The sequence below is a fragment of the Pseudomonas sp. AC083 genome (genome assembly GCF_979253165.1).
This window is the reverse complement of sequence record NZ_CEEDDH010000017.1, coordinates 1-54,494: the sequence shown is the minus strand read 5'-3', so window position 1 is coordinate 54,494 and position 54,494 is coordinate 1. Positions and strand designations below refer to the sequence as shown.

Here is a 54,494-nt window from a genome sequence, read left to right as displayed (position 1 = left end):
CTCGCGAAGAGGCCCGGGCAGACACCAACACCCTTCGCGCCGCCATCTGCGCTACCATGCCGAGCCGGACGCAGCAGCCTGCTGCGCGCAGGAGTCAGCATGGCCCACCCGTTTGAAACCCTCACCCCCGATCTCGTCCTGGATGCCGTTGAAAGCATCGGTTTCCTCAGCGACGCGCGCATTCTGGCGCTCAACAGCTACGAAAACCGTGTGTATCAGGTCGGTATCGAAGACTCCGAGCCGCTGATCGCCAAGTTCTATCGTCCGCAGCGCTGGACCAACGAGGCCATCCTCGAAGAGCACCAGTTCACCTTCGAACTGGCCGACATCGACATCCCGGTGGTAGCGCCGCTGATCCACAACGGCGAAACCCTGCATGAGCACGCCGGCTTCCGCTTCACCCTGTTCCCGCGTCGTGGTGGCCGGGCGCCGGAGCCGGGCAATCTTGATCAACTGTATCGCCTCGGCCAGTTGCTCGGGCGCATGCATGCGGTGGGCGGCACCAAGCCGTTCGAGCACCGCGAAGCCCTCGCCGTGCAGAACTTCGGCCATGCCTCGCTGAACACCCTGCTCGAAGGCAATTTCATTCCCAAGAGCCTGCTGCCGGCTTACGAATCGGTTGCCCGCGACCTGCTCAAACGCGTCGAAGACGTCTACGCCGCCACGCCTCACCAGAACATCCGCATGCACGGTGACTGCCACCCCGGCAACATGATGTGCCGCGACGAGATGTTCCACATCGTCGACCTCGACGACTGCCGCATGGGCCCGGCGGTGCAGGACATCTGGATGATGCTTGCCGGCGATCGCCAGGAATGTCTGGGGCAGTTGTCGGAATTGATGGACGGCTACAACGAATTCCATGATTTCGACCCGCGCGAACTGGCGCTGATCGAACCGTTGCGCGCCCTGCGCCTGATGCACTACAGCGCCTGGCTGGCGCGACGCTGGGACGACCCGGCGTTCCCGCACAGCTTTCCGTGGTTTGGCACGGAGCGGTATTGGGGCGACCAGGTGCTGGCGTTGCGTGAGCAACTGTCCGCGCTTAACGAAGAACCTTTGAAGTTGTTCTGAATTAAAGATCAAAAGATCGCAGCCTTCGGCAGCTCCTACCTTGGAATGCATATCCCTGTAGGAGCTGCCGAAGGCTGCGATCTTTTTGCTTTCTGACACGACACATCTATACAACCTCCTTACAATCCTTTCTTTGTCAGCTGCCTGAGCAAGGATTCTGCATGCAAGCCGCCAACCCGCGTCGCGGGTACATTCTGGGCCTGAGCGCCTACATCATCTGGGGCCTGTTCCCGATCTATTTCAAAGCCATTGCCGAAGTCCCGGCCGTCGAGATCATCATCCACAGGGTACTGTGGTCGGCGCTGTTTGGTGCGTTGCTGCTGATGGTGTGGAAACACCCGGGCTGGCTGCGCGAGTTGCTCGACAATCCCAAGCGCCTGGCGATTCTGGCTCTGAGCGGCACGCTGATCGCGGCCAACTGGCTGACCTACGTGTGGTCGGTGAACAACGGCCGCATGCTCGAGGCGAGTCTGGGTTACTACATCAATCCGCTGGTCAACGTGCTGTTGGGCATGGTGCTGCTCGGCGAACGGCTGCGGCGCATGCAGTGGGTCGCGGTCGGTCTCGCTGCCATCGGCGTGGCGCAGCAGGTGTGGCAGGTCGGCAGCTTGCCGTGGGTGTCGCTGGCGCTGGCCCTGACTTTCGGCTTCTACGGTCTGATCCGCAAGCAGGCGCCGGTCAAGGCGCTGCCGGGGCTGGTAGTGGAAACCTGGATGCTGGTGCCGATTGCGATCGCATGGTTGCTGTTCAATCAGACTGCCACGAGTGTGCAGCCGGCCTTCTGGACCGCCTCCGAAGCCTGGTGGCTGGTGGCCGCCGGGCCGGTGACGCTGGTGCCGCTGGTGTGTTTCAACGCCGCCACCCGCCACTTGCCCTACACCACCATCGGCTTCCTGCAATACATCGCGCCGACGCTGGTGTTGCTGCAAGCCGTGCTGCTGTTTGGCGAGCATTTGTCGTCCAGCACGCTGGTCGCGTTCATGTTTATCTGGGCCGGTCTGGCGGTCTATAGCATTGATGCGTGGATAAGTTTGCGCCGACGCGCCTGATCAAAAAACGCACAAAGCTCCGCAGGCCACGGTTCTCGTGGCCTGCATCGTTCCTTCCCAAGCTTATCCACAGCGTGATCCCCGCCGTTTGTGCGCAAGTCACTGAATGCTGGCGGTTTTTTGATCAACGGGCGCAAAGCCACGGCCGGCGTGGCTTGGCGGTCTGTCTCTACAGGTTATCCACAGGCAGGTGCACGTTAAACCTGAATAACCCTGTCTGCGCTTAAACCTCTGTGCGTAACACCAGTTCGACCATCAGATCATCGGCCAGGGTTTCCAGGCGCGCCTGCAGAACGTCGAGCGACAAGGTGAGTGGCACCGCCAGAATCGCCTCGGCGTGAAACAGCGGCTCGCTGCTCATCGGCGCCGGGCGCACTTCAGTCACCAACCGTTCAAGGTTCACGCCCTGTTCGCTCAACAGGCGAGTGATATCACGAACGATACCCGGTCGGTCATTGCCGACCAGTTCCATGGCGATCGGTTTCCACGTGCAGGACTGCTCCACTCCGCTTTCGGCAATCAGTACCCGAATGCCATGGGCCGACAGCGCTTGCAGGGCATCGACCAGTTCGTCGTAAGCCTCCGCCGGCACACCCACGCGCAGAATCCCGGCAAACTGCCCGGCCATGCGTGACATGCGGCTTTCCAGCCAGTTGCCGCCGTGCTCGGCGATGCATTGGGCGATGCGCTCGACCTGCCCGGGCTTGTCCGGGGCGAAAACGGTGAGTACGAGATGGTCCATGGCGCAGCCCTCTTGTCATGTCTTTTGTTATCGAAGGGCAAGTATAGGCAAGCGGATTGATTCAGCCTGACCCAGTGCTGGCAGATGATGACCTGTGGCGAGGGGATTTGTCCCCGTCCGGCTGCGCAGCAGTCGTGAGTCCTGCCAATTGAGTCTGCCAGCCGGACCGCAGGGGGCGGCTTCGCCACCCAACGGGGATAAATCCCCTCGCCACAAATCGTTACACCCAAATTGCTCCTTAGCAGGCCCACAGTAATTATGTGTACAACTTTCGATATTTAGCTGGAACAATCCAATGCTTTTTTGAGAACATCCCGTTCCGCGACGTGACCGCAATGCGTCATGAGGTCGCAGAACGACGTAATTAGTCTGATTTTCACAAGCGCAACTCATCATGTAGTATGCCGCAGCGCGCACTACATAACGCTGGATCGATGTCTGCCCAAGGCCCTTCGCAACCCTGAAAGCCCCGTCAGCAAGGCCTCCAAGCCGTTGATTGGTCCTAGCCCAGCCGCCAGCAATGGCATGTACTGGTCCGCAGGTTTGTGGTTTAAATGGCCAGAAGCTTCATTGTTAAATTGACGAGCTGAAAAGCGAAATAGCTGAGCAGAGTGAGGCAAGCAATGACTGAACACGTTCAAGTCGGTGGCCTGCAGGTCGCCAAAGTCCTGTTCGACTTCGTGAACAACGAAGCCATTCCCGGTACCGGCCTCACCGCCGAACAATTCTGGGAAGGTGCCGACAAGGTCATTCACGACCTGGCGCCGAAGAACAAAGCCCTACTCGCCAAACGCGATGACTTCCAGGCGCGCATCGATGCCTGGCATCAGCAGCATGCCGGCCAGGCGCACGATGCCGTGGCCTACAAAGCCTTCCTGCAAGAGATCGGTTATCTGCTGCCGGAAGCGGCTGATTTCCAGGCGACGACGCAAAACGTCGACGATGAGATCGCCCGCACCGCCGGCCCGCAACTGGTCGTGCCAGTGATGAATGCGCGCTTTGCGCTCAACGCCTCGAACGCCCGCTGGGGTTCGCTGTACGACGCCCTCTACGGCACCGACGCGATCAGCGAAGACGGCGGCGCGGAAAAAGGCAAAGGCTACAACAAGGTGCGTGGCGACAAAGTCATCGCTTTCGCCCGTGCTTTCCTCGACGAAGCCGCACCACTGGCCGCCGGCTCCCACGTCGATTCGACCGGCTACAAAATCGCTGACGGCAAACTGGTCGTGACGCTCAAGGGCGGCAGCAACAGTGGCCTGCGCGATGACGCTCAGTTGATCGGCTTCCAGGGCGACGCCAACGCGCCGATCGCGGTGCTGCTCAAGCACAACGGCCTGCACTTCGAAATCCAGATCGATGCCAGCACTCCGGTCGGCCAGACCGATGCCGCCGGCGTCAAAGACATCCTCATGGAAGCGGCGCTGACCACGATCATGGACTGCGAAGACTCCGTGGCCGCCGTTGATGCCGACGACAAAGTGGTGATCTACCGCAACTGGCTCGGCCTGATGAAGGGCGACCTCGCGGAATCCGTGTCCAAGGGCGGCCAGACCTTTACCCGCACCATGAACCCGGATCGCACCTACACCGCGCCCAATGGCGGAGAAGTGACCCTGCACGGTCGTTCGCTGTTGTTCGTGCGCAACGTCGGCCATCTGATGACCATTGATGCGATCCTCGACAGCCAAGGCAACGAAGTGCCGGAAGGCATTCTCGACGGTCTGGTGACTTGCCTGGCAGCAATGCACAACCTCAACGGCAACACCTCGCGGCGCAATACCCGCACCGGTTCGGTGTACATCGTCAAACCGAAAATGCACGGCCCGGAAGAAGCGGCGTTCACCAACGAGCTGTTCGGGCGCATCGAAGACGTCCTGCGCCTGCCGCGCAACACCCTGAAAGTCGGGATCATGGACGAGGAGCGCCGCACCACGGTCAACCTCAAGGCTTGCATCAAGGCGGCCAGCGAGCGTGTGGTGTTCATCAACACCGGTTTCCTCGACCGCACAGGCGACGAAATCCACACCTCCATGGAAGCCGGCCCTGTCGTGCGCAAGGCGGACATGAAGACCGAGAAGTGGATCGGCGCCTACGAGAACTGGAACGTCGATATCGGTCTGAGCACTGGCCTGCAAGGTCGTGCGCAAATCGGTAAAGGCATGTGGGCGATGCCGGACCTCATGGCCGCGATGCTTGAGCAGAAAATCGCTCACCCGCTGGCCGGCGCCAACACTGCCTGGGTGCCATCGCCGACTGCCGCTGCGCTGCACGCGCTGCACTACCACAAGGTTGACGTGTTTGCGCGTCAGGCCGAACTGGCCAAACGTGCGCGCGCCTCGGTGGATGACATCCTGACCATTCCACTGGCAGTGAACCCAAGCTGGACGCCAGAGCAGATCAAGAACGAACTGGACAACAACGCCCAGGGCATTCTCGGTTACGTGGTGCGCTGGATCGACCAGGGTGTCGGTTGCTCGAAAGTGCCGGACATCAACGACGTCGGCCTGATGGAAGACCGTGCGACGCTGCGTATCTCCAGCCAGCACATCGCCAACTGGCTGCGCCACGGTATCGTCAGCCAAGAGCAAGTGATGGAAAGCCTCAAGCGCATGGCGCCGGTGGTTGACCGCCAGAACGCCAACGACCCGCTGTATCGCCCGCTGGCACCGGACTTCGACAGCAACATCGCCTTCCAGGCGGCGGTCGAACTGGTCATCGAAGGCACCAAGCAACCGAACGGCTACACCGAGCCGGTGCTGCACCGTCGTCGTCGCGAGTTCAAGGCTGCGAATGGTCTGTAATTTGCGCTGACGCTGGAAATGAAAAAGGCCCTGATCGAGAGATCAGGGCCTTTTTGTTTGTGAGGTGGATTGATCGTTCCCACGCTCTGCGTGGGAATGCAGCCCGGGACGCTCCGCGTCCCACAACTGCGGACGCGGAGCGTCCATTGATGCATTCCCACGCAGAGCGTGGGAACGATCATCTGCTGGGCGGCGAAATATGTCTTAGGGTTCTATGCCCAATTCGTGTTTCACCAGCTCAAGCAACTTCCCCGTATCAATCGGCTTGAGCAGAAAATCCACCACGCTCAAATGCATCGCTTCGATCGCATCTTTCACGTCGGCATCGCCGGAGACGATGATGATCGGCATCGCTGCCCGTACCGATTCACGCACCTGGCGAATCAGCTCCAGGCCATCGACATTGCCCATGCGCAGATCGGTAATCACCAGCCCGATCGAAGGCTTTTCATCGAGCATTTTCAGCGCGGTTTCACCGCTGGCTGCGGTCATGCAATGAATGCCATCGAGCGCGAGAATCTCCGACAACAGCTCGCGGGCGTCCTTGTCGTCGTCGACGATCAGGACACGCTGCGGCGGCAGATCGGGTTCGAGCATCACTGCGCTGAGCGCTTCACGCTCGGCGTCGCTCAAAATATCGTGGTCGGACATGGCGTTCTCTAAATGGTCAAACAATCCCTGGCAAGTCGTCAGACATCACCGGACAGCGCTTCAATGTGCACTTCGTCGGAATTTTTTCCAAGTGGCTGGCGCAAGCTTTTCCGAGCTTTTGCGTAGGTTATTTCCGAAAATCGGCCAATGGTGGCAAAACCTAGACTTACGTCCAATGGGCACCCTGCCCGCCGGGGCCGACCATGGTCGCAACGATCCGACAACAACAATTCGAAAAAGACTGCGGTAATGGTTATGAGCAAAGCGGACGCCTTCACCCAGGCAGGGAAAACCGCGGTGTTGCAGAACATTCAGGGCACCCTGCAATTCCTCCAGCGCTTCCCGCCCTTCAATCAGATGGAACACGCCCACCTCGCCTATCTGGTGGAGCAATGTCAGCTGCGTTTTTTCGCCCAGGGCGAGAGCATCATCAAACCGGCCGACGGCCCGGTGGAACACTTTCATATCGTCAAACAGGGTCGGGTGGTCGGCGAACGCCAGCACATCACCAAACCCGGCACCGAGACCACCTTCGAAATCACCACCGGCGAATGCTTTCCGCTGGCGGCTCTGCTCGGTGAACGCGCCACGCGCACCGAACATCTGGCGGGCGAAGACACCTTCTGCCTGCAACTGAACAAACTGGCGTTCATCAAACTGTTCGCCCTCTCCAGCACCTTCCGCGATTTCGCCTTGCGTGGGGTGAGCAGCCTGCTCGATCAGGTCAACCAGCAAGTCCAGCAAAAAGCCGTGGAAACCCTCGGCACCCAATACTCGCTGAACACACGTCTCGGTGAACTTGCGATGCGCCATCCGGTGACTTGCAGCGCCGATACGCCACTGCGTGAAGCGGTGAAGCTGATGCACGAGCAACAGGTCGGCAGCATCGTCGCGGTGGATGAGCACAAGGCGCCGCTGGGGATTTTCACCCTGCGCGATTTGCGCCATGTGGTCGCCGAAGGTGTCGGTGATTTCAGCGACGCCATCGAACAGCACATGACTCGATCACCGTTTTATCTGTCGCCGGATCACAGTGCCTTCGATGCGGCGATCGCCATGACCGAGCGGCACATTGCTCACGTCTGCCTGGTCAAGGATCAGCGCTTGTGCGGCGTGGTGTCCGAGCGTGACCTGTTCTCCCTGCAACGGGTCGATCTGGTGCACCTGGCCCGGACCATCCGCAGCGCGCAACGGGTCGAACAACTGGTGACCTTGCGCGGCGAGATCGGCCAACTGGTCGAGCGCATGCTCGCCCACGGCGCATCGTCGACGCAGATCACCCACATCATCACACTGCTCAACGATCACACGGTGTGTCGGGTCATTGAACTGACCCTCGCCGAAAAGGGCGACCCGGGCGTGCCGTTCAGCTGGCTGTGTTTCGGCAGCGAGGGTCGGCGCGAGCAGACGCTGCACACCGACCAGGACAACGGCATCCTGTTCGATGCCCGCGATGCCGCGCACGCAGCAGAGATTCGCGGCAAGCTGCTGCCGATTGCCCAGCAGATCAACCAGAGCCTGGCGCAGTGCGGTTTCACTCTGTGCAAGGGCAACATCATGGCCGGCAATCCCGAGCTGTGTCTGTCGCGGGCCGAATGGGCGCGACGCTTCGCGGCGTTCATCCGCGAAGCCACACCAGAGAACCTGCTGGGCTCGAGCATTTATTTCGACCTGCGCGTGGTCTGGGGCGATGAACAAGGCTGCGAGCAATTGCGCCGGGGCATCCTAGATCAGGTCGCCGACAACCGTTTGTTCCAGCGTATGCTCGCCGAAAATGCGCTGCGCAATCGCCCTCCCGTTGGGCGCTTCCGTGAATTCGTGCTGGCCCGCAAGAACGGTGAGAAGGCCACGCTGGATCTGAAAATCCAGGGCCTGACGCCGTTCGTGGACGGCGCCCGTCTGCTGGCGCTGGCCAACGGCATCGACGCCAACAATACCCTCGAACGCTTTCGCCAACTGGTCGATAAAGAGGTCATCGAGCCGCTCGACGGCGCGGCGTATGAAGAGGCGTATCACTTCATTCAACAAACGCGGATGCAGCAGCATCAGTTGCAAACCCGGGAAAATCAGCCGTACTCCAACCGCGTCGATCCCGACAGCCTCAATCATCTCGACCGGCGCATCCTGCGCGAATCCCTGCGCCAGGCGCAGCGCCTGCAAAGCAGCCTGACCTTGCGGTATCAGCTATGAGCCTGTTCTCCTGGCTGCGCCCGGCCAGCCCCGTGGTGTCGGCGGATTTGCAGCAGCGGCTGGCGAAGCTGCCGGCGCTTGCCGAGCTGAGCGAGTGCAGCCTGCGCGAGCAGCGCTGGGTGGTGCTGGACCTGGAGACCACCGGCCTGAATATGAGCAAGGATCGGGTCCTGTCGATCGGCGCGGTGGTGATCGAGGACGGCGCGATCGATTTCCGTCAGCAGTTCGAACGCACCTTGCAATGCCGCGAATTGAAGCTCAGCCCCAGCGTGCTGATTCATGGCCTCGGCCCTAGTGCAATTGCCGCAGGCAGCGACCCAGCGGAAGCGTTGCTGGAGTTGCTGGAGTTCATCGGCGACAGCCCGGTGCTGGCGTTTCATGCGCCGTTCGATCAGCACATGCTCGGGCGTGCAGTGAAGGAACACTTGGGGCATAAGCTGCAGCATGTGTTTCTGGATGTGGCGGACATTGCGCCGCTGTTATGTCCGCAGGCGCAGATTCGCGAGGCCGGGCTGGATGAGTGGATCGAGTGGTTCCGGCTTGAAGTGTTCGAGCGGCATAACGCGAGTGCCGATGCGCTGGCCACGGCGGAGTTGGCATTGATTCTGTTCAGCCGCGCGCGGGGGCAGCAGATTTACAGTCCGTTGCAGCTGCAGCAGCGGTTGAGCCAGTGGAAGCGGCGGCAGCAAACTCACTCTTTCTAGCACTACCCCTGTAGGAGCTGCCGCAGGCTGCGATCTTTTGATTTTATAAACAGCAAGATCAAAAGATCGCAGCCTTCGGCAGCTCCCACAGAGGCATGCAGCCCTATCACCTGACCAGTGGCCAATTGCTAACCATTCCCACCTCTGCCAGAATCGCGAACTATTCTCGTTAGTTAACATTTCCCAATCGGTGATGTCCGGTGTCGTCAGTGCCCAACCCCCACAGTGAGCTCGTCGGTGCAATGTATCGCGACCATCGCGGTTGGCTGCTGGCGTGGTTGCGGCGCAATGTGGCGTGTCCGCAGCGTGCCGAAGACCTGAGCCAGGACACGTTCGTGCGCTTGCTCAACCGCGACGAACTGCTGACGCCGCGCGAACCTCGGGCGTTTCTGGTGGCGATCGCCAAAGGCCTGTTGTTCGACTACTTCCGCCGCGCCGCGCTGGAACAGGCCTACCTCACCGAACTGATGCTGATCCCCGAAGACGAGCAGCCTTCGGTGGAAGAACAGCAAATGATCCTCGACGACCTCAAAGCCATTGATCGCCTGCTCGGCAAGTTGTCGACCAAGGCCCGCGCGGCCTTCCTGTACAACCGCCTCGACGGCCTCAGCCACGCCGAGATCGCCGGCAAGCTCGGCGTCTCAGTGCCGCGCGTGCGTCAGTATCTGGCGCAAGGCCTGCGTCAGTGTTACATCGCCCTTTACGGTGAACCGACATGACCGCGGCCAGTTCGCGGCCGGTGCCGGCGCATGTGCTGGACGCGGCGATTGCCTGGCAATTGACCCTCGACTCGAGCACCGCGCTGGAGCGTGAAGAATTCGCTAAATGGCATGCCGCCCATGAAGAACACGCCCGCGCCTGGCGTCAGTTGGGCATGCTCGATCAGCGCTTCAGCGTCGCCAAGGGCCCGGCCCGAAGTGCGTTGCTGCAATCGCGCGAAGGCATTCGCCGGCGCGTGCGCAAACTCGGCAGCGGGCTGGCCAGTGTCGTGGTGATCATCGGGCTCGGGCTGTTTGTCAGTGAGCGCTATCTGCCGCTGGATTACTGGCTCGCCGATCAGCGCACCGCCACCGGCGAACAGCGCAGCGTGCGCCTGTCCGACGGCACCCTGCTCAACCTCAATACCCACAGCGCGGTCGACGTACGCTTCGATGACGAGCGCCGCTTGATCGTGTTGCAGGAAGGCGAAATCCTCGTCGAGACCGGCCATGGCGACGCGCGTCCGTTTATCGTCGAAACCCGCGAAGGCAGCATGCGCGCGCTGGGCACGCGGTTTCTGGTCAAGCGCGAGCACGACGGCACGCGACTGAGCGTGTTGCAGTCTGCGGTGGCGGCCCATGCCCAGGCCAACCCGCAAGAACAGATTCTGCGCGAAGGCCAGCAGGTGTTGCTGCGCAGTGACGGGCTGGGCTCGATCGCCGCCCTCGCCCCCGGCGCCGATGCCTGGACGCGCGGCATGCTGGTGGTGGACAACGCGCGGCTGGGCGATCTGGTGCACGAGCTGGGGCGCTATCGTCGCGGGAATCTGGGCGTGGCGCCGGAGGTGGCCGATCTGCGCATTACCGGCAGCTTTCCGTTGCATGACACCGACAAGGCCCTGAGTGCATTGCTGCCGACTCTGCCAGTGCAGATCGAGCGGCATACGCCGTATTGGGTCACCGTGGCGAAGGCGCAGCCCTCCGCCCCTTGACATGATCGTTCCCACGCTCTGCGTGGGAATGCAGCCCGGGACGCTCTGCGTCCCTGCCGAAGCGGACGCGGAGCGTCCATTGAGGCATTCCCACGCGGAGCGTGGGAACGATCAATGTGGGAGCGAGCCTGCTCGCGAAGGCGCCATCAGCCGCACAACCATTTCCTGCCAAAAAGAATTTCCACCCAGCCCTATCACTTTTCCAATCTCGTCCGGCACACAGGCAATTGAGAAATATTTCCATTCAGGAGCCGCCGTATGTCCCGTTCGCCAGACACCTTGTTGCGCCCCAGTCTGCTGGCTTTTGCCATCGCTTTCGGCACGCCGCTGATCAGCTGCCCGTTGCTCGCCGCTGAGCAAGCGTCCAGCGTGCGCGCCTACAACCTGCCGGCGGCGCCGCTGTCGACCACCCTGAACCAGATCGCCAGCCAGGGCGGCCTCGCCCTGTCGCTCAATCCTGCGCTGGCCGCCGGCAAAACCTCGGCGCCGGTCAACGGCCAGTACAACGCCGCCGGCGCCCTGCGTGCGGCTTTGCGCGGCACCGGTCTGCAGCTGGAACAGAGCAGCGCCGGCACTTACACCCTGGTGGCCGTGCCGGAAGGCACGCTGGCCCTGCCGGAAACTTCGGTCATCGGCGTGGAAAACTTCGAAAGCGCCTGGGGCCCGGTCGAAGGCTATACCGCGACCCGCACCGCCGCCGGCACCAAGACCGACACTGCGCTGGTCGAAGCACCGCGTTCGATTTCGGTGGCAACCCGTCAGCAAATGGACGACCGCAGCGTGCACAGCCTCGATGATGCCGTGCGCTACATGCCGGGCATCACCGCCAGCAGCTACGGCAGCGACACCCGCGCCGACTGGCTGCGCGTGCGCGGTTTCGAACCGACCCAGTTCCTCGATGGCCTACCGCTGCCCAAAGGCGTGTACGCCAACCCGAAACAGGAAACCTGGAACCTCGACCGCCTCGCCCTGCTCCGCGGTCCGGCCTCGTCGGTGTACGGCCAGACCCCGCCGGGCGGTTTGCTCGACATGGTCAGCCGCCGCCCGAGCGCTGAAGCCAGCAGCGAAATCCAGTTGCAATACGGCAGCGACAATCACCGCCAGATCAACTTCGCCAGCACCGGCAAGATCGATGACGCCGGGCAGTTTCTCTATGGCCTCAGCGGCGTGGTGCGCGACAGCGGCACCCAGGTCGATCACGTCGACAACAAGCGCTACAACATCGCGCCGAGCCTGACCTGGAACATCGATGACGACACCAAACTCACTCTGCTGAGCCAGTTCACCCGCGACGACACCGGCATCACCAGCCAGTTTCTGCCGATCCAGGGCACGAAGATCAAATCGCCGCTCGGTGATATTTCCCATCACAAGAATCTCGGCGATCCGGATTGGGAATACTACGACCGCACCTACTACGCGCTGGGTTATGCCTTCGAACATCGGTTGAACGATGTCTGGCAGTTCAAACAGAACCTGCGCTACACCAAGTCGGACCTGTCGTTCCAGTCGCTGACCCCTGGTTCCTATCCGTTCACCACCGTGGATGCAGAGGGCAACGTCGGCCGCACCAGCACCAGCGTCGACGAAGACATCAGCCAGTTTGCCGTGGACAACAACTTCCAGGCCGACTTCGCCACGGGTGAGGTTCGCCACACCTTGCTGCTGGGTCTGGATCACCAGCGCAGCAACACCAACTACACCTCGATCTTTGGGGATGGTCTGCAAACCAACGTCATCAACCCGATCTACGGCCAGCCGATCGTACGTCCGGCGCGCTCCACGGCGTTTTACGACTACAACCAGAAGACCTACCAGACCGGTCTCTACGTGCAGGACCAAATGGCTCTCGACCAGTGGCGCCTGACCCTCGGCGGCCGTGAAGACTGGGTGCACACCAGCACCCAATTCATCAACCAGAGCGACGCCACCAACACCCAGCGCGACAAGAAATTCAGCGGCAACGCGGCGCTCAGCTACGTCTTCGATAACGGCTTCGTGCCGTACCTGTCCTACGCCGAATCGTTCCAGCCGACCACGGGCGCCGATGCCACCTCGACCGGCTCGCTCAAGCCAACCGAAGGCAAGCAGTGGGAACTGGGCGTCAAATACCAGCCTCCGGGCAGCAAGACCCTGCTGACCGCCGCCGTGTATGACCTGACCCAGAAGAACGTCGCGGTGAACACCTTCGTCAACAACGTCTCGGTGACCAGCCAGACTGGCGAAGTGAAGGTCAAAGGCCTGGAACTCGAAGCCGTATCGGATGTGACTGACAACCTCAAAGTCATCGCTGCCTACACCCTGGCCAAGTCGGAAGTGCAGAAAGGCGTCGACAAGGGCAACCGCCTGCAACTGATGCCCAACCAACAAGCCTCGCTGTGGACCGACTACACCTGGCACGCCGGCGTGCTCGACGGTTTCGGTATCGGTGCCGGCGTGCGCTACACCGGCAACACCTATGGCGACAAGGCCAACACCTGGCTGGGCAAGGCCGATGCCTATACCGTGTTCGACGCCAGCGTGCATTATGATCTGGGCCGTCTGGACAACAGTCTCAAAGGTGCATCGCTGGCGGTGAACGCGACCAACCTGTTCGACAAGGACTACATTTCCACCTGCGACAGCTTCTATTGCTACTACGGCGACCAGCGCAGTGTCGTCGCCAGCGCCACTTACAAGTGGTAAGCCAGTGAGCTGAAACAGGCCATGTTCCCAGGCCGTCCGTACCGGACGGCTTTGGTGTTTTTGAAGGTCATGCAATGAAAAGTAAAACCATCCGCCGCTGGTCGTTCATCCACACCTGGACCAGCCTGATCTGCACGGTGTTTCTGCTGATGCTGGCGCTGACCGGTCTGCCGCTGATTTTCAGCCACGAGATTGATCACGCGCTGGGCAACGCCCCGGAGCTGCGCGAGATGCCGGCCGACACGCCGCAACTCGACCTGCAGCAACTGGTCGATGCCGCGCAGAAACATCGCCCGGGCGAAGTCATGCAGTACTTCGGTTATGACGACGAAGAGCCGAACGCGGCGTTCGCGATCATGGCCAAGACGGCCGACACCGAGCCGAACTCTTCGCACACCTTCATGCTCGATGCGCGCACTGGCGAAGCGCTGGAAACCCCTTCGGCCAACGGTGGCCTGATGCTGTTCATCCTGCGCCTGCACGTCGACATGTTCGCCGGGCTGCCGGGCAAGCTGCTGCTGGCGTTCATGGGCCTGCTGTTTGTCGTGGCGATCGTCTCCGGCACGGTGTTGTACTTGCCGTTCATGCGCCGCTTGAAGTTCGGCACCGTGCGCCAGGACAAATCCACCCGCCTGCGCTGGCTCGATCTGCACAACCTGATTGGCGTCGTGACCCTGACCTGGTGCCTGGTGGTGGGCGTGACCGGGGTGATCAGTGCCTGCGCCGACCTGCTCATCGCCGCCTGGCGCAACGACGCGTTGACCACGCTGATCGCGCCGTATCGCGATGCGCCGCCGCTGACCCAACTGGCGCCGGCTACGCGGCTGCTCGACATCGCCGAGGAAGTCGCACCGGGGATGAAGCCGGATTTCATCGCCTTCCCCGGCACGCGCTTTTCCAGCGAGCACCATTACGCGGTATTCATGAAGGGCGGCACGCACCTGACTTCGCACCTGCTGACGCCGGTGCTGATCGACGCCACGACACTTCAAGTCACCGCCGTGGCGGAACGGCCTTGGTACATGGACGCCATGGGCATGTCGCAGCCGCTGCATTTTGGTGACTACGGCGGCATGCCGATGAAGATTCTCTGGGCGACCCTGGATGTGCTGACGATCATCGTGCTGGCCAGTGGCGTTTACCTTTGGGTAGTGCGGCGCAAGGCGGCCAAGCCTGTATTGGAAGCGGCGGAGGCCTCGGCATGAAGCCGCGTCAGTCGAGTTTCTGGAAGGTTTTCAGCACACCGATCGTGATCGCCCTGCTCAGTGCGGCGGGGCTGTTTGCGGCGTTGCTGGGGGATGGAATCTGGGATGCCTTGAGCTGGGTCGGCCTCGGCGTTCCGGCATTTCTGGCCATAAGAGGTTTTCTGCCGCGAAGCTGAAAAACCCTTGTGGGAGCGAGCCTGCTCGCGAAAGCGCCCGGACACTCAACGTCAAAGTCGACTGTCACGACGCCTTCGCGAGCAGGCTCGCTCCCACATGGGTTCTGCGCCGGACGCGAGCAGGCTATGCTGCCCGATCATTGTCCTGATCGAGACCTTGCCATGTCCGCCCCCAGCATGACCCTGTACCACAACACTCTGTCGCCCTTCGTCCGCAAGGTCATGGTGCTGCTGCACGAAACCGGTCAGCAGGATCGTGTCGCGCTGCAGGACTGTGTGCTCAGCCCGGTCAGCCCGAACCCGGAGCTGATCGCCGACAACCCGTTGAGCAAAATCCCCGCCCTGCGTCTGGCCGATGGCAATGTCATCCATGACAGCCGCGTCATCCTCGAATACCTCGATCAGCAGCACGTCGGCAATCCGCTGATCCCCCGTGAAGGTGCGGCGCGCTGGCGGCGCCTGACCCTGGCGTCGATGGCTGACGGGATCATGGATGCCTCGGTGATGGTGCGTTATGAAACCGTGCTGCGCCCGGTGGAAAAACACTGGGACGAATGGCTCGACGCTCAGCGCGACAAGATCCGCCGCGCCCTCGCCGTGCTGGAGAGCGAAGCGATTGCCGAGCTGACCAGCCATTTCGACGTCGCGGCGATCAGTGTGGCCTGCGCTTTGGGCTATCTGGATCTGCGCTTCCCGGACATGGACTGGCGTGCAGCCAATCCGCAACTGGCCAACTGGTATTTCGAGGTGAGTCAGCGACCGTCCATGGTGGCGACAATGCCCAAGCCCTGATTCTGCGGCGCCTGATCTGCCCCCATCGCTGGCAAGCCAGCTCCCACATTGAATCGGGACAGACCGCTGACCTGTGTGTCGGCATATATCCTGTGGGAGCTGGCTTGCCAGCGATGGCACCACCTCGGTTCTGGCGGCAGCGCTGCAACAATCAGCGTCAGCAGAACCGCCACTTCCCTGCGCTCAGCCCTCAACCCGCTCATTGCATCGCCTCCACATCAAACTCCAGCGGCCTGGCCGGCTTCAAACCAATCCCGTACCAGTCCAGTTTGCGGGTCAGCACCATGAACACCCCGAGCAGACCGAACAGCATCAGCGAGCCCATCAGCAGCGCGTAATCCTCGGCGCTGAGCAATCCGTAGAGCAGGCCATACAGCGCCGCCAGCCCCGCCGAAAAACTTAAGCCATGCCGCGCGCTGCGCAGAACGTGGCTGACATAGAAACCGATCAACAACACGCAGCCACTCGCCGACAACAGATACGCCAGCGCAAAACCGATGTGTTCCGACAGCGACAACAGCAGCAGGTAAAAGAACGCCAGCGCGACACCGACCAAGGCATATTGCACCGGGTGCACCGCCAGGCTCTTGAGCACTTCGAAGAGGAAGAAACCGGCGAAGGTCAGGACGATGAACAGCAGCGCGTATTTGATCGCCCGGTCGCTCTTCAGGTACTGATCCACCGGATCGATGAAGCTCACGCCGAAGCTGCGCCCGTTGAGTGCATCACAGTCGCCAGCGACGCAGCGCTCCATTGCCTCTTGCAGGTTGGTGGAGAAAAACGAGGTCTGCCAGTCGGCGCTGAAACCCTGATCGTTGATCTCGCGCTTGGCCGGCAGGAAGTTGCCGACGAAGCTGGGGTGCGGCCAGTTGGCGGCGAGGCTGACACTGCTGGTCTTGCCCACCGGCACCACACGCAGCGAGCCGGTGCCTTGCAGGCGCAGGTCGAAACCGAAGGTCAGTTGCGTGGCTTTGCTGGCGTCGAGCGCCGGCAGGGTCACGTGTACGCCCTCGCCGATCCAGGCCACTTCGCTGCCGGGCACGAAGTCCAGTTGCTGGCCGGCGAGCTCGAGTTTCAGCGCGTTTTCTATGCCGCGAATGTCGCTGATGCCCACGGCGAGGAACGGCGCGTCGAATTGGTAATCGGCAAAGTTCTCTTTGATGCCCAGCTGCGCCGGCAGGGAAAAATGCCCATCGATACGGTTGTCGGCATGGAACAGTCGCGCCTCGTAAATGCCGCGTTTGCGCAATTCGGTCTGCACCTGGCCGTCGAGCTCGAAACGCTCCGGCAGAAAGTACAGACGCCCGCGCGTCTCGCTGATGTCCTCGTAGCGCTTGTTGGTTTTTTCGTTAGTCTTCCAGGTGCGCACAACCTTGCGATACGGCACCACCATCACCGGCCCGGTCAGTTGCTGGCTGTAACTGGAACTGCGCGCGATGTCTTCGAGCACGCCGTCGCGCAGTTGCTGACGTTCGTCGATGATGCCGTCGATCATCAGCAAGGGGATCAGCAACAGCAGGATCAGCAAGGCGATCGCGCCGAGCTTGATGGTCAGATTCTTGTTCATGGGACTCTCCCTGTTTGGATGGGAAGAGTCTGGTGATGCGGTGTGGAGGGAATGTGGGGGGAATATGGAGATTGTGTGGAGAATGCATTCCCCTGTGGGAGCGAGCCTGCTCGCGAAGGCCGCGACTCGGTTTCAAGGCAAGCGCAATACCACCTCAACCCCGCCCTCGACATTGCCAATGCGCATCACCCCGCCATGCAACTTGACCACTTCTTCAACGAAGTTCAGCCCCAGCCCGGTGCTCTTGCGTCCGCTGTCCGGGCGCGGCAACGAGTAGAAACGTTCGGTCAGGCGTGGCAAGGCGTAATCGGGAATTGGTGTGGTCTGGTTGAACAGGCGAAACTCGAGCTGCTCGCCAACCCGCTCGGCACTCAAACGCAACAGGCCCGACGCAGGAGTGAAATCAACCGCGTTTTCCAGCAGATTGCCCAACGCCTGACGCAGCAGAAACGGCTCGCCAATCAGCAGCGAATCCTCGCCGATCGCTTGCTCGACACGCAGTTGTTTGCCCTCGATCCGCGCGGCCTGCGCCTTGAGCAGTTCAGCGACCAACGCCGCCAGCGGCACTGCCACCCGTTCTTCCAGCCCTTGGCGTTGTTCGACCTGCGCAAGATTGAGCAAACGCTCGATCAACTGCTGCATCCGCGCGCTTTCGCTGTCGATGTTGCCGACAAAGCGCAAACGCTGGACTGGCGGCATATCGCTTTGCAGCAACTCCGCCGCGCCCCGAATCGCCGCCAGCGGACTCTTCAATTCATGGGTCAGGGTGTGCACATAGCGCTCGACGTAGGCCTTGCCTTCGAGCTGCGTGCGCATCTGCTCGACCGCCGTCGCCAGTTGCTCCAGTTCGCCGCCGCGATAGTGCGGCACTTCCACGCGCCGGCCTTCGCTGACCGCCTGGGCATAACCGGTCAACCGGTGCAGCGCACGGCTCAGCCACCATGAGAGCAAGGCGCCGAACAGCAGACCGAGGCCGATCAGTCCGGCGCCGTAAAACAGCAAACGCCGCTCGGTGCGATCGACATAGGGTTGCAGCGAACTGTTGGGCTTGGCCACGGTGACCACGCCGATGATCTTGCCGTTGTCGCGGATCGGCGCGCCGACGTGCATCACCGAAGAGCCCGGATCGTCAGGATCGCTGCGGCTGGAGCGCGCGCCGTACTCGCCGCGCAGGGTCAGGTAAACATCGTTCCAGCGCGAATAATCCTGGCCGACCGCGACGCCGCTGGAGTCGAGCACGACGATGCCCTTGGCGTCGGTGACGTAGATGCGGTGGTTGACCTGGTTCTTCGGCAAGCCCCAGATGGTCGCTTGCGGCTGCCGCTCGCCATAGGCACGGAGCAGTTGCGGCCAGCGGTTCTCGCTGAGGGTGCCGGCCTTGAAATCGTCGCGCAGGATTTCTGCCATCAGGTTGGCGGTGTCGACCAGCGTCTCCTCGGTGGACTGGCGCACGCCGGGGCGGATTTCCTCCATCACCGTGTTGAGGACGAAATAGCCGGTCAGGCCGACAAACAGCACGTACACCAGAAAGATCCGCAGCCCCAGCGACATCAGCTGTGCCCCGGGCTATAGCTGTAACCGAGGCCGCGATGGGTCTGGATCGGCTCGGCCTCGGCGCGCACCAGGCGCAACTTGGCGCGCAGGCTTTTGATGTGGCTGTCGATGCTGCGCTCGTAACCGGCATCAGCGGCAACGCCCAGCGCATCGAGCAATTGCTCGCGACTGAACACGCGTTCGGGTTGTTCGAGCAGGCATTGCAGCAGCCGGAATTCATGGCGGGTCAGGCTCAGCGGCTGGCCGCGATAGCTGATTTGCACGCGTTCGGCATCGATGCGAAACAGCGTTGAGCCTGCTTCCAGGGTTGCGCGCGGCGCCATGCGTTTGAGGATGGCTTTGACCCGCGCCGCCACTTCACGCGGGCTGAACGGCTTGACCACGTAATCGTCGGCACCGATCTCCAGACCCACCACGCGGTCGATCTCGGCGTCGCGGGCGCTGAGAAACAGCACCGGCACTTCCGTGAAGCGCCGCAATTGCTTGCAGGTTTCGAAGCCACTGATGTCCGGCAAACCGATATCGAGAATGATCAGGTCGGCCGGGGTTTGCCGCTGATGCTCCAACGCCGCCGCGCCGAGGTTCAGCCACGTGGTGCTGAACCCCTCGCCCTGCAAGGCAAAAATCAGTGTGTCGGCAATCGCCGCTTCGTCTTCGACAATTAGGATGTGCGGCATGGCGTCCGAGCCCGTGGCAGTTAGTGCGCGAACGGTGCCCCAAGCCCGGGGTTACGTCAATCAGACCACTTAGCAGTCAGGCTTGTCGGCGGTGTAACGCCGCGCCGGGTTGACCGCCGCGCCGAACTCGCGCAAGGCCTTGGCGCCGATCAGCAGCGGATAGTTGAAGTGGCTGCGGTCGGTCAGGTTGACCTCGACGGTGCGCTTGACGTTGCCCAGGCAAAGCTCCAGATCGACCACCGGGCGCTTGGCGACATCGCTGCTGTCGCGCTCTTCATCGTCCTCGTCGGAACGGCTTTTGATCTTGCTGATGCGCGCGACCTTGTGTTCGAAGACCTTGTTGCTGGCGTCCTTGGTGGCGAGGCGGAAACGCACCCAGTCTTCGCCATCACGGGTGAAGGTCTCGATGTCCTTGGCCGACAGCGAGGCGGTCAGCGCGCCGGTGTCCATCTTGGCCTTGAGCACTTCGCCACCGATTTCCGGCAGCGCGATGTATTCGTAGCGACCGTACAGCGTCGGCTCGGCGGCCATGACCGGCAGCGCAACGAGGGCAAACAGAGCAAGGAGGGATTTCACGTAAGGGTTTTCCTTGGGAGGTTGTGCAACGGGATTTTAGACCGTCGCGCGGTTGATCGTTCCCACGCTCTGCGTGGGAATGCATCCAGTGACGCTCTGCGTCACAGGGGACGCGGAGCGTCCCGGGCGGCGTTACCACGCAGAGCGTGGGAACGATCAGGTTAACGGGACTGAAGTGAAACATTCGTCAGCACCGATTTGGCCTGCTGCGCGAAGCTGCTTATCATGGCTCGCCCCTGCCACTTCATAGAGTTGCTTATGCGCCGCCTGCTCACCGGCTGTTTCGTCACCCTGCTGCTGTTGCTCAACACCCTGATCCTGATCGGGCCGTTGATGGTGTTTGCCCTGCTCAAACTGGTCGCACCCGGGCGCTGGCGGGATTACGCGTCGGGGGCGGTGATGTGGATTGCCGAGACCTGGGCCGAGATCGACAAGCTGATCTTCCGGCTGTGCATCCCGACGCAGTGGGACATTCGCGGCGGCGACGATCTGCGCCGCGACACGTCCTATCTGGTGGTCAGCAACCATCAATCGTGGGTCGACATTCCGGCACTGATCCAGACCCTCAACCGGCGCACGCCGTTCTTCAAATTCTTCCTGAAGAAAGAGCTGATCTGGGTGCCGTTCCTGGGCTTGGCGTGGTGGGCGCTGGATTACCCGTTCATGAAGCGCTACACCAAAGCCTTTCTGGCAAAGAACCCCGAGCTGGCGGGCAAGGATCTGGAAATCACCAAAGCGGCGTGCGAGCTGTTCAAGCGCCAGCCGGTGACGGTGGTGAATTATCTGGAAGGCACGCGCTACACCCTGGCGAAAAGCACCCAGCAGGAATCACCGTTCAACCACTTGCTCAAACCCAAGGCCGGCGGCGTGGCGTTCGTGCTGGCGGCGATGGGTGAACAACTCGACGCAATGCTGGATGTGACGGTGGTGTATCCGCAGGAAAAAATCCCGGGCTTCTGGGACCTGATCAGCGGCAGCGTGCCGCGAGTGATCATCGACATCAGGACCCGCGAACTCGACCCGGCGCTGTGGCAGGGCGATTACGAGAAAGATCCCGCGTTTCGCCAGCGTGTCCAGAACTGGGTCAACCAGCTCTGGACCGAAAAGGATCAGCGCATCGCCGAACTGCGCAACGAGCGCCGCTGACTCAAGTGCCGGTGCCGACACCCCAGATGCTGCCCAGGCTGCTCAACAGCGAACCGCCGACGCCCTGCTGACCGAGGTATTGCAGCAACACCGGGGCAAACTGGCCGATCATGCCGCTGTCCATGCCCAGCGCGCTGAACGCGTTGTTCAGGTCGTTGCTGTCTTTGACATTACCCAGCGCATTCTCAAGGCCAGCGGACTTGCCGGACGAACCGAGCAACGCCCCGAGCGCCGCCAGATTGCCGCTGCCACCGGACAGCTTGTCGATGCCCGGCACCTCCTTGGCCAGTTGCGAATAGTCGGTGCTGCTCAACTGATTCTTCGCCAGCCCGAGCATCGCACTGGTCCCGCCGACGGCCTGCTCCGGCGTGACGTCCAGCGCACTCAGAGCACTCAACAAACCAGCGGTCTCCGAGGTCGGCGCCGCAGCGGCCGCCTTGTCACCACCCTGCATCCCCGCTACCGCACCGGCCACGTCGTTCAGACTGAAACCGGCAAACACCGGCCCGGCGGCCAGAGTCAGGAGCGATGCCAGGGCAAAACCGCGTGAAATCTTCATTCAGACATCCTCTTGGGGAAAAGCAGCCGCCGGACAACGGCGACGAAACTGCCGGTTTGACCGGGGATCGGGCGGCATGTTCCTGGCGACGCATCCCATTCTCTACGCACTCACCTAAATGAATTGTTCAATCGTTGAATAGCTACTTCACTATTCGACTTCAAGCTGAAAACCCAACTATTTATTTCGATTAGAACTAACCAACTGTCAGATCTGACAGTTGGCAGTCATAACGATGCAAGTGAATATCTCCACTCCAATTACGTAACGGAGTACGAAATGATGAAGTTGAAAATTGTCACTGGCGCCCTGCTTGGTCTGACCATGATGAGTACTGCCTATGCTGCAACCTGCCCAACGATATCAGTGACTCATGCGCAAGGCGCCGAAGATGTCACCTTCACTTCTGCCCGACTTAAAGATAAAGACACTGCCAATTCGGTTGTCATCTGCCGATACGAAGGTGAGGCAGACCTTGGCGTCTCGGCTGGCTACAGAAACGACACTCCGGTTCAAGCCACCGGTAGCAATTGGAACGGTGATGAGTGTGCAACCAAGGATGGTGACGCCCGCAAATGCGCCTTTAAATAACTGGTCGAACACAGAACGAAAAAGGGCAGCCCGATCGGCTGCCCTTTTTACATGGGTAGAACTTACGCCGCACTGAACAACTTATGCGGATCAATCACAAACTTCTTCGGCACGCCGGCATCGAACTCGCCGTAACCTTCCGGCGCCTGATCGAGGCTGATGACCTGCACGCCCACCACTTCAGCGATGTTGATGCGGTCCCACATGATCGCCTGCATCAACTGGCGGTTGTACTTCATCACTGGCGTCTGCCCGGTGTGGAAGCTGTGGGATTTCGCCCAGCCCAGACCAAAGCGGATGCTCAGGCTGCCCATTTTCGCGGCGGCGTCGACGGCACCTGGATCTTCGGTGACGTACAGGCCAGGGATACCGATCTTGCCGGCAACGCGCACCACGCCCATCAGTGAGTTGAGCACCGTGGCCGGGGCTTCGGCCTTGACGCCGTCGTGGCCGTGGCCGCGGGCTTCGAAACCGACGCAGTCCACCGCGCAATCAACTTCCGGCTCGCCCAGCAGCGCGGCGATCTGTTCGTGCAGCGGGGTGTCCTTGGACAGGTCGACGACCTCAAAGCCCTGTGCCTTGGCGTGGGCCAGGCGGATGGTGTTGACGTCGCCGACGATCACCACCGCAGCACCGAGCAAGCGTGCGGAAGCGGCAGCGGCCAGACCGACCGGACCGGCGCCAGCGATGTACACGGAGCTCCCCGGGCCAACGCCGGCAGTGACGGCGCCGTGATAGCCGGTCGGGAGGATGTCGGAGAGGCAGGTCAGGTCGCGGATTTTCTCCATGGCCTTGTCGCGATCCGGCAGTTTCAGCAGGTTGAAGTCGGCGTACGGCACCAGCACGTATTCAGCCTGGCCACCGGTCCAGTCGCCCATGTCGACGTAACCGTATGCGCCGCCGGCACGGGCCGGGTTGACGGTCAGGCAGACGCCGGTGTGTTGCTCTTTGCAGGAACGGCAGCGCCCGCAAGCTACGTTGAACGGAACAGAGACCAGATCGCCGATCTTCAGGTTTTCGACGTCGGAGCCCTTTTCGATCACCTCGCCGGTGATTTCGTGACCCAGCACCAGACCGGTCTGCGCCGTGGTCCGACCGCGCACCATGTGCTGGTCGGAACCGCAGATGTTGGTGGAAACCACTTTGAGAATGACCCCGTGCTCGATCTTGCGACCGCGCGGGTCTTGCATTTTCGGATAGTCGATTTTCTGTACTTCGACCTTGCCAGCGCCGAGATACACCACACCACGATTGCCAGACATGCTTTCACCTCGCTGTTGTTTTTATGGAACCGCGTTGCCCGGGTTGGGCAGCGCGTTGAGTGCTCGGTAAATCAAAAGATCGCAGCCTTCGGCAGCTCCTACATGGATCGCATCCCCCTGTAGGAGCTGCCGAAGGCTGCGATCTTTTGGCGATCTAGAGAACGACGGTTCTGTTGGCGTTCAGGAACACCCTTCTTTCGATGTGATACCCGACCGCCCGCGCCAAGGTCAGGCCTTCGATATCCCGGCCCTTGGCAATCAGGTCCTCGGGGTAATGACTGTGATCCACCGCCTCGACGCCCTGGGCGATGATCGGCCCTTCATCGAGATCGTTGTTGATGTAATGCGCCGTCGCGCCCACCAGTTTCACGCCTTTGTTGTAGGCCTGGTGATAAGGCTTGGCGCCTTTGAAGCCCGGCAGCAGCGAGTGATGAATGTTGATCGCCTTGCCGTCGAGCTTGCGGCACAGCTCCGGCGATAGCACCTGCATGTAGCGGGCGAGGATCACCAGTTCGGCACCGGCCTCTTCGATCACCTGCCAGACCTGACGCTCCTGCGCCGGTTTGTCATTGGGGTCGAGAGGGAAATGGTAGTAGGGAATCTGGTGCCAGTCGGCCAACGGCTTGAGATCCGGATGGTTGGACACCACCGCGGCCACGTCCATAGACAACTGGCCGATGCGCTGGCGATAGAGCAAGTCGTTGAGGCAGTGATCGGCCTTGGACACCATGATCACCACTTTCGGCCGGTAGTTCGGCGCGGTCAGCTCGAAGAGCATGCCGAACGCCGCTCCGCGCTCGGCCAAACCTGCGCGGAAAGATTGCTCATCGAAACCATCAGGCTGACGGAATTCCACGCGAATGAAGAAACGCCCGGAGAGGCGGTCATCGAATGAGTGGTGCTCGGTGACATAACAGCCCTGCTCGAACAGAAAACGCGTGACCGCGTCCACCGTGCCGAGGACGCTGGGGCAGTCGGCGGTCAGAATCCATGTGTCTGGGGCGCGGCTCATATTTTTTCCTCTGATCGTTCCTACGCTCTGCGTGGGAATGCCGCCATGGACGCTCTGCGTCCGCTCTTGGGACGCGGAGCGTCCCGGGATGCATTCCCACGCGGAGCGTGGGAACGATCATCTATCTGCTCCCTTTCCCCCTCTCCCCCTCAGGGGGAGAGGGCTGGGGTGAGGGGGTGGCTTTTGATCTTCAGGCCTGGACGCTGAGGCCGTACTCGGCCGAAGCATCCTGCAACCACAACCACCAGTAATCCGAGAAGCTGCGACGGATCAGCAATTCCCAAGTGTCTTCGGCGGTATGGCGAATCATCAGCTGCGACTTGGCGAACACCGTGCCCACCGCTTTACCGACCGGGAAGTTGTTCGGGTGCACGTCATAGCTGGTGGACTTCATCAGCACCTGGCGCACGTTCGGCCCGCTCAGTTCGAGGATCTGCTGGCCGCCGCTGACGTTGACAATGGCAATGTGCAGATCACCCAGCGCTTCGCGCAGTTTCTGCTCGGCGGCGAATTCTTCGCCGCTTGGCACGATCAGCAGCCACTCGTCCGGGCCCATCCATTGCAGGCTGGTTTCGCCTTTGACGATCACGCTGAGGGCGCCGGGCAATTCAATGCCCAACGCTTTGTGCACACCGGCCGCGAAGGCTGCATCGTGGCCATCGCCACGAATGGTCAGGTGGCCGAGGAGTTTTTTCTCACGCACGATCACGCCGGCGTTCTTGCGGCCCTTGCCGACCAGGCTGGCGAGGTCGGCATGGTGCAGCGACGACTCGGCACGGGCACCGGTGGTCGGGCGTTGCTGGTAAACATTGGCTGTGGTCATAAAGCACCTTCTGAATTCTGTTGGTTCCTGTGGTAGCTGTGCCGCCGCCTTCGCGAGCAGGCTCGCTCCCACAGGGGAACGCGATCGAATGTGGGAGCGAGCCTGCTCGCGAATAGCCGCCCGCCCACCGCTCCCGAGGTTGTCAGATGTTCTGGCGATCACCCTTCGGATCAAAGAACACCGAAGAAACAATCTCCGCCTCGATCACGCTGCCATCGGCCAGCGGTGCGAACACCCGCTCGCCCATGCGCTTGAGACCGCCCTTGACCACACCCATGGCAAACGAATAACCGAGGGAGTTGTGCGCGTAGCTGGAGGTCACGTGGCCGACCATGGTCATCGGGATCGCCTGCTTGGTGTTGAACACCAGCTGCGCACCTTCCGGCAGCCACTTGGTCGGATCGATCGGCTTGAGGCCCACCAGTTGTTTGCGCTGGTCTTTCACGCAATCTTCGCGGTTCATGCCGCGCTGGCCGATCCACGAGAACGGTTTGGTGCGACCGACACACCAGCCCATGTTCAGGTCGTCCGGGGTCATCGAGCCGTCGGTGTCCTGGCCGACGATGATGAAGCCCTTCTCCGCCCGCAGCACGTGCATGGTTTCGGTGCCGTACGGCGTCAGGTTGTACTGCTTGCCGGCCTCGACGATTTTCTCCAGCACGCCCATCGCATAATCGGCCTGCACGTTGACTTCGTACGACAGCTCACCGGTGAACGAGATACGGAACACCCGCGCCGGCACATCGCCGACCAGACCTTCTTTCCAGGTCATGAACGGGAACGCTTCGTTGCTCAGATCGATGTCGGTCACGGCGCTGAGCAGCTTGCGGCTGTTCGGCCCGGAGAGGGTCATGGTCGCCCAGTGGTCGGTGACCGACGTGAAGTACACCTTCAGGTCCGGCCATTCGGTCTGGTGGTACAGCTCCAGCCACTGCAGTACGCGCGCGGCGCCGCCGGTGGTGGTGGTCATGACGAAATGGTTGTCGGCCAGACACGCGGTCACCCCGTCGTCGAAGACCATGCCGTCTTCCTTGCACATCAGACCGTAGCGAGCCTTGCCCACGTCGAGCTTGGTCCAGGCGTTGGTGTACACGCGGTTGAGGAACTCGCGGGCATCCGGGCCTTGAATGTCGATCTTGCCGAGGGTCGAAGCATCGAGCAGGCCAACGCTGTCGCGCACGGCTTTGCATTCGCGCTTGACCGCCGCGTGCAGGTCTTCACCGTTTTTCGGGAAGTACCATGGACGCTTCCACTGACCGACGTCTTCAAACTCGGCGCCGTTCTTCACATGCCAGGCATGCAGCGCGGTGTAGCGCACCGGTTCGAAAATGTGCCCGCAATGCCGACCGGCCACGGCGCCGAAGGTCACCGGCGTGTAGTTCGGACGGAACATGGTGGTGCCCATCTGCGGGATGGTGACGTTCAGCGAACGGGCGGCAATGGCCAGACCGTTGACGTTGCCGAGCTTGCCCTGATCGGTGCCGAAGCCCAGCGCGGTATAGCGTTTGACGTGCTCGACCGACTCGAAACCTTCGCGGGTCGCCAGTTCGATGCCACCGGCGGTGACATCGTTCTGGAAGTCGACGAATTGCTTCGGTGCACGCGCCGAGCTCTTCTCGTGCGGCACCTGGAACAGCGCCAGGGTCGGCTCTTCGAGACGGCTCAAGGCTTTCGGCAACACGCCTTCAACGGTCTGGAAACCGGCCTCGGCAGCAGCGCGCACGCCACCTTCAAAACCGTCGGCCAGCGAATCGCCCAGCGCGTAGACGCCATTGATGCCACCGACGCACACGCGCTTCTGCGGTGCTTCGCCCGGTACGAAACCAAGAATGTCTTCACGCCACACTGGTTTGCCACCGAGGTGCGAAGCCAGGTGAACCACCGGGCTGTAACCGCCGGAGCTGGCCACCAGGTCGCAGTCGAGCCATTCGCCCGGACTGCTCACGGCGTGGGCCTTTACGTCAATCGCGGCGACGCGTGCAGCGGTCACTCGCTTGCTGCCACGCACTTCAATGACCGCGCTGCCGGTGAGGATGCGAATGCCTTTGGCGCGCGCTTCTTCGACCAATGCACCGCGCGGATTGCTGCGTGCATCAGCGATCGCTACCACTTGCAGACTGGCATCGAGCCAATCCAGAGCGACACGATAGGCGTGATCGTTGTTGGTCGAGAGCACCAGCTTCTTGCCTGGCGCCACGCCATAGCGACGTACGTAAGTCGACACCGCGCCAGCGAGCATGTTGCCCGGCACGTCGTTGTTGCCGTAGACCAGCGGACGCTCGTGGGCGCCGGTCGCCAGCACCACGCGCTTGGCGCGGACACGGTGGATGCGCTGACGCACCTGACCGATCGGCGCGCGGTCACCGAGGTGATCGGTGAGGCGTTCGTGAATAGTCAGGAAGTTGTGGTCGTGGTAACCGTTGACCGTGGCGCGCGGCAACAGCAGCACGTCCGGGGTGTTCTTCAATTCAGCGATGACGCTGGCGACCCATTCCATCGCCGGTTTGCCGTCGAGGCTTTCGCGGGAATCAAGCAGGCTGCCGCCGAACTCTTCCTGCTCGTCGGCCAGAATCACGCGGGCACCGCTGCGCGCAGCGGCCAGGGCTGCGGCGAGACCGGCCGGGCCGGCACCGACGATCAGCACGTCGCAGTGCTGGTTCATGTAGTCGTAGGTGTCCGGATCGTTCTCGGTCGGCGAACGGCCGAGGCCGGCAGCCTTGCGGATGTACTTCTCGTAAGTCATCCAGAACGATTGCGGGTACATGAAGGTTTTGTAGTAGAAACCCGGCGGCATCAGCTTGCCGCCGACCTTGCCGAGAATCCCCATCATGTCGTTGTTGACGCTCGGCCAGCCATTGGTGCTGGTAGCGACCAGGCCCTGATACAACGCCTGTTGCGTGGCACGCACGTTGGGAATCTGCGTGGCTTCGGTGGCACCGATCTGCAACACCGCGTTCGGCTCTTCGGAACCGGCGGCGAAGATGCCGCGAGGGCGCGAATACTTGAAGCTGCGGCCGATGATGTCGACGCCGTTGGCGATCAGGGCAGCGGCCAGCGAGTCACCTTCATAGCCTTTGTAGGTCTGGCCGTTGAAGGTGAAGCTCAGCACTTTGTTGCGGTCGATCCGTCCACCGTTGGACAGGCGATTGGTCTGGCTCATACCTTCTCTCCCAGCGCCGTCGTGGCTGTTTTCGCAGTGCCAGCCTTGTCGGTGAATTGCGGCTTCTCGCCGATCTTGTAGCTCTCGAGAATCTCGTAGGTCACGGTATCGCGAGTGACGTTGAAGTACTGGCGGCAACCGGCAACGTGGTCCCACAACTCGTGGTGCAGACCGCGCGGGTTATCGCGAAAGAACATGTAGTCGCCCCACTCCTCATCGGTGCAGGCGTTCGGATCCAGCGGACGCGGGATGTGCGCCTGACCGGATGCGTGGAATTCCTCTTCAGAGCGCAGTTCGCCGCAGTGAGGACAGAAGATATGCAACATGGGGATTTCTCCTGTTAGTGGGCAACCGCAGCAGCGCCGTGTTCATCGATCAACGCACCGTTGTGGAAACGGTCGATGGAGAAAGGTGCAGCCAATGGATGCATTTCACCCTTGGCCAGACTCGCGGCAAACACGTTGCCCGAGCCGGGTGTAGCCTTGAAGCCACCGGTGCCCCAACCGCAGTTGAAGAACATGTTCGGTACCGGCGTCTTGGAAATGATCGGGCAAGCGTCCGGGGTGGTGTCGACGATGCCGCCCCACTGGCGGTTCATGCGTACCCGCGAGAGCACCGGGAACATCTCGACGATGGCCTGGATGGTGTGCTCGATCACCGGGTACGAACCACGCTGGCCGTAGCCGTTGTAGCCGTCGATACCGGCGCCGATCACCAGGTCGCCCTTGTCGGACTGGCTGATGTAACCGTGTACGGCGTTGGACATGATCACGCTGTCGATAATCGGCTTGATCGGCTCGGACACCAGCGCTTGCAGCGGGTGGGATTCGATCGGCAGGCGGAAACCGGCAAGCTTGGCCATGTGTCCGGAATTACCGGCCGTCACCACGCCGACGCGCTTGGCGCCGATGAAACCCTTGTTGGTTTCGACGCCGATGCACACGCCATTTTCCTTGCGGAAACCGATCACTTCGGTCTGCTGGATCAAGTCCACGCCCAAGGCATCGGCGGCACGAGCAAAGCCCCACGCCACGGCATCGTGACGGGCGACGCCGCCGCGACGCTGCACGGTCGCACCCATGATCGGGTAGCGGGTGTTTTTCGAGCAGTCCAGGTACGGAATCTCGTCCGCAACCTGCTTGGCGTCGAGCAATTCGCCGTCGACGCCGTTGAGGCGGTTGGCGCTGACCCGACGCTCCGAATCACGGATGTCCTGCAGGGTGTGGCACAGGTTGTAGACGCCACGCTGGGAGAACATCACGTTGTAGTTGAGATCCTGCGACAGGCCTTCCCACAATTTCATCGCGTGTTCGTACAAATGCGCCGACTCGTCCCACAGGTAGTTGGAACGCACGATGGTGGTGTTGCGCGCGGTGTTACCGCCGCCCAGCCAGCCTTTTTCGACCACGGCGACATTGGTGATGCCGTGCTCCTTGGCCAGATAGTAGGCCGTCGCCAGGCCGTGCCCGCCGCCGCCGACGATGACCACGTCGTAGACTTTTTTCGGGGTGGGCGTGCGCCACATGCGCTGCCAGTTTTCGTGGTGGCTGAGCGAGTGTTTGAACAGGCCGAAGCCGGAATAGCGTTGCATAGTCATTACTCCAAAACCGACTCAGCGATAAACCGGGAAGTCTGCGCACAGGGCCGAGACCTGCTGGGCGACATTGGCCTCGACATCGGCGTCGCCGAGGTTGTCGAGGATGTCGCAGATCCAGCCGGCGAGGGTTTCGCACTGGCTGACCTTGAAGCCGCGCGTGGTCACCGCCGGGGTGCCGATGCGCAGGCCCGAGGTCACGAATGGCGACTGCGGGTCGTTCGGCACGGCGTTCTTGTTCACCGTGATGTGCGCGCGGCCCAGCGCGGCGTCGGCGTCCTTGCCGGTCAGGCCCTGACGGATCAGGCTGACCAGGAACAGATGGTTGTCGGTGCCGCCGGAGACCACATCGTAGCCACGCTTGATGAACACGCTGGCCATCGCCTGGGCGTTGTCGATCACTTGTTGCTGATAAGCCTTGAAGCCAGGCTCCAGCGCTTCCTTGAAGCACACCGCTTTACCGGCGATGACGTGCATCAGCGGGCCGCCCTGGGCGCCGGGGAAAACGGCCGCGTTGAGCTTCTTCTCGATCTCTTCGTTGGACTTGGCCAGGATCAGCCCGCCACGCGGACCGCGCAGGGTTTTGTGCGTGGTGGTGGTGACCACATCGGCGTACGGCAGCGGATTCGGGTACAGGCCCGCAGCGACCAGACCGGCGACGTGAGCCATGTCGACGAACAGCAGCGCCCCGACCTTGTCGGCGATCTGACGGAAGCGCGGGAAGTCCAGAGTTTTCGAGTAAGCGGAGAAACCGGCAACGATCATTTTCGGTTTGCACTCGACGGCCAGACGCTCGACTTCGTCGTAGTCGATCAACCCGGTGTCGGTGTTGATGCCGTACTGCACGGCGTTATAGAGCTTGCCCGAGGACGACACTTTCGCGCCGTGGGTCAGGTGACCGCCGTGGGCCAGGCTCATGCCGAGGATGGTGTCGCCCGGCTGGATCAGCGCCAGGTACACGGCGCTGTTGGCCGAGGAACCGGAGTGCGGCTGGACGTTGGCGTAATCGGCGCCGAACAATTGCTTGGCGCGCTCGATGGCCAGCGCTTCGACTTTGTCCACATGCTCGCAGCCGCCGTAGTAGCGCTTGCCCGGATAGCCCTCGGCGTATTTGTTGGTCAGGCCGCTGCCTTGCGCCTGCATGACGCGCTTGCTGGTGTAGTTCTCCGACGCGATCAGCTCGATGTGATCTTCCTGACGTTGCTCCTCGGCATTCATCGCCGCCAGCAGTGCATCGTCGTAACCCTGGATCTGGTCTTGCTTGCTGAACATCGCGTCTCTCCCAGCGGCATCTGTGCGCCATTCGTCTCGGTAAGGCACTGGCAATGATGGCAGTGCCCTTTGATGCGATGGTATGACCGGCGCAGACAGCTCAAATGCCTGCGGACGCCACGCAAAGGTGCGTTTACGACATGGCTGGAAATGACCCGAAGAATGCACTCCCCCTGTAGGAGCTGCCGAAGGCTGCGATCTTTTGACTTTGACTTTGAAGATCAAAGGATCGCAGCCTTCGGCAGCTCCTACAGGGGTCAGGCAATGATTTGGCGGACGGCGAGCAGCAGGAGGAAATGCGCGGGATACAGCGCATACGCCCAGCGCCGCATCGGTGGAGGCCGGACATGTCGCCCATGTCGCAACAAGAACATTCCGAGCATCGGCGCAAACACACAGGCCGCCAGCCCAAGCATCGCCACGCTGTTGCCGAAACGCGCCGATTCGAGCAGCACCTGCCATTGGTTCGCCGCCAGACACACCAGCCCCGGCAACAGGCTGAAATACCAAAGTCGGCGGAACACCAGCAGCAGCGCCAGCGGCAACAATACGCCGAAGAAACCGAACATCAGTCGTTCTGAAAAAACCGCCGCAACCACCAGCGCGGCCAGCGCGAGCAACCGTGGCACCGACGCTGAGTCCTGCCAGCCGCGCGCCACCAGCAAGCCCAGCGCCAGCGTCGGCATCACGTTGAACGTGTCAGGGTCGGGGATATAAAAGCGATAAGGGATTTCGCTGATTGCACTGAACAGCAACAGCCAGCCCAGATAGCGCCATTCCATTTTGCGCGAACCGTCTCGTGCCAGATTCGCCGCCATCGCCAGGCAAAACCATGGAAACGCCAATCGCCCGGGCACATACAACCAATCGGCGGAGAAGCCGACATATCGCAGGTGATCGAGCAACATGCTCAGCAACGCCAGCCACTTGAGCAGATCCAGGGCACCGTCGCGTTGGCTCAGGTGCATAATCGACCCATAAACTGGTAATTTTCTGCACCCGACATCACGTGTGCTCCCCGGAAGATCTTCGGTAAAGTGCGCATCCTCATTGACCACGAGCCTTCACAAGAGTCTCGATTACGGAAGCCGGCCATGACCGACAAGAGCCAACAATTCGCCAGCGACAACTATTCCGGTATCTGCCCGGAAGCCTGGGCCGCCATGGAACAGGCCAACCACGGCCACCAGCGCGCTTACGGCGACGATGAATGGACCGCCCGCGCGGCCGATCATTTCCGCAAACTGTTCGAAACCGACTGCGAAGTGTTCTTCGCCTTCAACGGCACCGCCGCCAACTCGCTGGCACTGTCGTCGCTGTGCCAGAGTTACCACAGCGTGATCTGCTCGGAAACCGCCCACGTCGAAACCGACGAATGCGGCGCTCCAGAATTCTTCTCCAACGGCTCGAAGCTGCTGATCGCCGGCACTGAAAACGGCAAGATCACCCCGCAATCGATCCGCGAAGTCGCGCTCAAGCGCCAGGACATCCACTACCCGAAACCGCGCGTGGTGACCCTGACTCAAGCCACTGAAGTCGGCAGCGTTTATACCCCGGAAGAAGTCCGCGCCATCAGCGCAACCTGCAAGGAGCTGGGCCTGCACCTGCACATGGACGGCGCGCGGTTTTCCAACGCCTGCGCATTCCTCGGCTGCTCGCCCGCCGATCTGACCTGGAAAGCCGGCGTCGACGTGCTGTGCTTTGGCGGCACCAAGAACGGCATGGCGGTGGGTGAAGCGATCCTGTTCTTCAACCACAAACTGGCCGAAGACTTCGACTACCGCTGCAAGCAGGCCGGGCAACTGGCGTCGAAGATGCGCTTTTTGTCGGCACCGTGGGTCGGCATTCTGGAAAACGACGCCTGGCTCAAATACGCCCGCCACGCCAACCACTGCGCGCAACTGCTGGCAGAACTGGTCAGCGACATCCCCGGCGTCGAACTGATGTTCCCGGTGCAGGCCAACGGCGTGTTCCTGCAACTGTCCGAGCCGGCCATCGCCGCGCTGACTGCAAAGAACTGGCGCTTCTACACCTTCATCGGCAAGGGCGGCGCACGCTTCATGTGCTCCTGGGACACCGAAGAAGAACGCGTGCGCGAACTGGCGCGGGATATTCGCGAGGTCATGTCGGCCTGATCCCGCCCATGATCATTCCCACGCGCAGCAAAGGAATGTCTCCCGGGACGCTCCGCGTTCCAGCTTCACCCTTGGCGACAAGCTGAAAACCGCTATGACGCAGAGCGTCAGTGGCTGCATTCCCACGCAGAGCGTGGGAACGATCTTTATCTCCACATCTGCCCCCCCCTGATCGTTCCCACGCTCCGCGTGGTAACGCCTCCAGGGACGCTCCGCGTTCCAGCCTCACCATTATCGACACGGTCAAGACCGCTATGACGCAGAGCGTGGGAACGATCTTTATCTCCACATCTGCCCCACCCTGATCGTTCCCACGCTCCGCGTGGGAATGCCTCCAGGGACGCTCCGCGTTCCAGCTTCACCCTTGGCGACAGGCTGAAAACCGCTATGACGCGGAGCGTCAGTGGCTGCATTCCCACGCGGAGCGTGGGAACGATCTTAGGTCGGGAATGACTTTTCCCACTGTAGTTGCAGACGTCTCTTCTAGCACGTTCCCTACTCCGGCCTCACCCTGATCGTTCCCACGCTCCGCGTGGGAACGCATCCCGGGACGCTCCGCGTTCCATCTCATTCGCACCGCAAGATTCAAGGATCGAATCCCATGGGCCGCAACCGCTATACGATTACCGAAAGCGACAAACCGCATTTCCTCACCTGCACCGTAATGGAGTGGTTGCCGTTATTCATTCGCCCGTACATCGTTGAGCACCTGCTCAACTGCTGGCGATATCAACAGGCTCATCATGACTTAAAGCTATACGGCTACGTGATTCTGGAAAACCACCTGCACTTCGTCGCCCAAGCACCCGATCTGAGCAAATGCCTCAGCCAGTTCAAGTCCTTCACCGCGCGACAAATCATCAATGACTTGCAAACAAAAGGCGCCGACAAAGCCTTGCAGCGCCTGCGCTTCAGCAAACGCGCGCATAAGCAGGACCGGGTGTATCAACTGTGGCAAGAAGGCGCGCACGCGGAAATGGTCTACAGCGAATCGGTGATGCGCCAGAAACTTGAATACATCCACAACAACCCGGTGAAACGCGGATATGTGGATTTACCGGAGCATTGGCGTTATTCGAGTGCCAGGGACTACGCGGGAATGGAGGGAATGATCGAGATTCAGCGCTGGTATTGAAATGGGACGCGGAGCGTCCCGGGCGGCATTCCCACGCGGAGCGTGGGAACGATCATAAAAGCCTCAGAACTCAATCCGCACATCCCCCTTCGGCACGCTGCAGCACGACAGGATAAACCCTTCGGCCTCGTCATCCTCGGTAATCCCGCCGTTGTGCTCCATCTCCACTTCGCCGCCCAGTTTCATCACCTTGCATGTCCCGCAAATGCCCATGCCGCAGGCTTTCGGGATCATCAGGCCGAGTTTGGCGGCTGCCGCGTGGACGGTTTCGCCCGGGCCGACGCGGATGCTCTTGCCGGACGCGGTGAATTCAACCTGATGCAGATCCGCGGCGTCGATTTCCGGCGCATCGGCGGCTTGTTCGGCCTGTTCCACCGCGTCGGCGCGGGCCTCGGGTGGCGTGGCGCCGAAGGATTCTTCGTGGTAGCGCGACATGTCGTAGCCGGCCGCTTCCAGCAAGCGTTTGACCGCAGTCATGTACGGCGTCGGGCCGCAGCAGAACACTTCGCGTTCGAGGAAGTCCGGAACCATCAGTTCGAGCATCTTGTGGTTCAGGTAACCGCGATAACCGGCCCATGGCTCACCGAGGCCGTGTTTTTCGCAGATCAGGTGCAGGCTGAAGTTGTCGATCCGCGACGCCATGTGCTCAAGCTCGCGGTGGTAAATGATGTCTTTCGGCGACCGCGCGCTGTGCACGAACGTCATGTCGACGTTAGCGTTGGTGTCGTAGAACCAGCGCGCCATCGACATGCACGGCGTGATGCCGACGCCGCCGCTCAAATACAGAACCTTCGGGCTCGGGAAGTCGATCGCGTTGAACAGCCCGACCGGGCCGTGCACCGCCAGTTCTTGCCCCTCATGCAAAGTGTCGTGCAACCAGTTGGAGACCTTGCCGCCCGGCACGCGTTTGATCGTCACCGAAAAGCTGTACGGCACCGACGGCGAGCTGGAAATGGTGTACGAGCGCATGATCGGCTGGCCTTCGATTTCCAGCTCCAGGGTGACGAACTGCCCCGGCTTGAAGAAGAACAGGATCGGCTGGTCGGCCATAAAGCAGAAAGTGCGCACATCCCAGGTTTCCTGGATGACTTTGACGCAACGGACAATGTGTCGGCCATTGGCCCAGGTCTGGGTGGTGACCGGATTCAGGAAGCTGTTGGACATGCTGTTCTCCACGGCCGACTGTCGGCCTCTTGTCGGCGATTCTGCGTATAGCGCAGACCGCGCGTTTACCTATCCGCGACATTGACATACTTATCGCGACCAGCCCTTGAACACCGGGCCTTGCGCGTCGGGAACAGATTGCGCCATGTCGCGCATGGATAAGGTTCCCCCCAGCGCCGGCCCCACACTCGCCCCAACACAAGACGACTTCTTTACACCTTGCGTAGCAACCGTTTTGCAGCACACCTGATCAGCCACTTTCGCCGGCCACGCAGAGGGCCATGAGGATTACATCGATGGACGTCACCGCAAAAATCAGCCTGGGCGATCCGCTGGAACCCGCACGCAAGGCCACCGCACAAATGCTCCAGGAGCGCGAGCGCACTTTTTCGCTGCCACAGCCGTTCTACAGCGACGAGCGCCTGTTCGATATCGATATGCAGGAGATCTTCCAGAAGGAATGGTTGATCGCCGGCATGACCTGCGAGATCCCGGCCAAGGGCAACTACCTGACCCTGCAGGTCGGCAAGAACCCGATCATCGTCATTCGTGGCGCCGAGGGCGTGGTGCACGCGTTCCACAATGTCTGCCGCCACCGTGGCTCGCGCCTGTGCACCAGTGAAAAAGGCAAAGTCGCCAAACTGGTCTGCCATTACCACCAGTGGACTTACGAACTGGACGGTCGCCTGTTGTTCGCCGGCACCGAGATGGGCGCCGACTTCGACATGAAGCAGTACGGCCTGAAACCGGTGAACGTGAAAACCGCTGGCGGCTACATCTTCATCAGCCTGGCGGAGAACCCGCCGGCCATTGATGACTTCCTGTCGACGCTCAACCATTACATGGAACCGTACGACATGGAGAACACCAAGGTGGCGATTACCACCACCTTGATGGAGAAAGCCAACTGGAAACTGGTGCTGGAAAACAACCGTGAGTGCTACCACTGCAACGCGTCGCACCCGGAACTGTTGAAAACCCTGCTGGAGTGGGACGACGTCACCGACCCGCGCGCCGATCAGGCGTTCAAGGATCACGTCGCCGCCTCCGCCGCTGCCTGGGAAGCGGAAAAGATCCCTTACGCCCACGCCAGTTTCGGCCTGCGCAACCGCATCGTGCGCATGCCGCTGCTCAAGGGCACCGTGTCGATGACCCTCGACGGCAAGCAGGGCTGCGCGAAACTGATGGGCCGGATCAAGAACCCGGACCTGGGCTCGATGCGCATCCTGCACCTGCCGCACTCGTGGAACCACTGCATGGGCGACCACATCATCGTCTTCACCGTGTGGCCGATCAGCGCCCAGGAAACCATGGTCACCACCAAGTGGCTGGTGCACAAGGACGCGGTGGAAGGTGTCGATTACGACGTCGAGCGCATGCGCCAGGTGTGGGACGCGACCAACGATCAGGACCGTCGTCTGGCTGAGGAAAACCAGCGCGGGATCAACTCCACTGCTTACCAGCCGGGGCCTTACTCCAAGACCTATGAATTCGGCGTGGTCAACTTCGTCGATTGGTACAGCGAGCGGATGTTGAACAACCTCGGGGCCGAGCCTGCGCCTTACCTCAAAGGCGTACCGGTTCAGGGCTGATCAAGAACAAAAGATCGCAGCCTGCGGCAGCTTCTACAGGTGGAATGCATTCCCCTGTGGGAGCGAGCCTGCTCGCGAAGGCGTCCTGACCTACATCACAAGTCTGATTGATCAATTTCCGATCAACCACCCCCGCCCCCATACCCACCAAGCCCTCCAGCCTTCCGCAAACAAGTTATCCACATACCCGCCCACAGCAAATGGGGGTAACTGTGGATGAGTGAAAAAATATCTTGCTGATTTGCAAAGAAAAACCGTGACTTATTCTGAATCACAGCTTCTGAAAACGATCGATCGTTTTTTGATCAACGCCATGCGGACCACGGTTTCAAAGGCCTCCAGCGGGTAGCGAACACGTTATCCACAGAAGCGCCAACAGAGATCGGGGACAACTTTCACTCTTCTGTGGAAAACACCTATGACTGGGGAAACCCGTTCGCCTTAACAGCTCTCGGCGCCCGGGAGTTACATTTGATCAATAATTGATCAAACACCTGTAAGCCCTGATCCATATGGCCTACAGCTGAGAGCGAACATCTTATCCACAGAAGCGCCAACAGAGACTGGGGGCAACTTGTCGATTTATCACGACGGAAAAGCCCGAGAAATCCGTGAGTTACGCTGATCGTTTTTTGATCGTCTGGCTGGAAGGCTTGAATGGCGTGGGGTGCGAGCAAGGGCGAACACGTTATCCACAGCTTCGCCAACAGGGTTTGTGGGTAAACAGTAAAGGTTGGCTGTGAATGAATACCAATGTGGGAGCGAGCCTGCTCGCGAATGCGTCGGGTCAGTCGATGCATGTGTCGGCTGACAGTCTGCCTTCGCGAGCAGGCTCGCTCCCACATTGGTTATTCCATGCCAGGAAGAGGGTGACTAGCGGACAACGCCCTCTTCAATCAGCAGCTTCAGAATCGCCTCCGCCCCAGCCTGCGCAGTAACGCCTTTGAGCACCTGCCCCCCGCCGCCACTGGCCTTGGCCGTCGCGGCCTTCATCCGGTCGGCGCCGCTCTTCGCCTTGATCACCTTCAAGCGCTTGGGCCGTGGCTTGGCCGGCTGCAGCGTGGCGACGGCCAACAATTGGTCCTCCACCACTTCAACGTCATCGGCGGCCAATTCGCCCCGTCGTGCCGGGCCATACGCGCTCTGCCGAGGCTTCGGGGCGGCGTTATCCACAGTGGCCAGAAACGGCAGTTTGACCTTCAAGCGGCGTCGCTGGCCGCGCGGCAACGCTTGCAGGACCAGCGCCGACCCGTCGTTGATCGATTCGACCTGCGCCAGGCCCACCACCAGCGGCCAGCCCAGACCTTCGGCCAGCAGGAACGGCAACATCCCCGAACCCTCTCCGGTTTCCGCCTGGCTGCCGGTCAGCACCACTTGCGCTCCGGCATCGCGCAGGTATGCGGTCAGCGCCGGCAAGGCATCGGCGCCAGCGGGTTGTTCCAGCACATGCAGCTGTTCCAGGCCCATGCCCAGATAGGCACGCAGTGCCGGTTCGGCAACATCACCGGCGTGCAGCACTTGCAGGTTATCCCCAGCCAGTTGCAGGCCCAGTTCCACCGCGCGCGCATCCTGATCGGCGCGCCGTGGCCGACCCGAGGTCGGGTGAGCGCCGATTGAAACCAGACTGATAACGTTCGTGTTCATAAGGTTTCCTTACGCCGCATCGCGCTTGGCTTCGTTGCGGTAAGCCGCGACCGCTTCGATCAACGCTTGCAGAATCTCTGCGCTTTCGCCGATCACCGAGAGGTCGGCACGCTTGATCATGTCGCAACCCGGATCGAGGTTGATCGCCACCACCTTGTCGCAGGCGCCAATGCCTTGCAGGTGCTGGATCGCGCCGGAGATACCCACAGCCACATAAACCCGCGCAGTGACCCAGGTGCCGGACGCGCCAACCTGGCGATCCCGCGCCATGAAGCCGTCGTCCACCGCAACCCGCGAAGCGCCTTCGGTGGCGCCGAGGGCTGCTGCCGTTTCGTGAAACAACTGCCAGTTCTTGACGCCGTTACCGCCGGAGAAGATGAACTCGGCTTCGGCCATCGGGATAGCAGCCGGATCCACCGCCACGGCACCAAGATCTTCGATTCGCGACAAGCTGCGCGCGACGCTTGTGGATAACTCCACTGGCAACGCTTCGTGACGGGTTTCGCTGACCGGCTCCGCGCATTCGGCAGCGGCGAGAATCAACCGCGCCACTGGACGCGCCAGGTCTTGCAATCCGGCCCCGGCGCGGCCGATGCACTCCTGATCCTTGACCTGCCAGACCCGCGTGGCCGGGCGCTCGCCCAAGGCTGCAGCAAAGCGCCGGCCGAGTTCGCCGCCACCGCTGCGGCTGTCCGGCAGCAACCAGTGACGCGGATTGAACTGGTTATCCACAGCGCGCAAGCCCTGCACCCGCTGTTCCGGTGCATAACCGCTGAATTCCTCGCCTTCAAGCACCAGCAGGCGATCGACGCCAGCAGTTTCGAAAGCGCTTTCCTTGTGTTCGCCGAACACCACGGCGAGCACTGCACCATCTCTGCCGGCCAGTTGGTGAGCGAGGCCGAGCAGATCGCGGTCGTGGCTGCTCAGGCGACCGCCGACCATATCCGGCACCACGCTGATGTAGAACGCCGGAGCCGGTACCTGATGCAGCGGCAACTGCACTTCAACAGCAGCCGAGCGCTTGACCGCCCCACCCTGCTGCGCGCCGCTGCGGTCAATGCGTTTGATGCCGTTGGGGCCGATAAAACCCAGGCCGTGCAGATTCTTGCGAATGACGCCGTTGGGCCCCATCCAGCTGTGTTGCGCCGGTTGCATCGCCGCGTGCAGCGGATGCAGGCGGTTGCGCGCAATCCATTCGGCGCGCGGGTCGCGGCGGATAATGTCGCTCATCAGTGCACCTCCGCAGGTTCACGTTTGGCCGGCGTGGCAGGCTTGCTTGGCGCGGCGTCCTCAAGCAACGCGTCGGCGACCAGTTCGGCGATGTCCTTGATCAGTGGACGCGGTTCAACCACGCCTTCGAGCATCGCCGTGCACTGTGGACAACCCACCGCCACCAGTTCGGCGCCGGTTTCGCGGATGTCTTCCATGCGCATGTCGGGGATGCGCTGCTTGCCCGGAATGTCAGTGATCGGCGCGCCGCCACCGCCGCCGCAGCAGCGTGAGCGGAAGCCGGACCGTTGCATCTCTTTGACTTCGATGCCGAGCGCTCGCAGCACTTCGCGCGGCGCTTCGTACTCGCCGTTGTAGCGGCCCAGGTAGCACGGATCGTGATAGGTCACGCTGTTGCCTTTGTGCTGACCGAGATTGAGCGCGCCGGCCTGAATGATCTCGGCCATGTAGCTGCTGTGGTGCTGCACCAGGTAGTTGCCATCGAAGGCGCCGTACTCGTTTTTCAGCACATGGAAACTGTGCGGATCGCAGGTGACGATGCGGTTGAAGCTGTATTTGGCCAACGTCTGGATGTTGCGCTTGGCCAGCAACTGGAACGTCGCTTCGTCACCGAGACGCCGCGCCACATCGCCGCTGTCACGTTCTTCAAGGCCGAGCACGGCGAAGTCGATGTTGGCCGCTTTCAGCACTTTGACAAACGCGCGCAGGGTGCGCTGGTTGCGCATGTCGAAGGCGCCGTCGCCGACCCAGAACAGCACGTCGGTGGATTTCTTCTCACTGAGCAGATTGAGGTTCAGATCCGCCGCCCAGTTCATCCGCCCGCCCGGGGCGAAACCGCCAGGGTTGTCGGTTGCAATAAGGTTCTCGAGAACTTCGGCACCCTTGTTCGGCGTCGCACCTTTTTCCAGGGTCAGATGCCGGCGCATGTCGACGATCGCATCGACGTGCTCGATCATCATCGGGCACTCCTCGACGCAGGCACGGCAGGTGGTGCACGACCACAGGGTTTCGGCGTCGACCAGACCGTTGACGATCGGTTGATGCGGACTGCCGCCATGCTCGCCGATTGGTTTGCCCGGATACGGGCTGCCGGCGAACTTCGCGTCAGTGCCTCCGGCGAGGCCAACGACCATGTCCTGAATCAGTTTCTTGGGATTGAGCGGCTGGCCGGCGGCGAAGGCCGGGCACGCTGCTTCGCACTTGCCGCACTGCACGCAGGCGTCGAAACCGAGCAACTGGTTCCAGGTGAAATCCTTGGGTTTTTCCACGCCCAGCGGCGCATCGGGATTGTTCAGGTCCAGCGGTTTCAAACCGGTCGAGCGCCCACCACCAAAGCGTTCCGGACGGCGGTGCCAAGCCAGATGCAGGGCACCGGCAAAGGCGTGTTTCATCGGCCCGCCCCAGGTCATGCCGAAGAACAGTTCCGACACACCCCACAGCACGCCAACACCGAGAATGGCGGCGAGCACCCAACCGCCGAAGTTTTCCGGCAGGATTCCCGCCACAGGCAGAGTCACCAGAAAAAACGACGCGGAGAACGCCAGCAGGCTTTTCGGCAGGCGCATCCACGGGCCTTTCGACAGACGTGCAGGCGGATTGACCCGGCGCAGGTACATGAAGATCGCGCCGACGAACATCACCGCCGACATCAGCAGCAAGGCGTAGCCGAGGATGCGGTTATGCAGGCCAAAACCGTGCACAAGAATGGCCAGCACGATCGACGCCACCGCACCGCCCGCCGTGGCGACGTGGGTGTTGGCAATGTATTTGTCCCGCGCCACAACGTGGTGCAGGTCGACCATGTAGCGCTTGGGCATGGCCAGCAGACCGCCGAGCAGATCGACCTTCGCCGCCCGCCCCCGGCGCCACATGTTCATCCGCCGCAACGCGCCGAGGACCGCAAGGCCCAGAGCGGCGAACAACAGGATTGGAAGAAGGGTGTTCAACATCAGAGTCACCTCTGGCGAGCGGCAAGCTGCAAGCTACAAGCGGCAAGAAAGAGCAGCATGGATCGGCTGTGCTTTTACTTGCAGCTTGCAGCTTGTGGCTTGCAGCTGAGCCGTCAAAAATCCTTACAGAGCCGAAGTGCGTCGTAAATGGCGGCATGGGTATTACGCTGCGCCACACAGTCGCCGATGCGGAACAGCAAGTAGCCGTCGCCCGCTTCGCTCAGCGAAGGTTGCGGCTGGATCGCGAACAGCGCTTCGACGTCGATCTGGCCCTTGTTGCGCGAGCCGTCCTTGAGGGCGTAGTAGATTTCCTCGTCCGGGCGCACGCCGTTTTCGACGACCACCTGATCGACCACCCGTTCCTCTTTCGCGCCGGTGTATTCGTTCTCCAGCACTGCGATCAGCTTGTCGCCCTCGCGGTAGACCTTCTCCAGCATCATGTCGCCGGTCATGATCACTTCTTTCGGGTACATGCTGCGGTAGTAGGTCGGGAACGACGTGCCGCCGATGGCCACGCCCGGTTTGATGTCGTCGGTGACGATCTCGACCTGGCTGCCCTTGTCGGCGAGGAAGTCGGCGACCGACATGCCGGTGAACTCGCAAATGGTGTCGTAGACCAGCACGTTCTTGCCCGGCGCAACCTTGCCGTCGAGCACGTCCCAGCTGCTGACCACCAGCCCTTCGGCCGCGCCCCAGTGTTCGTTCTGCTCAAGGTACGGATGACCGCCGACCGCCAGCACCACGACATCCGGACGCAGGTCCATGATGGTGTCGGCATCCGCCGCCGTGCCCAGGCGCAGATCGACTTTCAGCCGCGCCAGTTCCAGCTGGAACCAGCGCGTGATACCGGCGATCTGGTCACGCTGCGGTGCTTTCGATGCGGTGGTGATCTGCCCGCCGATGAAGTCTTTTTTCTCGAACAGCGTGACGTCGTGGCCACGCTCGGCAGCCACGCGCGCGGCTTCCATCCCGGCCGGGCCGGCACCCACGATCACCACTTTGCGTTTCGGCCCGGTGGATTTCTCGATGATGTGCGGCACGCCCATGTATTCACGGGAGGTCGCGGCGTTCTGGATGCACAGCACGTCCAGACCCTGATACTGGCGGTCGATGCAATAGTTGGCGCCGACGCACTGCTTGATCTGGTCGATCTGGCCCATCTTGATCTTGGCGATCAGGTGCGGGTCGGCGATGTGCGCGCGGGTCATGCCGACCATGTCGACGTAACCGCCTTCAAGGATGCGCGTGGCCTGGTTCGGGTCCTTGATGTTCTGCGCGTGTAACACCGGCACCTTGACCACTTCCTTGATCCCGGCAGCCAGGTGCAGGAACGGCTCCGGTGGATAACTCATGTTCGGAATAACGTTGGCCAGGGTGTTGTGGGTATCGCAACCCGAGCCGACCACGCCGATGAAATCGAGCATGCCGGTGTCGTCGTAATACTTGGCGATCTGCTTCATGTCCTCGTGGGACAAGCCGTCCGGGTGGAACTCGTCACCGCACAGGCGCATGCCCACGCAGAAGTCGTCACCGACCTCGGCGCGCACAGCTTTCAGGACTTCCAGGCCGAACTTCATCCGCCCTTCGAAGGTGCCGCCCCATTCATCGGTGCGTTTGTTGACGCGCGGGCTCCAGAACTGGTCGATCATGTGCTGGTGCACGGCCGACAGTTCGACGCCATCGAGGCCACCAGCCTTGGCCCGGCGCGCAGCCTGGGCGTAGTTGCCGATCACCCGCCAGATCTCTTCCGGCTCGATGGTTTTGCAAGTGGCGCGGTGCACCGGTTCACGGATGCCCGAGGGCGACATCAAGGTCGGCCAGTTGAAACCGTCCCAGCGCGAGCGACGACCCATGTGGGTAATCTGGATCATGATCTTGGCGCCATGCTTGTGCATGGCGTCGGCCAGATTCTGGAAGTGCGGAATGATCCGGTCGGTGGACAGATTGACCGAACTCCACCATTCCTGCGGGCTGTCGATCGCCACGACGGACGAACCGCCGCAGATGGCCAGGCCGATACCGCCCTTGGCTTTCTCTTCGTAATACTTGACGTAGCGGTCGGTGGTCATGCCACCGTCAGTCGCGTAGACCTCGGCGTGCGCGGTGCTGAGCACGCGGTTGCGGATGGTCAGTTTGCCGATCTGAATCGGCTGGAACATTGCTTCGAAAGCCATGGCACGGTCCTCGGCTTACAACGGCTTGACGATGAACAAGCCGTCATCGTGGCCCTCTTCGGAGCCTCCGTAGACTTGTTCGGCCACAGTACGGATCTTGCTGCCACCGGCTTCGAGAATCTGGTCCATGGCGCCGGCGAACCAGCCGGTGAACATGTAATCAACCTTGCGCCCGACCTTGCCGTAGACATAGACGAATGCCGAGTGCTCGAGCTTGACGCTGGCGGTGCCTTTGTCGAGGTCGATGTCCTGGATCTTGAACAGGCCCCAGCCGCGCTGCGACAGGCGCTTCATGTAGTGCTCGAACACCGCGACGCCCTCCAGGCCGTGGCATTCGGCTTCCTTTTCACACCAGTGCCAGGCGGATTTGTAGCCGGCCTTGTAGAGGATCTCGGCATAGGCTTCAGCGCCGAGCACTTCCTCGATGCCCATGTGGTTGTTGACGAAAAAGTGACGCGGCACATACAGCATTGGCAGGGCGTCGGAGGTCCAGACACCGGTCTCGCTGTCGACTTCGATAGGCAATTGCGGGGCGATCTTGGCCATGGAAACTTAACTCCAGAAAATTTTGTGTGTTGCCCCCGGCGCGGATGGCCGGGGGAAAGGATTCAGAAGTGCGGCGGCTTATTCGCCCCAGACATCTTTCAAGACGTTGACCCAGTTCTCGCCCATGATCTTGCGCACCACGCGCTCGGAATGGCCGCGCTTGAGCAGGGTTTCAGTGAGGTTGGGGAATTCGCCGACGGTGCGGATGCCCAGCGGGTTGATGATCTTGCCGAAGCTGGTCAGGCGGCGGGCGTAGCCCTTGTCGTGGGTCAGGTATTCGAAGAAGTCCTGGCCGTGACCCTGAGTGAAATCGGTGCCGATACCGATGGCGTCTTCGCCAACGATGTTCATGGTGTATTCGATCGCTTCGGCGTAATCGTCGATGGTCGAATCGATGCCCTTGGCGAGGAACGGCGCGAACATGGTCACGCCGACGAAACCGCCGTGGTCGGCAATGAACTTCAGCTCTGCATCGGACTTGTTGCGCGGATGCTCTTTGAGACCCGACGGCAGGCAGTGCGAGTAGCAGACCGGTTTTTTCGATTCGAGAATGACTTCTTCAGATGTCTTGGAACCGACGTGGGACAGGTCGCACATGACGCCGACGCGGTTCATCTCGGCGACAATCTCGCGACCAAAACCCGACAGGCCGCCGTCACGCTCGTAGCAACCGGTGCCGACCAGATTCTGGGTGTTGTAGCACATCTGCACGATGCCAACGCCGAGCTGCTTGAACACCTCGACATAGCCGATCTGGTCTTCGAAAGCGTGAGCATTCTGGAAGCCGAAGAGGATGCCGGTCTTGCCCTGCTCCTTGGCGCGGCGGATGTCGGCGGTGGTGCGCACCGGCATCACCAGGTCGCTGTTTTCGCGGATCAGTTTCTGGCTGGCAGCGATGTTGTTCACGGTCGCCTGAAAGCCTTCCCACACCGACACAGTGCAGTTGGCTGCCGTCAGACCGCCCTTGCGCATGTCTTCGAACAGCTCGCGGTTCCATTTGGCAATGATCAGACCGTCGATAACGATGCTGTCGGCGTGTAATTCGGCTGGGCTCATCAGGCGTCCCCTTATTGGCGATTCATGCGCCGAATCGTCTGCCGGCGCTTTGGGGCCAGCATATGCCTCGGTGCCGGGGCGACCGGGTGCAAAAACGACAGGGGAATTGCCGAAAGCGTCAATCCGCGACAAAGGGTCGTCGGCCGCCCTCCTCGGCTGGCTGTTCAAGCCCGCGCGCTTGCGCCAGAATCTGCCGCAGCCTGCACCTACCAATGGATTAGAGCGACCCCAATGAAATCGATCTTCCTCGCCCTGGCACTGATTGCGACCGGCGTCCACGCCGCCGAAGAATCCGAGAACAACCCGTGCGATGCGGTGGAAAACGACATCCAGACCCTGGAATGCTCCGCCTACAGCCGGAGCACCGCCGAAGACCTGCTCAAAGATAACTACGCCAGCCTCAACGAACGCATGCAGGCCGCCTACGGCAAGAACCCGACGCAACTGGCCGACATCACCGCCAAACTGAAAACCGCCCAGCAGCAGTGGTTGAAGACGCGGGATGCGGATTGCGCGGTGGAAGCGTTCCCGGCAACGGCGGGGAGCAAGGCGTTCACCATTGCGCAGAATGATTGTGTCGCGCGGATGAGTGATGAACGGTCGGAGTTTTTGGAGTCGATCGGGCAGGAATAAACATACAAAGGATAAATCAATGATTCCTCATGAAGTGGTCAGCCATATGGTTGATGGCGCAACACCGATCCGCGCCTGGCGCGAATATCTCAACCTGACTCAGGAAGAAGTGGCCAAGCGCATGGGCATCTCGCAACCGGCGTTTGCCCAGCAGGAAACAGTCGCCAAACCCCGCAAGGCCACCCGCGAGAAAATCGCCGCCGCGTTCGGCATCACAGCCAGTCAGCTTGAGCTGTAGGCTGCCCTCTTTATTCAAAGGAATTCCCATGAACATCTGCGGCATCGAAATCAAAGGCAGCGAAGCGATCATCGCCGTGGCTGCGCTCGACGGTTCGACCTTGAGCCACGTCCCACTCGCCACGAAAAAGATTGCTCTGGACGACGATGACGAGGCGGCGAATGTGCGGCGGTTTGCGGCGCAGGTGGCGTCGTTTGTGCGGGAGAACTCGGTGGACCGGATTGCGATCAAGAAACGCAGCAAGAAGGGTGAGTTTGCCGGTGGGCCGACGACGTTCAAGATCGAGGGCGTGTTTCAGTTGCTTGATGGGTGCGAGGTGATGCTGCTGTCGCCGCAGACGATCAATGCCCAGGCCAAGAAGCACAACTTTGAACTGCCGGGGACGTTGAACAAATATCAGCATGAGGCTTACAAGGCGGCGTGTTCAGCGTTGGTGAAGAAGTAACCAAGAGCAAGATCAAAAGATCGCAGCCTTCGGCAGCTCCTGCTTTGGAATGCATTTCCCTGTAGGAGCTGCCGAAGGCTGCGATCTTTTGACTCTCAGATCTGTGCGGTATGCCGGTCTTCCCGGGGGCAGCGGGCGAAACGCGCGCGGTAACTGCGGGTGAAATACGACGGTGATTCAAAACCGCAGGCAATGCTGACTTCGAGCACGCTCATATCGGTCTGGCGCAGCAATTGCCGGGCCTTCTCAAGCCTTAACCGCAGATAGAAGTTGCTCGGCGTATCGTTCAGGTGCAGCCGGAATAACCTCTCCAGTTGCCGCCGGGTCACCTTGATCGACTCCGCCAGTTGCAGCGTGGTCAGCGGCGGTTCGCTGTGCTGCTCCATCTCGCCGATCACCTGCACCAGTTTCTTGTTGCTGATGCCGTAGCGCGTGGCGACTTCCATGCGCTGGTGATCCTTGCGCGGGCGTATGCGCCCGAGCACAAACTGCTCGCTGACCTGAATCGCCAGTTGCGGGCCGTGGGCCTGGGCGATCAGGTCGAGCATCAGATCAATCGAGGCCGTTCCTCCCGCCGAGGTGATCCGCCGCCGGTCGATCTCAAACAGCTCCTGGGTCACGCTGAGCTGTGGATAAGACTCCTTGAACGCATCGATCGCCTCCCAGTGCAGGGTCAGGCGATGGCCATCGAGCAGGCCCGCTTCGGCGAGGACGAAGCTGCCGGTGTCGATGGCGCCGAGGGTTACGCCGTCCTTGTCCAGCCTGCGCAACCAGTGCTCCAGCGTCGGCGTGATGAACTTCAGCGGTTCGAAGCCGGCCACCACCAGCAAGGTCGCGCCTTTCTTCAGCGGCTCCAGTGCCGCATCGGCGTTGACCGACATGCCGTTGCTCGCCAGTACCGCGCCGCCATCGGCGCTGAGCACATGCCAGCGGTACAACTCGCCGCGAAAGCGGTTGGCCACGCGCAACGGTTCGATCGCGGAAATAAAGCCGATGGCGGAGAACCCCGGCATCAGCAAAAAGTAGAAATCCTGGGACATGGGCGCACTCGGTTGGCGGGTCGCGTGGCTCGTTGATACGCCGATTATCGGCGGCGTTCAAGCGTGCAGGTCGCTACAGTGCAAATGCCAGTCGCCGCAGTGCGCTTTCACGGGCGTATAGCTGCGTAACTTGGCTTCACCGGCGCGCAGATGCCGGGAACCACAATAATCGAACTGCCGAGGAACCCGACATGAAACGACTGATCAGCAGCTGCGTTCTTGCACTCAGCGGTACCGCTTTTTTCAGCACCGGCGTGATGGCGGCCGAACCGGCCTCCTGCAAGAACGTACGCATGGGCGTGGTCAACTGGACTGACGTGATCGCCACCAGTGCCATGACCCAGGTCCTGCTCGACGGCCTCGGCTACAGCACCAAACAGACCAGCGCCTCCCAGCAGATTATCTTTGCCGGGATTCGCGATCAGCGCCTGGACTTGTTCCTCGGCTACTGGAACCCGCTGATGACGCAGACCATCACGCCATTCGTCGAGGCCAATCAGGTCAAAGTGCTCGAAGCACCGAGCCTGAAAGACGCCCGCGCCACCCTCGCCGTGCCGACCTATCTGGCTGACAAGGGCCTGAAAACCTTCGCTGACATCGCCAAATTCGAGAAGGAATTGGGCGGCAAGATCTACGGCATCGAGCCAGGGTCGGGCGCCAACACGCAGATCAAAGCGATGATCGCCAAAAACCAGTTTGGTCTGGGCAAATTCCAACTGGTCGAATCGAGCGAGGCCGGCATGCTCGCCGCCGTCGACCGCGCCGTACGGCGCAAGGAAGCCGTGGTGTTCTTCGGCTGGGCGCCGCACCCGATGAACGTCAACATTCAGATGACCTATCTGACCGGCAGCGAAGACGCCCTCGGTCCGAACGAAGGCATGGCCACGGTGTGGACGGTCACCGCGCCGAAATATGCCGAGCAATGCCCGAACATCGGCCGCCTGCTGGCCAACCTGACTTTCACTGCCGAATCCGAGAGCCGGATGATGCAGCCGCTGCTCGATCACAAGGACGCCTTCGAGTCGGCAAAGCAGTGGCTCAAGGATCACCCCGAAGACAAACAGCGCTGGCTTGAAGGTGTGACGACTTTCGATGGCAAACCGGCTGCTGAAAATCTGCAACTGACCAGCAAATAACCCTTTATTGACCCCCCTCTCCCAGATGGGAGAGGCAACTGAACCACGCTTCGCAGCCCCGCCACGGGCTGCGGACAGACCCATCACGCCTGAAGGAAACGCACCATGAACCACGACGTCATCATCACCTGCGCACTTACCGGTGCTGGCGACACGACCGCCAAAAGTCCACACGTGCCGATCACCCCGAAACAGATTGCCGCTGCCGCGGTGGAAGCGGCCAAGGCTGGCGCCACCGTGGTGCACTGCCATGTGCGCGATCCGCAGACCGGCAAGTTCAGCCGTGACGTGGCGCTGTACCGCGAAGTGATGGAGCGCATCCGCGAGGCGGACGTCGACATCATCGTCAACCTCACCGCCGGGATGGGCGGCGACCTGGAAATCGGCGCGGGCGAGAAGCCGATGGAGTTCGGCCCGAACACCGATCTGGTCGGTCCGCTGACCCGTCTCGCCCATGTTGAAGAACTGCTGCCGGAAATCTGCACCCTCGATTGCGGCACGCTGAACTTCGGCGACGGCGACACCATTTACGTCTCTACCCCGGCGCAACTGCGCGCCGGCGCCAAGCGCATCACCGAACTGGGGGTGAAGGCCGAACTGGAGATTTTCGACACCGGGCATCTGTGGTTCGCCAAGCAGATGATCAAGGAAGGCTTGCTCGACAACCCGCTCTTCCAGCTGTGCCTGGGCATCCCGTGGGGCGCGCCGGCCGACACCACCACGATGAAAGCCATGGTCGACAACCTGCCCGGCGACGCGGTCTGGGCCGGCTTCGGCATCGGCCGCATGCAGATGCCGATGGCGGCGCAAGCGGTGCTGCTGGGCGGCAACGTGCGGGTCGGGCTGGAAGACAACCTGTGGCTGGACAAAGGCGTGCTGGCGACCAATGGCCAATTGGTTGAACGCGCCACGGAAATCCTCAGCCGCCTCGGTGCCCGCGTGCTCACACCGGCAGAAGGTCGCAAAAAAATGGGCCTGATTCAGCGCGGCTGAACCTCACCCTTTCTCCCTGTGAACATAAATTTCGTGGTGAGGGGATTTATCCCCGATGGGTGGCGAAGCCGCCCCAAAACCTGACAACCCGGGGCATCAGATAGACCGATAGCACAGGTTTTACGACTTCTTCGCAGCCGATCGGGGATAAATCCCCTCGCCACGAGAACAGAGTTTCCACAGGGATCACCGAACTCTTCAGGACATCACCATGCGCTTTATCACCGAAATCAAAACCTTCGCCGCTCTGGGCAGTGGTGTCATCGGCAGTGGCTGGGTCGCCCGTGCCCTCGCCCACGGCCTCGACGTAGTGGCTTGGGACCCGGCGCCCGGCGCCGAGGCGGCATTGCGCCAACGCGTGGCCAATGCGTGGGGCGCGCTGGAGAAGAACGGCTTGGCGCCGGGCGCTTCGCAGGATCGTCTGCGCTTTGTCGCCACCATCGAGGAATGCGTGCGTGACGCCGATTTCATCCAGGAAAGCGCCCCGGAACGGCTGGAACTGAAGCTCGATCTGCACAGCAAGATCAGCGCCGCCGCCAAGCCCGATGCGCTGATCGGCTCCAGCACTTCAGGCCTTTTGCCCAGCGAGTTCTACGAGAGTTCGACACACCCTGAACGCTGCGTGGTCGGGCATCCGTTCAACCCGGTTTATCTGTTGCCGCTGGTCGAAGTCGTCGGCGGCAAGAATACCGCGCCGGAGGCGGTGCAAGCGGCGATGCAAGTCTACGAATCCCTCGGCATGCGCCCGCTGCATGTGCGCAAGGAAGTGCCGGGTTTCATCGCCGATCGCCTGCTCGAAGCGCTGTGGCGCGAGGCGTTGCACCTGGTCAACGACGGTGTGGCGACGACCGGCGAAATCGACGATGCGATTCGCTTTGGCGCCGGTCTGCGCTGGTCGTTCATGGGCACTTTCCTGACTTACACCCTGGCCGGCGGCGATGCCGGCATGCGCCACTTCATGTCGCAGTTCGGCCCGGCGCTGCAGTTGCCGTGGACGTATCTGCCAGCACCGGAGCTGACCGACAAGCTGATCGATGATGTGGTCGATGGCACCACTGATCAGCTCGGCCGGCACAGCATTTCGGGGCTGGAGCGCTATCGTGATGATTGTTTGCTGGCGGTGCTCGAGGCGGTGAAAACCACCAAGGAAAAGCATGGAATGAGTTTCAGCGAGTAATGCGTATGACATGGCACTGCAGCCCTCACCCTAACCCTCTCCCGGAGGGAGAGGGGACCGACCGAGGTGTTTTTGCAAGCTACGCCGACTTGACCACTGCGTCGAACTCTGGACTTGAAAGGCTCGAAAATCGGCTCCCTTTCCCCCTCGCCCCCTTGGGGGAGAGGGCTGGGGTGAGGGGGTTGCTCTTGATCTTCACCCATCAACTGCGGAAACCGAAACCATGCCCCACCTCACCACCTACCAAACCACCATCATCCCCGACTGGGTCGACTACAACGGCCACCTGCGCGACGCCTTTTACTTGCTGATCTTCAGCTACGCCACCGATGCGCTGATGGACCGCCTCGGCATGGACAGCAGCAACCGCGAGGCCAGCGGCCACTCGCTGTTCACCCTCGAACTGCACCTCAATTATCTGCACGAAGTGAAGCTCGACACTGAGGTGGAAGTGCGCACGCAAATCATCGGCCACGACAGCAAGCGCCTGCACCTCTATCACAGCCTGCACAAGGTCGGCGATGAGCAAGCGCTGGCCGGCAATGAACAAATGCTTTTGCACGTCGACCTCGCCGGCCCGCGCTCGGCGCCGTTCAGCCCCGATACGTTGCATCGCCTGCAAGCCATCGTCGCCGATCAGACCGACCTGCCCGCTCCCGCTTACATCGGCCGCGTGATCGCGCTGCCACCCGCTCGGTAAATTCCCACTGTCAAGGAGCCGCCATGAACACCGCCGTTGCTGTTGCCGATTTTCGTACTTATCCGTTGATCAGCGCGCTCGGTGGCGTGCAGGGTTTGGCGGATCGCGTTGTCGTCGAATGGGCTGACGGGCGTGTCAGCCCGTTTCACCACGTATGGCTGCGCGACAATTGCCCGTGTGATCAATGTGTCTACAGCGTCACTCGCGAGCAGGTTTTCGAGAGCGTCGATGCCGCAGAGGATTTGCGACCGCTGGCCACGCGCATCGACAGCGATGGTTGCCTGCGCATCGACTGGCAGGATGGTCACCTGAGCCGCTTCGATCCGGGCTGGTTGCGCGCACATGCCTATGACGATGAATCCCGCGCCGAACGCCTGGCCGGCAAACCGCAGCCCCATTTGTGGCACAGCGATCTGCGGTTGCCGGTGTTCGACTACATCGCGCTGATGAACGACAACGCCGCGCTGCTGCAATGGTTGCTCGCCGTGCGCGACATCGGCCTGACCCAAGTGCGTGGCGTGCCCACCGAGCCGGGCTCGCTGAAGCTCATCGCGCAGCGGATTTCCTTCATTCGCGAAAGCAATTTCGGCGTGCTGTTCAATGTGCAATCCAAAGCCGACGCCGACAGCAACGCCTACACCGCCTTCAACCTGCCATTGCACACGGATCTGCCGACTCGCGAGCTGCAACCGGGGCTGCAATTTCTGCATTGCCTGATGAATGATGCCGAGGGTGGCGAGAGCATTTTCGTCGATGGTTTTGCGATCGCCGACGCCTTGCGTCAGGAGGAGCCGCAGCTGTTTGAGACCCTATGTGAAATCCCCGTGGAATTTCGCAACAAGGACCGGCACAGCGACTACCGCTGCCTGGCGCCGATCATCGCTGTGGATGCGCTGGGCCGGGTGGCGGAGATTCGCATGGCCAACTTTCTGCGCGGGGCGTTCGATACGTCGGTGGCGCAGATGCCTTTGCTGTATCGAGCCTATCGGCGCTTTATTGCGATGACCCGCGAGCCGCGATTTCGGCTGATGCAGCGGCTCAAGCCGGGCGAGTTGTGGTGCTTTGACAACCGCCGCACGCTGCATGCACGCAATGCCTTTGATCCAGCGACCGGGGCGCGGCATTTTCAGGGCTGCTATGTCGACCGGGATGAGTTGTTGTCGCGGGTTCTGGTGTTGCAACGTTGAACCGCGTCATCGTTCTTCGCGAGCAGGCTCGCTCCCACAGGGGTACGCATTGCAAAGTGGGAGCGAGCCTGCTCGCGAAAGCGTCAGCGGGAACAACAAATCTCTGGCTGATTCACAAGCAAAAAAAACTCCGATCAAGCCGTGACAGGATCGGAGTTGAGGAGGGTACTGTTGAGGAGCTGCCAGGCGAGGGTGACCAAACCTTCGTGAAGCGAGCTGGGGCCAGTGTGCCTAGTCGCCCATCCAGTCGGTTAGCCGAAAACGACCTGTTCATAGTCGTCCCGGCCACCGCGACAAAACGCCCTTGCCGCGTCCGGTCGGGGCCACCAGAATCGAGCCAAGACCTCCGTTGCCACAGAAGGATTTGCGTAATGATGTACGCCGATTTGATTGACCAGGAAGATCTGTTGGGCCAGCTCAAGGCCTTGGGTATTCAGGTGCCGAGCGGTACCACCGCCGAGCAGGCCTGCGAGTGTGCGGTACGTGGCCTGGACAATGTTCGCGCATTCGAACTGCGCAAGATGGTCAAGGACATGTACACCAGCGGCGCCAGCATCCAGCCGGCGGTGCGCCAGGCGATCGACAAGCAATTGTTGCCGGCCCTCTCGGATTACCAGCAGTCCCACAGCGCCTGAGAGAAGATCAAAAGATCGCAGCCTTCGGCAGCTCCTACAGGGGAACGTATTCCAAATGTAGATACCGTCTTGAGCCTCACCGGGCAAGCGCAAGTTTCGGGTCATATGGCAGTCCAGACTTGAGCACTCCGTA

General features: G+C 61.3%; 46 protein-coding genes and 2 pseudogenes. 25 read left to right on the top strand and 23 right to left on the bottom strand.

Annotated features, from left to right (window positions below):
• Positions 1 to 99: 99 nt before the first annotated feature.
• Together AC0IXA_RS21615 and rarD are read left to right on the top strand one after the other, a co-directional pair.
• On the top strand, positions 100 to 1,074 hold the full coding sequence (locus tag AC0IXA_RS21615) for a serine/threonine protein kinase (RefSeq protein WP_016772856.1): 975 nt from the start codon (positions 100 to 102) through the stop codon (positions 1,072 to 1,074).
• Positions 1,075 to 1,235: 161 nt separating this feature from the next.
• Positions 1,236 to 2,123, top strand: a complete 888-nt coding sequence (rarD, locus tag AC0IXA_RS21610; protein ID WP_471814481.1) for an EamA family transporter RarD — start codon at positions 1,236 to 1,238, stop codon at positions 2,121 to 2,123.
• Positions 2,124 to 2,346: 223 nt separating this feature from the next.
• Here the strand turns inward: rarD and AC0IXA_RS21605 are convergent, their stop codons facing one another.
• Positions 2,347 to 2,865, bottom strand: a complete 519-nt coding sequence (locus tag AC0IXA_RS21605; RefSeq protein ID WP_016772854.1) for a glycine cleavage system transcriptional repressor — start codon at positions 2,863 to 2,865, stop codon at positions 2,347 to 2,349.
• Between the two features lie 623 nt (positions 2,866 to 3,488).
• On the opposite strand from AC0IXA_RS21605, the gene AC0IXA_RS21600 reads away from it, so the two are divergent.
• Positions 3,489 to 5,666: a malate synthase G gene (locus tag AC0IXA_RS21600; RefSeq protein WP_024014574.1), complete on the top strand. Its 2,178-nt coding sequence runs from the start codon at positions 3,489 to 3,491 to the stop codon at positions 5,664 to 5,666.
• A 204-nt stretch (positions 5,667 to 5,870) separates the two neighbouring features.
• Here the strand turns inward: AC0IXA_RS21600 and AC0IXA_RS21595 are convergent, their stop codons facing one another.
• Entirely contained in the window at positions 5,871 to 6,317 is a 447-nt protein-coding gene (locus AC0IXA_RS21595) for a response regulator (RefSeq protein ID WP_137214245.1), read from the bottom strand.
• Between the two features lie 255 nt (positions 6,318 to 6,572).
• Between AC0IXA_RS21595 and AC0IXA_RS21590 the strand changes: the two genes are divergently transcribed.
• The 8 genes from AC0IXA_RS21590 to AC0IXA_RS21555 all read left to right on the top strand — a co-directional run bounded on the left by AC0IXA_RS21590 (position 6,573) and on the right by AC0IXA_RS21555 (position 15,759).
• The gene (locus AC0IXA_RS21590) at positions 6,573 to 8,507 is read left to right on the top strand and encodes a putative nucleotidyltransferase substrate binding domain-containing protein (RefSeq protein ID WP_471814480.1); all 1,935 of its coding nucleotides are present in this window, start codon (positions 6,573 to 6,575) and stop codon (positions 8,505 to 8,507) included.
• Positions 8,504 to 9,211, top strand: a complete 708-nt coding sequence (locus AC0IXA_RS21585; RefSeq protein WP_471814479.1) for a 3'-5' exonuclease — start codon at positions 8,504 to 8,506, stop codon at positions 9,209 to 9,211. The genes AC0IXA_RS21590 and AC0IXA_RS21585 overlap by 4 nt, the downstream gene beginning before the upstream one ends.
• 242 nt (positions 9,212 to 9,453) lie before the next feature.
• Complete coding sequence (locus AC0IXA_RS21580; protein WP_166554767.1) at positions 9,454 to 9,930, top strand: RNA polymerase sigma factor; 477 nt, start codon at positions 9,454 to 9,456, stop codon at positions 9,928 to 9,930.
• Positions 9,927 to 10,901, top strand: coding sequence for a FecR domain-containing protein (locus AC0IXA_RS21575; protein ID WP_471814478.1), 975 nt, complete (start codon positions 9,927 to 9,929; stop codon positions 10,899 to 10,901). The genes AC0IXA_RS21580 and AC0IXA_RS21575 overlap by 4 nt, the downstream gene beginning before the upstream one ends.
• Positions 10,902 to 11,159: 258 nt before the next feature.
• Positions 11,160 to 13,586 (top strand): TonB-dependent siderophore receptor, encoded by a 2,427-nt coding sequence (locus AC0IXA_RS21570; protein WP_471814477.1) that lies wholly within the window; start codon positions 11,160 to 11,162, stop codon positions 13,584 to 13,586.
• A gap of 74 nt (positions 13,587 to 13,660) precedes the next feature.
• Positions 13,661 to 14,791 (top strand): PepSY-associated TM helix domain-containing protein, encoded by a 1,131-nt coding sequence (locus AC0IXA_RS21565; protein ID WP_423520332.1) that lies wholly within the window; start codon positions 13,661 to 13,663, stop codon positions 14,789 to 14,791.
• Entirely contained in the window at positions 14,788 to 14,967 is a 180-nt protein-coding gene (locus tag AC0IXA_RS21560) for a hypothetical protein (RefSeq protein WP_016772844.1), read from the top strand. Before AC0IXA_RS21565 ends, AC0IXA_RS21560 begins: the two co-directional genes overlap by 4 nt.
• 162 nt (positions 14,968 to 15,129) lie before the next feature.
• Positions 15,130 to 15,759: a glutathione S-transferase gene (locus AC0IXA_RS21555; protein ID WP_051600799.1), complete on the top strand. Its 630-nt coding sequence runs from the start codon at positions 15,130 to 15,132 to the stop codon at positions 15,757 to 15,759.
• Positions 15,760 to 15,958: 199 nt separating this feature from the next.
• Here the strand turns inward: AC0IXA_RS21555 and creD are convergent, their stop codons facing one another.
• The 4 genes from creD to rloA2 form a co-directional block, all read right to left on the bottom strand.
• Positions 15,959 to 17,326 (bottom strand): cell envelope integrity protein CreD, encoded by a 1,368-nt coding sequence (gene creD, locus AC0IXA_RS21550; protein WP_471814476.1) that lies wholly within the window; start codon positions 17,324 to 17,326, stop codon positions 15,959 to 15,961.
• A gap of 132 nt (positions 17,327 to 17,458) precedes the next feature.
• The gene (creC, locus tag AC0IXA_RS21545) at positions 17,459 to 18,877 is read right to left on the bottom strand and encodes a two-component system sensor histidine kinase CreC (RefSeq protein ID WP_471814475.1); all 1,419 of its coding nucleotides are present in this window, start codon (positions 18,875 to 18,877) and stop codon (positions 17,459 to 17,461) included.
• Positions 18,877 to 19,557 carry a two-component system response regulator CreB gene (gene creB, locus AC0IXA_RS21540; protein WP_024014583.1) on the bottom strand — a complete coding sequence of 227 codons (681 nt, stop codon included), beginning with the start codon at positions 19,555 to 19,557 and terminating at the stop codon, positions 18,877 to 18,879. The genes creC and creB overlap by 1 nt, the downstream gene beginning before the upstream one ends.
• 69 nt (positions 19,558 to 19,626) lie before the next feature.
• A complete protein-coding gene (gene rloA2 / locus AC0IXA_RS21535; protein WP_016772839.1) occupies positions 19,627 to 20,133 on the bottom strand; it encodes a retropepsin-like aspartic peptidase RloA2 in 507 nt (168 codons plus the stop codon).
• Positions 20,134 to 20,391: 258 nt separating this feature from the next.
• Between rloA2 and AC0IXA_RS21530 the strand changes: the two genes are divergently transcribed.
• Positions 20,392 to 21,279 carry an acyltransferase gene (locus tag AC0IXA_RS21530; protein ID WP_341638062.1) on the top strand — a complete coding sequence of 296 codons (888 nt, stop codon included), beginning with the start codon at positions 20,392 to 20,394 and terminating at the stop codon, positions 21,277 to 21,279.
• 1 nt (position 21,280) lies between these two features.
• Here the strand turns inward: AC0IXA_RS21530 and AC0IXA_RS21525 are convergent, their stop codons facing one another.
• Positions 21,281 to 21,838, bottom strand: a complete 558-nt coding sequence (locus AC0IXA_RS21525) for a DUF2780 domain-containing protein (RefSeq protein ID WP_041476745.1) — start codon at positions 21,836 to 21,838, stop codon at positions 21,281 to 21,283.
• A 279-nt stretch (positions 21,839 to 22,117) separates the two neighbouring features.
• Between AC0IXA_RS21525 and AC0IXA_RS21520 the strand changes: the two genes are divergently transcribed.
• Entirely contained in the window at positions 22,118 to 22,429 is a 312-nt protein-coding gene (locus AC0IXA_RS21520) for a hypothetical protein (RefSeq protein WP_341638063.1), read from the top strand.
• Positions 22,430 to 22,491: 62 nt separating this feature from the next.
• Here AC0IXA_RS21520 and fdhA read toward each other — a convergent pair whose 3' ends face one another.
• The 8 genes from fdhA to AC0IXA_RS21480 all read right to left on the bottom strand — a co-directional run bounded on the left by fdhA (position 22,492) and on the right by AC0IXA_RS21480 (position 32,520).
• The gene (gene fdhA / locus AC0IXA_RS21515) at positions 22,492 to 23,691 is read right to left on the bottom strand and encodes a formaldehyde dehydrogenase, glutathione-independent (RefSeq protein ID WP_016772834.1); all 1,200 of its coding nucleotides are present in this window, start codon (positions 23,689 to 23,691) and stop codon (positions 22,492 to 22,494) included.
• A 154-nt stretch (positions 23,692 to 23,845) separates the two neighbouring features.
• Positions 23,846 to 24,703, bottom strand: a complete 858-nt coding sequence (gene purU, locus AC0IXA_RS21510) for a formyltetrahydrofolate deformylase (protein WP_137214254.1) — start codon at positions 24,701 to 24,703, stop codon at positions 23,846 to 23,848.
• Between the two features lie 190 nt (positions 24,704 to 24,893).
• Entirely contained in the window at positions 24,894 to 25,526 is a 633-nt protein-coding gene (locus AC0IXA_RS21505; RefSeq protein WP_016772832.1) for a sarcosine oxidase subunit gamma, read from the bottom strand.
• 142 nt (positions 25,527 to 25,668) lie between these two features.
• Positions 25,669 to 28,686: a sarcosine oxidase subunit alpha gene (locus tag AC0IXA_RS21500; RefSeq protein ID WP_471814474.1), complete on the bottom strand. Its 3,018-nt coding sequence runs from the start codon at positions 28,684 to 28,686 to the stop codon at positions 25,669 to 25,671.
• Positions 28,683 to 29,012, bottom strand: a complete 330-nt coding sequence (locus tag AC0IXA_RS21495; RefSeq protein ID WP_016772830.1) for a sarcosine oxidase subunit delta — start codon at positions 29,010 to 29,012, stop codon at positions 28,683 to 28,685. Before AC0IXA_RS21495 ends, AC0IXA_RS21500 begins: the two co-directional genes overlap by 4 nt.
• A 14-nt stretch (positions 29,013 to 29,026) precedes the next feature.
• The gene (locus AC0IXA_RS21490; RefSeq protein ID WP_016772829.1) at positions 29,027 to 30,277 is read right to left on the bottom strand and encodes a sarcosine oxidase subunit beta; all 1,251 of its coding nucleotides are present in this window, start codon (positions 30,275 to 30,277) and stop codon (positions 29,027 to 29,029) included.
• Positions 30,278 to 30,298: 21 nt separating this feature from the next.
• The gene (gene glyA / locus AC0IXA_RS21485; RefSeq protein ID WP_024014589.1) at positions 30,299 to 31,552 is read right to left on the bottom strand and encodes a serine hydroxymethyltransferase; all 1,254 of its coding nucleotides are present in this window, start codon (positions 31,550 to 31,552) and stop codon (positions 30,299 to 30,301) included.
• A gap of 257 nt (positions 31,553 to 31,809) precedes the next feature.
• A complete protein-coding gene (locus AC0IXA_RS21480) occupies positions 31,810 to 32,520 on the bottom strand; it encodes a TraX family protein (RefSeq protein WP_471814473.1) in 711 nt (236 codons plus the stop codon).
• A gap of 126 nt (positions 32,521 to 32,646) precedes the next feature.
• Between AC0IXA_RS21480 and AC0IXA_RS21475 the strand changes: the two genes are divergently transcribed.
• Complete coding sequence (locus AC0IXA_RS21475) at positions 32,647 to 33,687, top strand: threonine aldolase family protein (protein WP_016772826.1); 1,041 nt, start codon at positions 32,647 to 32,649, stop codon at positions 33,685 to 33,687.
• A gap of 601 nt (positions 33,688 to 34,288) precedes the next feature.
• Positions 34,289 to 34,822, top strand: a complete 534-nt coding sequence (locus tag AC0IXA_RS21470) for an REP-associated tyrosine transposase (RefSeq protein ID WP_151551869.1) — start codon at positions 34,289 to 34,291, stop codon at positions 34,820 to 34,822.
• Positions 34,823 to 34,885: 63 nt separating this feature from the next.
• Here AC0IXA_RS21470 and gbcB read toward each other — a convergent pair whose 3' ends face one another.
• The gene (gbcB, locus tag AC0IXA_RS21465; RefSeq protein ID WP_016772824.1) at positions 34,886 to 35,986 is read right to left on the bottom strand and encodes a glycine-betaine demethylase subunit GbcB; all 1,101 of its coding nucleotides are present in this window, start codon (positions 35,984 to 35,986) and stop codon (positions 34,886 to 34,888) included.
• A gap of 296 nt (positions 35,987 to 36,282) precedes the next feature.
• Between gbcB and gbcA the strand changes: the two genes are divergently transcribed.
• Positions 36,283 to 37,578 carry a glycine-betaine demethylase subunit GbcA gene (gbcA, locus tag AC0IXA_RS21460; protein WP_016772823.1) on the top strand — a complete coding sequence of 432 codons (1,296 nt, stop codon included), beginning with the start codon at positions 36,283 to 36,285 and terminating at the stop codon, positions 37,576 to 37,578.
• Positions 37,579 to 38,451: 873 nt separating this feature from the next.
• Here the strand turns inward: gbcA and etfB are convergent.
• The 6 genes from etfB to AC0IXA_RS21430 form a co-directional block, all read right to left on the bottom strand.
• Complete coding sequence (gene etfB, locus AC0IXA_RS21455; RefSeq protein ID WP_024014592.1) at positions 38,452 to 39,222, bottom strand: electron transfer flavoprotein subunit beta; 771 nt, start codon at positions 39,220 to 39,222, stop codon at positions 38,452 to 38,454.
• A gap of 9 nt (positions 39,223 to 39,231) precedes the next feature.
• Entirely contained in the window at positions 39,232 to 40,452 is a 1,221-nt protein-coding gene (etfA, locus tag AC0IXA_RS21450) for an electron transfer flavoprotein subunit alpha (protein WP_471814472.1), read from the bottom strand.
• Positions 40,452 to 42,401: a dimethylglycine demethylation protein DgcB gene (gene dgcB / locus AC0IXA_RS21445; RefSeq protein ID WP_471814471.1), complete on the bottom strand. Its 1,950-nt coding sequence runs from the start codon at positions 42,399 to 42,401 to the stop codon at positions 40,452 to 40,454. The genes etfA and dgcB overlap by 1 nt, the downstream gene beginning before the upstream one ends.
• A 113-nt stretch (positions 42,402 to 42,514) precedes the next feature.
• Positions 42,515 to 44,575, bottom strand: coding sequence for a dimethylglycine demethylation protein DgcA (gene dgcA, locus AC0IXA_RS21440; RefSeq protein ID WP_024014595.1), 2,061 nt, complete (start codon positions 44,573 to 44,575; stop codon positions 42,515 to 42,517).
• A gap of 15 nt (positions 44,576 to 44,590) precedes the next feature.
• The gene (locus AC0IXA_RS21435; RefSeq protein ID WP_341638070.1) at positions 44,591 to 45,121 is read right to left on the bottom strand and encodes a DUF5943 domain-containing protein; all 531 of its coding nucleotides are present in this window, start codon (positions 45,119 to 45,121) and stop codon (positions 44,591 to 44,593) included.
• A 78-nt stretch (positions 45,122 to 45,199) separates the two neighbouring features.
• Positions 45,200 to 46,177, bottom strand: a complete 978-nt coding sequence (locus AC0IXA_RS21430) for a dipeptidase (protein WP_007962626.1) — start codon at positions 46,175 to 46,177, stop codon at positions 45,200 to 45,202.
• Positions 46,178 to 46,408: 231 nt separating this feature from the next.
• On the opposite strand from AC0IXA_RS21430, the gene AC0IXA_RS21425 reads away from it, so the two are divergent.
• The 3 genes and pseudogenes from AC0IXA_RS21425 to AC0IXA_RS21415 all read left to right on the top strand — a co-directional run bounded on the left by AC0IXA_RS21425 (position 46,409) and on the right by AC0IXA_RS21415 (position 47,493).
• On the top strand, positions 46,409 to 46,810 hold the full coding sequence (locus AC0IXA_RS21425) for a lysozyme inhibitor LprI family protein (RefSeq protein ID WP_341638071.1): 402 nt from the start codon (positions 46,409 to 46,411) through the stop codon (positions 46,808 to 46,810).
• Positions 46,811 to 46,820: 10 nt separating this feature from the next.
• Positions 46,821 to 47,048: pseudogene (locus AC0IXA_RS21420) on the top strand (helix-turn-helix domain-containing protein); the annotation flags it as partial.
• A gap of 28 nt (positions 47,049 to 47,076) precedes the next feature.
• Positions 47,077 to 47,493 carry a DUF3010 family protein gene (locus tag AC0IXA_RS21415; protein ID WP_341638072.1) on the top strand — a complete coding sequence of 139 codons (417 nt, stop codon included), beginning with the start codon at positions 47,077 to 47,079 and terminating at the stop codon, positions 47,491 to 47,493.
• 12 nt (positions 47,494 to 47,505) lie between these two features.
• Here the strand turns inward: AC0IXA_RS21415 and AC0IXA_RS21410 are convergent.
• Positions 47,506 to 48,533: pseudogene (locus AC0IXA_RS21410) on the bottom strand (GlxA family transcriptional regulator).
• Between the two features lie 191 nt (positions 48,534 to 48,724).
• On the opposite strand from AC0IXA_RS21410, the gene AC0IXA_RS21405 reads away from it, so the two are divergent.
• From AC0IXA_RS21405 to AC0IXA_RS21380, 6 genes are all read left to right on the top strand, one after another.
• A complete protein-coding gene (locus tag AC0IXA_RS21405; protein ID WP_071173857.1) occupies positions 48,725 to 49,669 on the top strand; it encodes a choline ABC transporter substrate-binding protein in 945 nt (314 codons plus the stop codon).
• A gap of 105 nt (positions 49,670 to 49,774) precedes the next feature.
• Positions 49,775 to 50,662: a 3-dehydrocarnitine:acetyl-CoA trimethylamine transferase CdhC gene (gene cdhC, locus AC0IXA_RS21400; protein WP_341638074.1), complete on the top strand. Its 888-nt coding sequence runs from the start codon at positions 49,775 to 49,777 to the stop codon at positions 50,660 to 50,662.
• A 211-nt stretch (positions 50,663 to 50,873) separates the two neighbouring features.
• Positions 50,874 to 51,839 carry an L-carnitine dehydrogenase gene (locus AC0IXA_RS21395; protein WP_341638075.1) on the top strand — a complete coding sequence of 322 codons (966 nt, stop codon included), beginning with the start codon at positions 50,874 to 50,876 and terminating at the stop codon, positions 51,837 to 51,839.
• A 223-nt stretch (positions 51,840 to 52,062) separates the two neighbouring features.
• Complete coding sequence (locus AC0IXA_RS21390) at positions 52,063 to 52,539, top strand: thioesterase family protein (RefSeq protein WP_016772810.1); 477 nt, start codon at positions 52,063 to 52,065, stop codon at positions 52,537 to 52,539.
• A gap of 23 nt (positions 52,540 to 52,562) precedes the next feature.
• Positions 52,563 to 53,726 (top strand): gamma-butyrobetaine dioxygenase, encoded by a 1,164-nt coding sequence (locus tag AC0IXA_RS21385; protein ID WP_471814470.1) that lies wholly within the window; start codon positions 52,563 to 52,565, stop codon positions 53,724 to 53,726.
• A 371-nt stretch (positions 53,727 to 54,097) separates the two neighbouring features.
• Positions 54,098 to 54,361 carry a hypothetical protein gene (locus AC0IXA_RS21380; RefSeq protein ID WP_016772808.1) on the top strand — a complete coding sequence of 88 codons (264 nt, stop codon included), beginning with the start codon at positions 54,098 to 54,100 and terminating at the stop codon, positions 54,359 to 54,361.
• The last annotated feature ends 133 nt before the right edge of the window (positions 54,362 to 54,494 follow it).

Excerpts from the sequence above, each read along its gene's own strand:
- AC0IXA_RS21430 (WP_007962626.1), bottom strand. The coding sequence starts at position 46,177 with ATGAGCCCAGCCGAATTACACGCCGACAGCATCGTTATCGACGGTCTG.
- AC0IXA_RS21530 (WP_341638062.1), top strand. The coding sequence starts at position 20,392 with ATGCGCCGCCTGCTCACCGGCTGTTTCGTCACCCTGCTGCTGTTGCTC.
- etfB (WP_024014592.1), bottom strand. The coding sequence starts at position 39,222 with ATGAACACGAACGTTATCAGTCTGGTTTCAATCGGCGCTCACCCGACC.
- AC0IXA_RS21490 (WP_016772829.1), bottom strand. The coding sequence starts at position 30,277 with ATGCAACGCTATTCCGGCTTCGGCCTGTTCAAACACTCGCTCAGCCAC.
- AC0IXA_RS21380 (WP_016772808.1), top strand. The coding sequence starts at position 54,098 with ATGATGTACGCCGATTTGATTGACCAGGAAGATCTGTTGGGCCAGCTC.
- rarD (WP_471814481.1), top strand. The coding sequence starts at position 1,236 with ATGCAAGCCGCCAACCCGCGTCGCGGGTACATTCTGGGCCTGAGCGCC.
- AC0IXA_RS21390 (WP_016772810.1), top strand. The coding sequence starts at position 52,063 with ATGCCCCACCTCACCACCTACCAAACCACCATCATCCCCGACTGGGTC.
- dgcB (WP_471814471.1), bottom strand. The coding sequence starts at position 42,401 with ATGTTGAACACCCTTCTTCCAATCCTGTTGTTCGCCGCTCTGGGCCTT.
- etfA (WP_471814472.1), bottom strand. The coding sequence starts at position 40,452 with ATGAGCGACATTATCCGCCGCGACCCGCGCGCCGAATGGATTGCGCGC.
- creD (WP_471814476.1), bottom strand. The coding sequence starts at position 17,326 with ATGAACAAGAATCTGACCATCAAGCTCGGCGCGATCGCCTTGCTGATC.
- AC0IXA_RS21495 (WP_016772830.1), bottom strand. The coding sequence starts at position 29,012 with ATGTTGCATATCTTCTGTCCTCACTGCGGCGAACTGCGCTCTGAAGAG.
- AC0IXA_RS21480 (WP_471814473.1), bottom strand. The coding sequence starts at position 32,520 with ATGCACCTGAGCCAACGCGACGGTGCCCTGGATCTGCTCAAGTGGCTG.
- fdhA (WP_016772834.1), bottom strand. The coding sequence starts at position 23,691 with ATGTCTGGCAATCGTGGTGTGGTGTATCTCGGCGCTGGCAAGGTCGAA.
- AC0IXA_RS21505 (WP_016772832.1), bottom strand. The coding sequence starts at position 25,526 with ATGACCACAGCCAATGTTTACCAGCAACGCCCGACCACCGGTGCCCGT.
- AC0IXA_RS21415 (WP_341638072.1), top strand. The coding sequence starts at position 47,077 with ATGAACATCTGCGGCATCGAAATCAAAGGCAGCGAAGCGATCATCGCC.
- AC0IXA_RS21560 (WP_016772844.1), top strand. The coding sequence starts at position 14,788 with ATGAAGCCGCGTCAGTCGAGTTTCTGGAAGGTTTTCAGCACACCGATC.
- AC0IXA_RS21595 (WP_137214245.1), bottom strand. The coding sequence starts at position 6,317 with ATGTCCGACCACGATATTTTGAGCGACGCCGAGCGTGAAGCGCTCAGC.
- AC0IXA_RS21575 (WP_471814478.1), top strand. The coding sequence starts at position 9,927 with ATGACCGCGGCCAGTTCGCGGCCGGTGCCGGCGCATGTGCTGGACGCG.
- AC0IXA_RS21475 (WP_016772826.1), top strand. The coding sequence starts at position 32,647 with ATGACCGACAAGAGCCAACAATTCGCCAGCGACAACTATTCCGGTATC.
- AC0IXA_RS21580 (WP_166554767.1), top strand. The coding sequence starts at position 9,454 with ATGTATCGCGACCATCGCGGTTGGCTGCTGGCGTGGTTGCGGCGCAAT.
- AC0IXA_RS21600 (WP_024014574.1), top strand. The coding sequence starts at position 3,489 with ATGACTGAACACGTTCAAGTCGGTGGCCTGCAGGTCGCCAAAGTCCTG.
- AC0IXA_RS21565 (WP_423520332.1), top strand. The coding sequence starts at position 13,661 with ATGAAAAGTAAAACCATCCGCCGCTGGTCGTTCATCCACACCTGGACC.
- AC0IXA_RS21615 (WP_016772856.1), top strand. The coding sequence starts at position 100 with ATGGCCCACCCGTTTGAAACCCTCACCCCCGATCTCGTCCTGGATGCC.
- gbcB (WP_016772824.1), bottom strand. The coding sequence starts at position 35,986 with ATGTCCAACAGCTTCCTGAATCCGGTCACCACCCAGACCTGGGCCAAT.
- AC0IXA_RS21500 (WP_471814474.1), bottom strand. The coding sequence starts at position 28,686 with ATGAGCCAGACCAATCGCCTGTCCAACGGTGGACGGATCGACCGCAAC.
- AC0IXA_RS21585 (WP_471814479.1), top strand. The coding sequence starts at position 8,504 with ATGAGCCTGTTCTCCTGGCTGCGCCCGGCCAGCCCCGTGGTGTCGGCG.
- AC0IXA_RS21555 (WP_051600799.1), top strand. The coding sequence starts at position 15,130 with ATGTCCGCCCCCAGCATGACCCTGTACCACAACACTCTGTCGCCCTTC.
- AC0IXA_RS21520 (WP_341638063.1), top strand. The coding sequence starts at position 22,118 with ATGATGAAGTTGAAAATTGTCACTGGCGCCCTGCTTGGTCTGACCATG.
- gbcA (WP_016772823.1), top strand. The coding sequence starts at position 36,283 with ATGGACGTCACCGCAAAAATCAGCCTGGGCGATCCGCTGGAACCCGCA.
- AC0IXA_RS21605 (WP_016772854.1), bottom strand. The coding sequence starts at position 2,865 with ATGGACCATCTCGTACTCACCGTTTTCGCCCCGGACAAGCCCGGGCAG.
- creB (WP_024014583.1), bottom strand. The coding sequence starts at position 19,557 with ATGCCGCACATCCTAATTGTCGAAGACGAAGCGGCGATTGCCGACACA.
- AC0IXA_RS21590 (WP_471814480.1), top strand. The coding sequence starts at position 6,573 with ATGAGCAAAGCGGACGCCTTCACCCAGGCAGGGAAAACCGCGGTGTTG.
- purU (WP_137214254.1), bottom strand. The coding sequence starts at position 24,703 with ATGAGCCGCGCCCCAGACACATGGATTCTGACCGCCGACTGCCCCAGC.
- AC0IXA_RS21470 (WP_151551869.1), top strand. The coding sequence starts at position 34,289 with ATGGGCCGCAACCGCTATACGATTACCGAAAGCGACAAACCGCATTTC.
- dgcA (WP_024014595.1), bottom strand. The coding sequence starts at position 44,575 with ATGGCTTTCGAAGCAATGTTCCAGCCGATTCAGATCGGCAAACTGACC.
- AC0IXA_RS21395 (WP_341638075.1), top strand. The coding sequence starts at position 50,874 with ATGCGCTTTATCACCGAAATCAAAACCTTCGCCGCTCTGGGCAGTGGT.
- AC0IXA_RS21435 (WP_341638070.1), bottom strand. The coding sequence starts at position 45,121 with ATGGCCAAGATCGCCCCGCAATTGCCTATCGAAGTCGACAGCGAGACC.
- glyA (WP_024014589.1), bottom strand. The coding sequence starts at position 31,552 with ATGTTCAGCAAGCAAGACCAGATCCAGGGTTACGACGATGCACTGCTG.
- cdhC (WP_341638074.1), top strand. The coding sequence starts at position 49,775 with ATGAACCACGACGTCATCATCACCTGCGCACTTACCGGTGCTGGCGAC.
- creC (WP_471814475.1), bottom strand. The coding sequence starts at position 18,877 with ATGTCGCTGGGGCTGCGGATCTTTCTGGTGTACGTGCTGTTTGTCGGC.
- AC0IXA_RS21425 (WP_341638071.1), top strand. The coding sequence starts at position 46,409 with ATGAAATCGATCTTCCTCGCCCTGGCACTGATTGCGACCGGCGTCCAC.
- AC0IXA_RS21570 (WP_471814477.1), top strand. The coding sequence starts at position 11,160 with ATGTCCCGTTCGCCAGACACCTTGTTGCGCCCCAGTCTGCTGGCTTTT.
- AC0IXA_RS21385 (WP_471814470.1), top strand. The coding sequence starts at position 52,563 with ATGAACACCGCCGTTGCTGTTGCCGATTTTCGTACTTATCCGTTGATC.
- AC0IXA_RS21525 (WP_041476745.1), bottom strand. The coding sequence starts at position 21,838 with ATGAAGATTTCACGCGGTTTTGCCCTGGCATCGCTCCTGACTCTGGCC.
- AC0IXA_RS21405 (WP_071173857.1), top strand. The coding sequence starts at position 48,725 with ATGAAACGACTGATCAGCAGCTGCGTTCTTGCACTCAGCGGTACCGCT.